The following is a 56,019-nucleotide window of genomic DNA, read 5'->3' on the forward strand; positions in this document are numbered from 1 at the left end:
GCGCTGAACTGGCTGCTTACGTTCTGGCTGCTGCTGATGCCGTATGCATGAAGTACGTACAGCTCGGCAGAGCTTCCTGCAGCATAGCTGATGGTGCCGGTATAGACAGAGTCGGTTGGTGCAAGGATGGTTGCAAAGCCGGTAGAGTTGCTTGCTATGGTGCCCTGCTGGACAATAGAGCTTCCAGATGCTGGAGCTGCGGTTGTGGTCGAAGCAGTCGAAGTTGCGTTAGACTGGGTGTTGTTGCTGGCTGGCGCTGGCGTCATTACGTTGACTGATATTGTGTCGTTCGAGGTTTTGCCTGATTTGTCCATTACTGTTGCAACGATGTTGTGCTTTCCATCTGCAATTACAGAAGCGGCAAATGTCCAGTTGTCGGTGCCCTTTGCAAGAGCGGCAGCACCGCCGTCAACGCTAACGGTTACGTTGGCCAGTTCAGTACCGCTGGCTGTGCCGTTTACAGAGAATGAACGGCTGCTAACTGTTGAATCGTTCACCGGACTTGTAATTTTGATTGTAGGAGCAGTGTTTGTCGAGTTGCCTGAAGTTGATGTTTGGTTGCTTGTGGTGTTTGTCGAATTTCCTGCCGATTGCGCGCTTGCATAGTGCGCAAGGGAGGCCGAGCCGATTGCCGCAAACGCTATTGTTGCTGCAACAGCGAGCGCAATGGCTACTGTAAAGTTCTGACTTTTCATGTCATTAACGAAGGGAAGCGAGTTTACACTTATCGATTTTAATAGAAGGTGACAGTATGCTCGATAAGATAAATGCCATTAGTATCAGCCACGCGTCGGCTTTTATTGTAAAAAGTATCAAGAAACATAAATTTGGAGTCTCAATTCTCGTCGAAAACCATCTGCCATTCTATTGGCTAGCTGGCGGCCCGCTTCAATTCTTATCCCGTCTTCTTATGGATGGCGTGACGGGATTCGCGTGGGTGCGGCGGGCGAGCTATGTCAAAACCTTTAAATTCTGAACTAAGGATTGATGCTTTAAATGACCGTTATAAACAAGACCATCGAAATTAACGCGCCAGTCTCCGAGGTGTTTACGTATTTTGCAAGGCCGGAACACATGGCGGATCAGTTCCCGGAGAACATGGGCTTGAGCGTAATACCGGTCGAAGTTAAGAACGGTTTTGGCGTTGGAACGATTTTTAGGATTAGCGGCGATTTTGATGGCAAACGGCTTGAGTGGGATTGCGAAACCAACGAGTACGTTCCACAGAGAAAGATCGTAGCCAAAATGATTGAAGGTCCTTTCAAGCAGTGGCAGATCACCGTAAGCTTTGAGGAGCTTGGCGAGAAAAAGACCAAGACTGGAATGGAAGTAGAGTACGACATGCCGATGGGACCGCTTGGCAACTTTATCGACAAGGTGAAGCTGAAAAAGATTGCAGAGCGCGGTATGGAAAACGGTCTGTTGCGGGTCAAGGCGTTGCTGGAAGGCACGGGCTCAATTCCGGTCTACATTACGCTTGATGCCTACAGGCACATCCTTCGAGAGAAGGAAAAGCTGAACTGCTCGGTGTCTGAAGCAATAGTAAAGATAATCGAACAAAAGCAGCAGACGGCCAAAGTTTCTTAGGCGCCTGCTTTTACGCCTTTATTCTCTTTTCCGCTAATCCGAAAATATTTTTGGCAATGCTGGTTCTAGTTTGATTTAAATTGAACTTTATCCACGAAAATTTCTGCAGGGTTCGTAGCTCAGCCAGGTAGAGCGTCTGGCTCTTAACCAGTCAGCAGTTTCGCAAATTCTGGGTTAAAATGTCGTGGGTCCGAATCCCACCGAACCCGCTTCTCTCAAGCACCTTAGATTAGACTCGACCTACATACCTGCAAACTGGAACATGAATGCAGCCCTGACCGAACCACTCGAGCATTTTCTAAACGCTGTAGGCAGTCAGGAGACCAAGCGGCAGTATCGGAAGAAGATAGAACTGTTCCTGTCGAGAGTCGAGATTGAAGGAACAGGAAATGAGAGCCAAGCAGCAAATCGAAACTTGTCGTGATTCCAATCCTTGTTCCCTTGACGCTGATTTGCGGTGTTTATTAGGGATTCAGAAGCCAAACCCCTAGGTTTAGGAGGGATGCGAATGCGACCCATCCAACATATGGCAACAAAATGAATGATGCGGTTCTTGATATTTTATGAAAGATAATTACTGTCGCCGCGATGCTTGCCAGCAATATTACGATCTCTACAAATGCAAGTTGAGGAGACCTCAGACTAAAGAATAGAAATGACCAAAGCACATTCAGGCCTAGCTGGAGTCCGAACGCAGTAAATGCAGCAGGTCTTATACCAAGTTTGCTCCTGTCGATCACTGTTCTTCTCCAAACAAGGTACAAGGATACTCCCATCAGCACATATAGCACCGTCCATGCAGGACCAAAGACCCAATTTGGAGGAGTGAACCAGGGTTTTTCAATCAATTGATACCATGTTGCAATAGAACTGGCTGTTAGGGCAGCACCAATTGCTCCCGCGGATAAAGGGATTGCAACTGAAATTGCCAGACGTATGAGAGCCCGATTGTTACCAAGAGCCTCCGAAAAGGACTTTTGCCCGACCATATGTGAGTGGTATTTTCTTTTTATAATAATAGTAAGCATGCATTGCAATGCAGTGTATCTGGTTCCCAAGCACAGAATTATCACAGTGAATCTAGAACTTTACGTGACAAGCTTTGGTGCGAGCAACAACCGGATCGCCAAATGGTCATCGCGTTTTCGACCTAGAAGTCATTTAGCCAGTTCAGCGGTAAAATCCCATTTTTGACCAATTTTCCTTTAAGGTTGGCAAAACGATTGGTTGCAAGTACATAGGCTCCTCTATTAGAACTCCCAATGATGTAATTGGTGGCAGGCTATTCGAACCTTGGCAATATTGCAGGAATCTAAATCTCGTTATCGCAGACTCTGGCAAAGGAAATTTAATGAAAAATATATGACCTCAATCGAATGAATCGAGAGCACAAATGAAGGCAGCAGTTTACCGGGAGCATAGCAAGGATCCCAGGCAGGTTGTGAAAATTGAAGAAGTCGAGACGCCAAGGCCAAGACCAAACGAGGTGTTGGTGAAGGTCGAAGCGGCATCATACAATTACAATGACCTGTGGGGAATATGGGGTCAGCCTATCAAGATTCCCATGCCTCACATTTCAGGGAGCGACATCGCAGGCACTGTAGCGGAGGTGGGCGAGAATGTGACCGGCAATATCAAGGCCGGAGACAGGGTTGTTTCATATCCGAACCTGACCTGCAGGGTCTGTTACGAATGCACGTCTGGCAGAGAATACGACTGTTCTGACCGGAAGGTGTGGGGCTTTCAGACCGGACCGCTCTGGGGGGGTTTTGCCCAGTACACGCACCTGCCGGAAGTAAACGTCGTAAAGATACCTGACGAGGTGTCGTTCAATGACGCGGCGGCCATCTCCATGGTCGGGATGACTGCGTGGCACATGCTTGTTACCCGTGCAAGGATAAAACCGGGCCAGACCGTTCTAATTATGGGCGGGGGCAGTGGCATGGGAATAGCAGGGATTCAGATCGCAAAATTGTTCAATTGCGATGTAATCGCCACGGCGGGCAATAAGGAGAAAATGGACAAATGCCTTGAGCTTGGGGCCGATTTTGCTGTCAACCACAGGGAGCCGGGCTGGCACAAGGAGGTACGCAAGATTACGAACAAGCAGGGAGTGGACCTCGTCTTTGAACACATCGGCAAGTCCACTTTTCCGGAGGAGGTTGGCCTGCTGAAGATGGGAGGGACACTGGTGTCAACAGGCGCAACCACCGGCTATGATTCTCCTTTGGACCTCCGGTATCTGTTTTTCAAAGGTATCAACCTGCTTGGCGCCACACAGGGAACAAGGGCAGGCCTGGAGGAAGTCATAAGGTGGGTGAGCAGGGGCATGATAAAGCCCACGATCGACACGGTTTATCCCTTCAGCCAGATGGTCGAGGGCCATGTCAAGATGGCAGATTCACAGCTGTTCGGCAAACTGCTTACGACTCCGCAGAGAATATGAGCAGATAAAGACAAGGCTCCAGTCTGGGCCTCCGGTGGCAAGGACGCCGGCGCGGTTACTTTTTTTGTTTGATTTGACCCCGAGACTGGATATCCTCCAGTCCTCACTCATGCGGCCTGGTTATCGCTTTTCCTGTCAATCTTTATGTCCGGGCGAGTTGGCCTTTTCCCTTCGGCTGCGTCCAGCCCCCTTTGACCTGCGGATCGAAGCTTTTCCTCATCCTTTAGCTCCCGATTGAGCAGGAAACTCAAGACTGCCCGGATGCCGACTATTATTGCAACTACTTCAAGCGATTGCAGGGTGGGATTAAGAATAGTCTTTAGGACATCGCCTGCGATAAAGAACTCAAGCCCAGTAAGTATCCTCGTAGTAAACTGTTGTTTGATCGAGTGCTGATTGAGCCCAGCCTGCTTTACGTCGCGCGCTTCGACCTGTATCAGAAAAATCAGGGTCACGATCGCCCCGTAGGCTATTATGCCGACTCCTATTAGGTCCAAGCCGAGTGAAATTGGCTGAATGATCCGGGCAACAGGTAGCCCGTCTGCCACCGTCTGCTTGATTAGCGGACCAAAGAAAAGTTGCACTGCTAGGTACTTTCCCCTGCATTTCTGGCTCAAAATAGGATAAATCGGTTAACCGTTGTCTGTGGGCTGGCTGTTCAATGCGGCCCGTAGATAATTTGTTCACCGTCTTTATATGCAAGAGATATCCCGCATGTAGTTATATAAGGCGCTGGCCGCCGGACCGGATTGGTGTGTGAGGGATCATCCTTTCGGATGAAGATCAGGCCCGGGCCAGCACCATATTATAGCGCGCCATGACTATAATTGTTCATTGGTCTGCAGCATGTTCTGTTCTGGACACTGCCTTCATTGTATGTCGCCCTTGGGGTTTGAGTCGGCAAACGTGGTATAATCTTCTGAAGCCACGGCATCCCGCTTTCGTGCTCTGACGAACTTTAATTATCAAAAGATATTTTTCTGTACTTTTTGTCTCAAAGCGCTTTAACCCTTATCGGGCATGCTTGACCGTGACAGAAAGAGAATACAAAGAGAAAATCAAGAACGATGCCGACGAGCAGAAAGTAGAACGCGAATTCAAGGATGAATTCGGAAACAAGGTAAAAGAAAAGCACGAAGTAAAGTACGATTAGGACTCGCCACGACTGTCAAAGGACAGTCAATGCCTTCTTTTTGTTATTTCCTTTCGAGTATGCAGACGGCCCTACTTGTGGCCCGAAGCCAGATCTAGCAGCTTTTGGATCAAGTCGCTGACCGTGATTGGCTTTTTCAAAAAGCACCTTACCTCGTCAAGGAACGGGAACGCCTTGCTGAATTCCGGCCGGTAGGTTTCAAACGCGGTAAGGAAACAAACTTTGACGGTGGTGTCGACGTTGCGGATCTTTTGGTACAGCTCAAAGCCGTTAAGGCCCGGCATTCGTATGTCAAGCATCAGGAGGTCAAACATCCCCGGTTTGAACGCCGCAAGGGCCTTGAGCGGGTCGTTAAAGGTAGTAACGATAAACTCGTTACGCTCGAGGCCAATCTTGAAAATGCTGGTGATGTCCTCTTCATCGTCCACAATCATGACTCGGTATTTTTTCGTCTGAGTCGCCTGCACAGCGTTATCCTTCCTCGTGCCGCCAATTGGGCCATCCAATATAGAGTCTACTACAAGCTAAGTCGACAAGCACTTAAGGCGGCTGAAAAAAAAGAAGAGAAAAAAATATTATGTCAGACTGCCCGCTTCGCGGCTGCATTAAAGCGCGCCGGCGTCAACCAATGGGCACTTAATGGCGCTATAATTCCGAATCCTCTGTTCCCCGTCCGTTGTTCATGAAAAGGGCCAGCAGAGTGAATGGAACGGCAGCGAGGCTCAATATCATAACCGTGACTCTGATTGATGTGGGATCGTACGGCGCATTGAACAGAGGAAGGAAGGGAATGGGAAAGAGGACGGCTATCCAAGAGGCCGCGACGACGGTCAGGATTTTCCACCGTTTCCTGATCCTCTGCTTCAGGAAAGCCGTCATGCTAGATTCCAAATAGCATGACTGTTTGAGCGGATCGGGGGTATAAACCCTACTCTGAAGACACTCGCGGCAGATCTCGTGAAGGACCGCAAGCTAGAGAAGCAGATTGCGTCAGGGCGGCAAACTGTTCAGTTGGATTTCACGATAATGGCACCGGCAGATGAGCTCCTTGTGCTCCTTGCTCAGCCTTTCAAAGTCCTTGCTATGATAGACGCACAGCAGGCTGGACTTGACGTCCTGTCGTTTGGGAGGTATTGCAACCTCGTAACTTATCATCTCGTCGAGCTTGCCAAGGTGATAGAATGAGCCCATGTCCGCGATAATGCAGATGCCGGACTTGCCAGTTGCCCGTGCGCGGTTCTCAAGGCCCATCAGATAATCCCTAAAGTCGTCTGTCGTTGGATTGAACATCGTTGTAATAGCATCCATGATAACAAGCGTGTTATCCTGCTCGTGCTTTGCAACGTCGATGTCGAGCTCCCGCAGGGCTTCGCGGACGGAGTTTATGGTTTCATAATGTGGCAGCAGGAGTACTATCTCATTTCCCTCCTTCAGCCGTATCCTGCAATGCTGCGAATAGAGGTCCCGGAGGGTCTCATAGTCGGGGTAAACGAGGATGTTATGCTCGCCAAACTCAAACCTGTGCAGCTGCCCAATGATCGCGTGGATGTCGCCCCTGATGAGTCTCTCCTTTACCAAATTGCGTACTGGGTTCCTCGCACACTGTGGTTCCGTGCTCTATTTTAAGACTATCGAAAATTTCTCTAAATACCGTACGTGCAGTCACTTAGGCGTCTAGCGGGGTCAGGAGTGTAACAGTAAGTATCTCTGTCAGATTGCAAAATGACCCGTCGGATCTTATTCTAGTCGGAAGGCGACCCGTGGAACTCTATTGCTGTGCCGCTCTTCCTCTCTCCATCAATTGTCGAAACAGTCCGGGTAGACTTGACTCCGTCGAGTTTTCGCACCGCATCAATTACCGGCCCAATGGTGTTGCCGACCGGCACCTCCACCCGCGCGATAAGGTCAAAGTCTCCGTAAACCCCTTCAACGGAAATTACCCCCGGGATCTCGGCGATGGCGTCCACAAGGGTCTTTTCCATGCCGGGGAGCGCGTTTATCAGCAGGTAGGCGCCGGGCATGAGCTTAGTATCAATCCATCAATATTAAAACGGTAGTGTTTTCGCCGGGAATGACGCTCATTTCATTTCCTTTCCGCGAAATAACCCGAGAGGAGTTTGCAATTTGTGGCTATCGTTCTGTTCCTGCGCGAAGGTCCCTGATCAGCCCTTCATTCAGCGTCGCAGGGTGCTTCTGCTCGTCCGCCCTTATTTTACGCCCAATTCATCCAACTGCGGCTTGCCCTGTATTCCATGTTAGTTCCATCATGACCAAAAGAATCGAGAAGGATCATACCAGTACCTTCTTTGCGAGTTCCGCGACGCCCTTTATCGTATGTTCTGAGGACTCTACGAATCTTACGCCCTTTCTCTGAAGCTCGGTGCTTGTCTGCGGGCCGATGGATATCGCCTTAATGTTCCGCTTTATCTCATCAACGCCGAGGCCATGCCTCGAACTGCTTGAAAGGGCAGAATCCAGGATGTCGAAAAAATTCCTCACGTTTGACGCGCTTGTAAAAACGACTGCATCGATTTTCCGGCTTGACAGCTCGGTGGCAAATTCAATCAGCTCTTGCGATGGCTTTGTTGCTTCGACGGAATATGTCTTGATTTCATCAACCAGCATGCCTAATTCGGTCAAGGCATCTGCAAGCTGCCTGTCAGCTTGCATGCTGCGCGGGACGATTATCCTTTTTCCGGCGGGGTTCTTGGACGAGAACAAATCGATCAGGCCTGCCGTCGAAAAGTTTGCTGGCATTTCGGCCTTGTCTATCCCAAATTCCATGAGGGCCTCGCGAGTTTTCGGGCCCACCGCGATCACACTTCTACTCTTGAGTTCAGAGACAAGACTCTCGCGGTTTGCAATTTCAAAAAGCACGCGAACCGACTGAGGGCTCAGAAATGCGCAGTAGTCGTGGTCCTTTTCCCGGAGGAGTTTTAGGAATGCATCCCCGGCTGCTTTTCCTGCAGGTCTAACCGACATTGTTCTGACCGGGATGACCCTGACTCCCTCCGGCGCCATCAGGGAAACGAATTCTCGGGCAGTTAACGCATCCCTGGTTATTGCAACAGTCTTGCCCTTAAGGCTCAATTAGGCGCCGTCGACCTTTTCCCTGAACCAGCCGCCAATCCGGCCCCGGACAGACACGACGTCGCCTATCACAATTATAGCAGGCGGCTTTACGCCGGAGCGCGCTGCCACCGATGCGATATTCTCAAGCGTACCCGTGACAGTCCGCTGCGACGGCGTAGTGCCGTTTTCCACAATCGCAACGGGAGTTGACGCTTTGCGTCCCGAGGATACCAGCTCGCGTGAAATCTGCTCGAGCTGGCCAATGCCCATCAAGACGACGATGGTGTCCGTAGCCTTGGCAAGCATGGACCAGTTCACCGACGAGGCCGAATCCTTCTTGCCTTCCTCCTCATGCCCCGTCACGATGCTCACCGAAGAGGCGTAGGAGCGGTGTGTAAGCGGTATTCCTGCATAGGTCGCCGAGCCGACCGCCGACGAGATGCCCGGGACAATTTCAAATTCTATCCCGTTCTCTACAAGATATTCGGCTTCCTCCGCGCCGCGGCCAAAGATGAACGGATCGCCGCCTTTTAGTCGCAGGACGCTGAGGCCCTGTTTTGCGTATTCGACCATCTTGCGGTTTGTCTCTTCCTGGTGCGTGGTCGGATCGCCCACCGCTCTTCCAACGTAAATCTTGAGCGCGCCCGGCGAAACCTGCGAGATTATGTCAGTCGAGACCAGCCTGTCATAGAGTACTACACCGCACGTCTTGAGCAGCCCTGCGGCCTTTACCGTCAGGAGGCCGGGGTCGCCGGGGCCAGCGCCACAGATGTATACCTTGCCGTAAGCCAACTAGACTTCGGTCCCTCCCTTGCCGTTCCATTCTTCGACTGCGCGCCTCCACCCCTGCGCCAGCTCCAGTGCTCCTGCAGCGACTAGCTTTTTTGCGACGCTCTTGCCGAGCTGTTCCGCATAACGGGCTTCTCCTGATTCCCTAAGCGTGATGTTCTGGCTGCCGTCGGCTGAAAAAATGCTGGTGTGCAGGGTCATCCTGCCGGGTTTTGAAGTCGCAACCGCGCCGAGTGGGAACCTGCAGCCGCCTTCAAGCAGTTCCACCACGGACCTTTCGGCAACCACCTCGGCTCTTGACTTGGAGTCCTCAATCTGCTGAAGCATCCGCCGGATCTTTTGGTCTTTTTTCCTGCAGACGATTGCTATCGCGCCCTGCCCCGGAGCCGGCACAAAGTCGCGCAGAGAAAATGTTTCCGAGATTACGTGGCGCATCTGAAGCCTGGATAGACCCGCATAGGCAAGCATAATTGCGTCAAACTCTCCGGATTCGGCCTTTCTTACGCGCGATTCGATGTTCCCGCGCACCGGACTCACGGCCAAATCCTGCCGGAATCGCAGGAGCTGGACTGCCCTGCGCAGGCTGCTGGTCCCGACTCGCGCTCGCGGTCTGAGCTGCTCAAGTTTCCGGCCGCCCATGCCAACGAGCACGTCGTTTGGCCTGGCACGCTTTGGAACGCAACCGATCACAAGTTCACTGCTAAGATCCGAGGGGACGTCCTTCAAGCTGTGAACGGCAAAGTCCGCCCGTCCCTCGAGAACGGCTTCGTTTACCTGCTTTTCAAAGATGCCTTTCTGATCCATTCTAAACAGAGGCCGTCTCCTGTCCAGATCGCCGGTCGTTTTCACCTCGACGACCTCAAAGTCCCCGCGAAAGCCCGACCTCCGGAGTAGCCGGAGCACGATTGCCGTCTGGGCCAGCGCCAGCTTGCTCCCTCGTGTCGCTACGCCGATTGAACCGCTGCCTTTTGGTTTTGCGATCATTTTGTTTTCCAAGTTCACGGTGCCGTACTCTGCTTTTCCTTGATTTTCCTGAAAGCATCCCCGTATGCTTCGATCGTCCTGTCCCCGTCATCCTCGGTGTGGGCATATGAAACAAAACAGGTCTCGAATTGTGATGGCGGGATAAAGATATCTTTCTTTAGCAGCTCGTCAAAGAGCCGGCGAAACGATCCGAGGTCGGACTTTCTTGCGCTTGAATCGTCCCTGACGCGCTCGCGGGTAAAGAAGATCTGAAACATCGAACCGATAGAATTTATCGTGTAATCAAGAGTCCCAGACAGCCTGTCTTCCATCTCCTGCCTGATGCCTTCCACTATCCTGTCGCAGCGTCTGGCAATTGAAGGATAGATGGAATTCTTGCCCGCAGACAGCACCTCGAGAGTGGCAATTGCCGCGGTGACGGAGACAGGGTTGCCCGCAAACGTACTGGCCTGGTAGACCCTGCCCGAAGGGGCGAGCTGCTCCATTATCTCACGCCTGCCGGAAATGGCGGCGATTGGGAAACCGTTTCCAAGCGCCTTTGCAAAAGTGGCAAGGTCGGGCTTGACTCCCAGAAATTCACTTACGCCGCCAAGGGCAAGCCTAAAGCCTGTAACGACTTCATCGAAAACAAGTACAATCCCGTGCTTTTCGGTAATTGACCTCACTTCATTAAGGTAGTTCTTGTCTGGCAAAACAAGCCCAATGTTTGCCAGGACAGGTTCCATCAGCAGACATGCACAGTCGGCATTCTTCTTTACAGCATCCTCAAGGGCGGCTGTGTCGTTGTATGGTATGACGATTGTGCTTGCGGCGGCCTCCTGCAGGACACCTTCAGAAGCCGGAAGGCCTGCCGCGCCCGAACCGGCCTTTGCGAGTACATAGTCATGTGCGCCATGGTATCCCCCTTCTAGTTTTATCACCTTCTTCCTTTTCGTAAACGCACGGGAGAGGCGTATAGCATGCATCGTCGCTTCAGACCCGGTATTTACAAGCCTCGACATTTCCGCACATGGGACTGTCTTTGAGATAAGTTCCGCCAGCCGGATTTCTTTTTCGGTCGGCGTACAGAAGAGCGTGCCATTGTCAAGTTGAGCCTTGACTGCGTCGATTACTGCAGGGTAGGAATGACCCAGAAGGACTCCTCCATAACCCATGCAATAGTCCGTGAGCGTTTTATGATCTGCAGTCACGAGCTTGCTCCCGCGGGCAGAGACTGCAAAGAACGGATATGGTTCGTAAAACCTCACCGGGCTATTGACCCCGCCAGGAATAGTCTTTCTGGCCCGGGCATATAGCTGTGCAGATTTGGTGCTAGTCGATGCCGGCGGCAAGCAGCGATTAGGATGTTTCTAAGCATATAAAAGTCATCAATTTGCATGATAAGGAACAGCCGGACCCATGCAAGAACTCACTCGCCTCCTCACTGAACTTCGCGCAAACGTTGAATCAAACAGAGCTTCCATAGAGGTGTCGCTCTCAAAAAGTCCGAACATGGCATACCGTCAGGTCAATGAACTTGCCAAGTTCGTCGGCTTGAGGCACTCGCTCGACCTGCAGCTCCACTTTCCAAATCCGGCAAGCATTACGGATGTCTCTTCGTACGGCTCGGAGAACGTCGGGATTGTTTTTGATAAATTCAAAAGAAACTTTCCGATACCTCGTGATGTAATCAAGCAAAAAGCCGCAGAGGTACTTGGCAGCGAGATCAAAGCCCAAGACGCCTACATGTACGAAGGCAAGGAGGGTGTCAGAGTAATAATCAAAGTCGGTCAAAGAATCGAAATACTTCCCGGTTCAGTTCACTTTTGGTGCAAGATTGATTCTCAGGTTCGCGATTTTGGAGATTGGTTGCTTGAGAACGTCTACGCCGTCAGAAAATAAGTTACATCAAAGCCTTCAACTCTCGGTCTTGTTTGAGAGCAGCTGGTAGCTGTAAAGGGGTTGATCCTGCTGGTCAAATACCTGCGCTTTCACAGGGAAAGGAGCATCGTGCGGGAACCAGATCTTGCTGGTCTGGTTTTGAAGCTGATATGACAGCACGAAAGCGTTAAATGTTCCGGCGGGAGTGGTTACGTCCTCTTTTCCGGTAACCCTTATGGTTGTATAAGAGGAGCCATAAATTAGCGTGTCCCATGGCGCGCCGATTACAAAGTATTTTGGCTGGCCGCCGTTAAAGCTCATGTCCAGGACGTTTAGAATAGATGACTTGACCGGTTCGTAGTAAGGCCTGAAATCCTTTGGCACCTCACCCTCAATCGTAAGCTGCCGGGAAAAATTCAGGGTTTCCTGCTTTGTAGGCGAACTTGCGTTCGTCACGCTGACTGCAGTTCTCCAGTCCTTTCCTGTATCATGAAAGACCATGGAAACCTTCGCTGACTTTAGCGAACTGTTAGGTCCGACCGAGTCCAAGTTGTAAGTCAGAGCAGTCCCGTTGTGGATCCCCTGCCCTACGTGATAAACGTCCTTGTCCGTAGGGGGGTTGAAGATACTCGCGCCGCTTCCAAAGCCGCCGCCGGATGCGATAATTCCGAGGCTGACGCTCACGCCCAGCGCTGCGAAAATAAGAGAAGTGAGCAGGACGCGGCGTTTCGGAGACACACGCGTATTGACCTGCTGCGATTAATTATATCTTGTCTCACAACGACGCGTTGGCGCCCCGCCGGGGCTTTTTTTGACGCTACTTTTCTATCGCGTCTGGTGCGACAAATTCTCCTATCTGGTTGTAGATCTTTAGGAAACGGTTGCCTTTGTCGGTGGTCCGGTATACTTGCTCGCCCTCGACATACTCTAGGAGATCATTTTCCACTAGCACGCTGAGGTACTCTTTCAGCTGTGCATATGATAAGAAAGCACGGTACATGATCTTTGTCTTCGTGACGCCGCCATTCGCAGCTTCTAGAATCTGTGCAGTTATGTCCGTTCTGCTTCTATATTTCATGGCAGCAATAGATACCGACGTTGATAAAAGGATCTCGAAGCATTTTGCAGGTAGATTATTCTGCGCTCGGACTGTACGTTCAGGTTCTATCTCGCTCTTATCTCACGTAGTAGCATTGCGAGTTCGCCCATAATTGCAGCAATGGCTCTGACTACGTCTGTCGCCGCTAAACAAATTGATTCACCTACCTCTCGTTCGCCGACGCTGGGATTAGTGATGCTGCAATCAATGAAAACAGAGGCCGACTCTAAATGCCCTGCAGCCGAGGCCAGTTTCCCGTCCCGCTTGAGCCTGCTAACCGTCATGTCCAGATCCCTGCTTGCGTTTGCTATCGATTCACTGGCAGCGGACAGTTTTTGCAGCTTCTTTACAGTCTCCGTTTCACTTAGCGTATGGATAACCTTGAGGGCAGAGACGGCTCCTTCGTGTACCCTTGAGAGCGTTACCTTGAACTCGGGGGATGAGAGCATTTTCAAAACCGAGGAAGGATCGAAGTCAAGTCCAGAGTCTGCGGAATTCCCCTGATGCGACTTTCCGGCCATGGCTCCCAGTTACCATGAATCATTCAGGATTAATTACTGAAAGGTAGATGGTTACAGAAGCTGGACCGCCTTGTCCGAGGATCTCAGACCTGCCAACTCTGCAATTCGCGCCCATACATGAGGCGGGACCGGCATCACCGACAGCCTTGAAATTCGCACAAGCTCCCATTGCGCTAAGGCCTGGTCGCTCTTTATTTGTGACAGCTGCACCGGCTTTGGGAACCTCATGACGGGAGCCACTTCAACAAGCGTTGTTCCTCCCTCTACCGTGGTGACCTTGACTGCCTTCATTATTCCGACGATTTGCTTTTCTTTCCCAGTATGGTAAAAGAGGATCGTGTCGCCCGAACAAACGGTCCGGAGGTGCTTTAGAGCCAGATTGTTTGAGACCCCGTCCCAGACAGTCTTGCCTTCCTTTTCAAGTGCAGGGTATGAGTATGCTGACGGTTCCTGCTTGAAGAGCCACCGCTGCAATTCCATCAAACCGGGAATTCATTGATTTAATAGTCTTGCTCCCGGTTTTGCAAAAGTTGGTTTGCGGGACTTTGTAAACCTGATTCCTTCCCGAAGCATTTTTTCATAGATCGAGATGGCGGCCAAAGCCCCGGCCGCTACTGCCAGGACCACGTAGTGCCGGTCGCTGTCGACGTCGCCGGCTGCAAATACATTGGGAACGGAGGTTTCCTGTTTTATGTCAACTGCAACGTAGCCCTCGTCGAGCTTGCAACCAAGGCTCTCTGCGATTTCCACCTGAGGCAGGTAGCCCAGGTGGTAAAAGAGGACGTCTGCTCTGTATTTCTTGCCGCTTGAAGCAAGCAGTATTTTCGGTTTAGTGCCCTGTCCGCCGCTTATCTCCACAATGGTTTCGCCAGTGACAACTTTGATTCCAAGCGATGAAGCGTCTTGCTGGTCCTGCTCAGAAACCTCGCCTGGCGGCTTGATGAATACTCGAATGTTATTTGTCCATCCCAGAAACTCTTTTGCATATGCTACCGCGGCACTTCCACCCGATGCGATAATTGCAAGTCGTCTGCCTGCACTTTCAAGGCCGTCACAGTGCGGGCAGTGCCATGCACCATTTCCATCAAACCTGTGAAAGTTTCTCACATCGGGTTTTACGTCACGAACGCCGGTGGCCAGAACCACGCTCCATACATCCAGAGTACGCTGCGCTCCATAGTAGACCCTGAAAAGGCCGTTTCGCAATTTCTTTACCCTCTTGACCCGTCCGGATATCCTGCTAACACTACGGTATCTGGCAATATCTTTTTGCGCGCACCTGATCAGCGTGGCGGGGGGTGACCCTTCAAATCCGAGATAGCCGTGAACAGCCTTCGACATCGCATTCCTCGTCCTCCGGCCGTCGTCGAAAAGAAACGTCGGAATAAGGTACCTGCCGAGCAAGAGGGCCGCAGAGTGCCCTGCGAAGCCACCCCCGATAACAGCGACCCTGAAAGCACGTTTTGATTCTGACACACTTACCCCGCGCCGGGTTGACCTAGGCACCTTGGGAGGACATATGACAAAAAACAATAAAACAAGTACACTTGGCCTGCACGCTCAACATAGTTATTTATTGAAGCGGTTGTGGTACATTTAACATGACCGATTCGGATTCAGCAGTTGTAATGCGAGATTTTGGCAATGTTGTAAGGGAGGGTCGCGGCTTTTCTCTTCCAGAGCTTGCCAGCGCAGGAATTAACCCGCACCACGCGAGGAGAGCCGGACTGAAAGTAGACGTGCTTCGAAAATCAGTGCACCAGGAAAACGTCGACAAGTTAGCGCCTCACGCAAAGCGCATCAAGGAAGATCTGCTGGCAAAAAAGAACAGGCCGGCCAAACAGGCGCCTGCCAAGAAGGGAGCGTCCCAACCGGAGCCTCAAAAGGAGGAAGTAAAGGCCAAAGGAAGAAAGACTATTGGCCTAAGGCGGGCAAAGAAAAAAGACTGATGGCAAGACGAAAAGCCTATCGGGCGCAGGTTCGGTCATCAACTTTAGCTGGATATGATTCCCTGCGCCGCTTCCAGGCCAAAGGGCGGCGAAATCTTGTCGGTGTTGCTTAATGGACGTGCCTGAGATTGAAAGGATGGCGGGAATTGAATGCTACTGCACATCTTTTGCAGGAACCGGCGGCGCCATAAAGCAGAACAGCAGCCAGTTCCAAGTTTCTGAACTGGTCGATGCAGGACTATTGTCCGACGTTTCATCCACTTTTGACGAGAGACACCGTTTTCCGCTCTATCTGCTGGAAAAGTCAGGGATAGATTCCAACCACGCGGTCTTGGAGATTGCTCGACGCTTCAATCTAAAGCTGCGAGTTATGGGAATCAAGGATGCCAAGGCCGTGACAAGGCAGTACGCCGGTTGCGAACGACAGATGCGAACCCCTCCCGCAGCCCTGACCACCGGCAAGGTCTCGATCGTCCTCCAAGGCTTCACCGCAACGCCGATAGGAAAGCGGATGCTGGCTGGAAACCGATTTAGGATAACTATTGAGGGCCCGCGGCGCCAGGACATTGACGAGTTCTTGCCGGAGGTGTGCAGGATCGGAAATTTTTACGGGCTGCAGAGGTTCGGTGGCGCCAGGCTCGTCACCCATCTTGTCGGACGCGAAATAGTCCGCAAGGACTTCAAAGCCGCTGTAGAGTTACTCCTCTGCTTTACCACGGAATACGACTCGCCTTTTAGCCGGGAAATAAGGGAAGAAATGCGCGACCCCGTCAAGTTCGGAAGCATCATGAATCGGCTGCCGCGCGGAATGGATATCGAGCGGCAGGTCATAGGGGCTCTTATGCAGGGCAGGACTTACATCCAGTGTCTTCGCACAATCCCACTTCAGATAAGGCGGCTATTCGTCCAGTCGTATCAGTCGTATTTGTTCAACAGGTGTCTCAGCACGCTGATCAAATCAGGCGAGGATATTACCGCCCCAGCGCAGGGGGATCTCTGCTTCGAGATGGAGGCTCCTCATGTTTTTGGCAGGGTTATCAAGTTCACAGGACAGGGTCATTCCGAGCGGCCGCTTGTCCCCGCGGTCCATTTGGCTGGTACCACCTTGCAGGGAGGAAAGGGCAGGTTTGAGAGTGCAACCTGGAAGATACTAAGAGATGAGGAGGTCTCGCCGCGTGATTTTTACATCAAGGAGATGGATGAACTCAGCCAGCAGGGCGGATTCAGACAGGCACCCCTGCATAGCTATGATTTTTCATACACCAGGCAGCCTCTTGCGGTTTCATTCAGCCTTCCAAAAGGGTCGTATGCTACGATCCTTTTGAGAGAAATAATAAAACCAGGCCAGCCCATCAAGAGCGGCTTTTGAAAGCCCTCGACGCCTGTTGCAGTTTAAGCGCACAATAATATATGCCGCGCCCGGATTAGCCGTCAGATGCTCGGAGGCAGGAACCTCAAGGCCATTATAGAGAAGGCAATCGATGGCAAGTATGAGGAGCTGAGTACCAAGATTGACAAGGCAAACTCGGACAAGATTCATGCCGCTGAGGCGGTAAACTGCACCAGGCTTGCTTATTACGAGCGAAGAGACCCCCTTCCCTCGGACACCTCGGGCAAGGTTTCCATTTTTCTGGACCAGGGAATGAGAAAGTCGCTCGGCAACATCAGGGCTGAATACAAGGTAGATTCCTTCTCACTCGTCGTCGACGCGGATATGGTAATCGGGGACGAATTTGTTGCCCGCTTTATCGTATCGCCTTCCCTTCCAGATGTGCCAAATCCGAGGGACATGCTTTACCTAAACGCGTGTCTGTTTGCTCTTGGCAAGGAGGAGGGTTTTCTGATCTATATCACAGCTGCAGGCGAGACTACCGAGTTCTCTATAAGCAAAAACAATAGGATGTTTGAGGAAGCCATGAGAAGGGCAAGGGTACTGAGTGCGCTTTTGAAGGATGGCAAGGTCCCAATCGTGGAGCCCTCAGAGTACTGCACGACGTGCAAGTATTTCGAAAGGTGCTACATGCGCGAAAAAATCAAAGAATCGGGCTCGTCGTTTCTTGAGGATATATTTGGTAAAGGGTCGAAATAATTAGGAATTAGCCCGTGTGGGGCTCTGCATGGCCTTCAGCAGGAGTATAACCGGCGCGGTACCTTTTGGCCCTTGAGGCAAACAGTATGGCTGTCAGGAACGCGAATATCCCCGCGGTGATTGCATACGTTACCATGAGATCTGACATTTTCTAAGCGGAAAAAGCATTGGATGCTTATTATCCTTATCGCACTCACACGTTCGCGGGCTGTGATAATATCAAGAAAATCTAATGGTATGTCAGGCTAAAGTTGCGTTCCTGGTAGCTGGTCTGGAGGCTCGAGGTCGCACGGTTTGCGACATATCCGTCCACATTGTAAGTCGCGTTCCCGTTAACCATGCTGTCCCATGCCGCGGCTGTAATGTTGTTTCGGACCGCGGTTTCGGTGTCTCCCACCGTCACATTGCCGCCTGCGACGATAAGCGTGCTAGATGCCTGCGAAGCAAGGAACCCCTCAAGCGGTTCGCCGGTGTCTCCTAGCGTCATCTGGTGGTTATCGACCTTTACCGTGTAGTGGACAGTTTCGATAAGGACGGGCAAGTTATTTGGATTGTGAAGTGCAAACTCTACCTTGACATTCGCGTTGCGGGCGTCGACTCGCGTGGTATTAACAGACTTCAAGGCAATCTGGATGTCTTTTATCTGCGGCGAACCCGAGGTTGAGTTTACAGTGCCGCCCGTCTGGCCGTTTCCCGACTGGCTAGTTCCCGGAAGGATATTGCCCATGACAGGGCCGGACACGAATAATAGCGCAATCGCGGCCGCTGCAATAACTCCCGCCGCAATGAAAACGGTTTTTGAATTCACGCTTGGAGTCGGGCTTGGCAGCCGTTTAAAGGTATTGACATTGAAGATAGTGTGTTCTTTGATCGAGCAAATTATGCATTTGAGCGTTTAAGATATTCTGACGCAGCCTCCAGGACGTTTTTCGCGTTTTTGTAAGTCAGTTTAATCATGGCCTCGTCGTAATCCTTCCATGCGTATCCCTGGTGCTCATGAGATATCACAACCTTGGGAGTCCTTGTGCTGCAAAGGAATAAGACCACTTCTTTTTGTACAAGTTTGCCGGCGTGTTTGTATCGGTATTCAATCGTCTTTCGGAACCCTTCAATAAATTGCTCGTCGGTGATTCCGGTCTCCTCCCTGATTTCCCGAATAGCTGCATCCATTTCCGACTCTCCCTTCTCGATGTTCCCTTTGGCAAAGTCCCAGTGGCCCGCGGTGTAATGCAAGAGCAGGTATTTGGGAGCGGACGCGGCTTCAGGAAGATAAAAGATCACGGCTCCAGCAGATTTTTCGTTTGCGGGCACTTGGTCAGCATTGCCCGTCCTTATTTGTAAGTCTTGTTATCCCAGACTTCCTGAAAGCATTTCATGGTATGTCAGAAAGCGGACCTGAATCGACTAATGAGGTCATGCTACTCTTCCCCGGTATCTTCATCGATTTCTCCTGCCTCCTCGGAGTCTGCGGGCCCCGCCTCTTCCGACGGTATGGGTGGCGAATAATTGTGTATCGACTCCCACTCGTCTTGACCCATCCAGTAACCACAAAACCAGTCCTTGCCGTCCGGTGAGCGCGAACCGTGCTCGGTCATGAGTGCGAATTACCCCTGCTTGGCATAGTCAGTGCTTTAATACCTCTCCGCCCTTTTTGCTCCTGAAATACTGGAACAAGAAGGTTGCGGCTACCAGTGTAACGGCAAGGCCGATTAGCAGCGAGGATATCAAAGTGAATGGGCTTGTGCCTTCTGTAAGCACCGATGTGAACTGCTGTACCGGTATGAACAGCAGCGCGAGCACGGCGAGCCGAAGGGTATCTGACATGGCTCTGGGGCTTCCCTTAAACCAGTTGCTGAGCAGGATTCCTCCAAGGATGGTCGCGATTCCAATCCACAAGAGGGTTATGGTACCTCGGGCAAAGTCGCCTACTATGACCCGGTTCCCAATGATGTCAAGCGCGCTGAGCCCCGGCTTGAGTGTGCCCGGGGGAATGCTCGAAACACCGTTTGCTATCGAAGCTAGAATAATCAGGACTCCTCCGATTATAGAAAATATCCGGATAAACGAAGTGGGCGTAAGCCTTCCAAGGGAACCCAGTGCCTTGTCCACGTCGAAGGCTCTGATTAGAAACGCGCTCCCCAGTATTCCGAGCATGATTACCGTAATTTCCTTTGTCGCGTCAAATGCCACCGCTATTCCTGCCGCGACAAGAAGTATTCCGGGAACGCCAAGAAAGAACTTGGAATACTGAGAATCGTACACCAGGAGCTTCAGGTATTTTCCCAAAACGGCATACGAGTACTCTACCGTGCGGCTGTGACGAATGATAACGCGCTGTACGGAAATTACGGGAAGCCTTGATTGAATTACAGGAAGTATGGTTTCATCGTCCTCGCCGTCGGACACGATAACAGCGCCGTCGGCGTGATAGCTTTCAAGTATGCTCTTTATTTCGAGGCTAATTTTTTCATCGGCCTCTACCCCGCGGTTGAATCTTCCTGCGACCACGGCAACTTCAGCCGTGTAGCCCTTGCTTACAAGTTCCTCGTATGTTTTTACTGCGCCAAAAATCGCATTCGAGTCAGCGTCCTCGGGGTCCTCCAGCGCAAGTCGCGTGCCCGCGTTGATGCACGAGTCGCGTCCAACGATGGGAGTCTCGATTCCACCCTTTGTCCCGATGTCATCGTCCCTGTCTATGCAAAGTACCAGAACCCTGCTGTGAACAGACTGCTTTAGGGTCGCATCTGATCCGCTCATAGACTGATCCTTTGCGTACTTTACGGGCTTTTGGGACACGTCAGGTGCGTAAACCAGAAGATTCTACCCACTAATTAATTTGATCCACCTTTTCAGAGGAGTAGTCAATGGTGTTTTTTTGAAAAATCTGAGGCAAGTCGGAGATGCCCGTATAGAAACATCATCTTAATCACGAAATATTTACAAGACCTATACTATACGTCATTTTTCCTAATTTTCCTTCAGTTTTGACTGCCGTTACTTTCGGCCAAGGCACACTAGGTAGAGTTCGCTGCTTTCCTGCCTGCTTGCGGTCGGCTTGCTTAGTATTAATTTATCAAAACTGCCTTTCATTTCTGCCCTCAATTCCGCAAGCGACTCGCCTTCAAAGACCTTAAAAACTGCGTTTCCGCCGATTCTTAGAACCTGCTTGGAGATTTCATATGCCTTTCTTGTCAGGCTGATCTGGCGATGATGGTCGATATCCCAGACACCACTGACGTTTGGGGCGAGGTCTGAAAGGACGAGGTCGGCAGGCCCGCCCAGACCGGCAAGTATCTTCTCGGTAGTCTGGGGGTCTTCTATATTTCCCGTAATGATTACTGCGCCGGGAATCGGGTCCACGGGCTTGAGGTCTATGCCCAAAACCGTGCCAGAATCACCCAGCTCTCTCTTTGCCACCTGAATCCAGCCACCTGGCGCGCATCCGATGTCCAGAATGCGATTGCCCCTCCTGAGCAAGTGGTATGAGTTGTTTAGCTGAATGAGCTTGTATGCGGACCTGCTACGGAAACCCTGATCTTTTGCCAGCTTGCGATAATGATCCTTTCTGGCGTCGGCAAGTCTCATTTCGAAGCGTTGCTTTCGTCCCCATCCTTCTCAGCGCCGGGGCTCTTTTTCCCTGCGGACTCGAACGATGTTACTAACCAATCCTCTATCAGGTTGCAGCTGACAGGGCTGTAAGACCCTTCCAGTGAGCACATGTGCTCAACAGGGCACGTAAGGCAGGGCGCTCCTTCTATGCTTTCGGTATCCACAGGCAGCTTTACCGCAAAAAGTTTGTACGTCCATCTTCCGTTTTCAAGCATCTTCTCCCTCCGGATGAGCGAGCGCTTTTCGAGTCTGATTGCGACTCGTGAGCCGTCGCGGCTGGTCAGGTCGAGCTCTTTCCAGAGCTCAGACTGCAGAATGCCTGCCCGGCCATTTCCAATAATCGTGCGGAAAACCTTGCCCGTAAGATCCTCAATTTGTTCGTCGTTTAGCTTCATCGGACATTACTCCGTAAATGGAATATTTTCATCACACCGATAATTAACCCTTTTTGAAGAAGGGGGGGAGACGCTGCGGGTCTGCCTGTTAAGGAGAGTGACCTTAAAAAACTCGCCTACTTTTTGGGCTTCTTGCTTCCGAATATCTTGTCGAAATATTCGGAGGGTTCCTGGGAAAGGTCGGTTGCTTCCCCTTCGTGGACATCGGCAAGGTCCTTTGCCAAGCGCTTCTTGTACTCGAGCTGGCTCTGGCGTGCTATCTGTATTCTTTGCGCCTGCGGAGAGCCTGCCCCGTGCATCGACTCGGTAAGGTATCCCACTGCATTTCTGCCAAGCGTCATATTCTCGATAAGCCTGAGAATTCGCATCCTGTTTTCAGTCGATATGCCCTTACGTCCTTTGAGGTATTTTTCGAGGATAGGTCCCGTAAGCGGGCTACGGAACTCCTGCTCTGACGGCATAGTCACCATCAAGCCCCCCGCAATGTCCTGCGCCAGTCTGCCTATCTCGTACGGAAAGCGGGTTACGTTGTGCTTGCATACGTTTGCTAGCATGTCATCGTTCTGCCAGTTGCCCGACGCAGTCTTATGAGCAGAGAATGAAGATGCTACCCCGGTGCCGTAAATGGTCTCGTTAAGGTGGGTCATTTCAACCAGTTTGTCCTTGATGTGCGATGCATTTGAGACTCCGTTGTAGTCAGCCGCCGTCGCAGCGGCGCCTATCAGGACATCGCCAAGACCGGTCTTGCATACGTAGCTCCTTCGATGGTAGCAGGTAAATCGCTCAACGAGCATGGAAGCGAATTCGTACTCGCCGTCCATGAAGATCAGTTCGTTTGGAATGAAAACATTATCCAGGATTATCATGGCTTCCTGTCCAGAAAACTTGGAGTTCCCTGCATCGATGGTTCCATCCTCCATGCTGCGGGTGTCGCAAGACTGCCTGCCGTAAATGTATTTTATGCCCGGAGCGTCGACTGGTATCGCGCCTACGACTGCGTAGTCGCGGTCCTCCTTTTTGAGGCGCATGGTCGGCATGACGATTATCCAGTGCGAGTTGATGCAGCCGGTCTGGTGAGCCTTGGCTCCCGTGACATAGATCCCCTTCTCATCCCTCTTTACAATGTGAACAAACATGTCAGGGTCGTCTTGCTGTGACGGGGAAAGGCTCCTGTCTCCCTTGACATCCGTCATTGCCCCACCAATTACCAGATTCTCCGCTTGGACCATTTTTATGAATTCAATAAGCCTTTTGTGATAGCCTGTGTTGTGGTTCTTGTCAATTTCAAAAGTCGTGGAGTAGAGAGAATTCAACGCGTCCATTCCGACGCATCGCTGGAAGCACGTCCCCGTGATCTGGCCGAGCCTCCTCTGCATCCTGTTTTGATTCACCAGATCCGACGCGCTCTCTGCTATGTGCAAGAACCGGTTTACCTGCAATCCTGTGAGCGAAGAATGCGCGGAGCCAATTTCGGGTTCCTCGACGGCAATGTCATAAGTCTCGGCAACCGCGTTGATAGAGGGTCGTATCATCGGGTGTTCGACGGGGTCGTCAACTTGCTTTCCAAAAAGATATACTTCGAGTTTTCGACCTCGAAGGCTGTTAATATAATCTGAACCGGTCTTAATTGGCATCGGAAAAGACTGCCCCTCCTACTTATTTATATTTTCTTTATGCCTCATTGTTCCGAAAAATGGAAAATCGAATTATTGATAATCGAGAATGGAACGCATAAATTGCAAAAATTTATCGGAGGTTGGTTTGCTATAGGCCACAATCGACGCTTACACATGGGTTACGCTCGCAAGCTTTTTTAGAGTCAGACAATGCGTCTAGGATTGTGGTCGCAAAGGCCGAAGCGCTGGACCTTCGACAGCTGATTTCAGATTACCATGATTTTCCAAAGCCAGGGATCTTATTCCGCGACATCAATCCCGTTTTCAGGAACAACGAGGCTCTGAATTTTATCGTTAACGAATTTGCAAGACGATTTGGAAAGGCAAAGATTGATGCGGTTGCAGGTATAGAATCAAGAGGCTTTGTCATCGCTACCGCCCTTGCTCTGAAGTTCGGAACAGGCGTAATTATGATTCGAAAGGCGGGGAAACTGCCTGGAACCACAATAAGCAGATCGTACGAGATAGAGTACGGGTCCGCCACAATGGAAGTTCAGCGCGACGCTATTCGCGAAGGCAACAGCATACTAATTGCGGATGATTTGATAGCCACCGGCGGCACCGCAGTCGCCGCTTCTGAGCTTATCGAGGACCTAGGAGGAAAAGTGGCAGGTTTTGCCTTTGTTATCGAGCTGGCGTCTCTTGAAGGATCAGCCCGCCTTCGAGAAATGGGATATCAGGTCCATTCGCTGGTGACATACTGATTGACCGACAGTGCCGAGATTGCAGTCATTGGCGGCACCGGAGTTTACGACCCGGGATGGTTTTCAAGCAAAAGAGAGATCAAGGTTCACACGCCGTACGGCGAACCCTCTGACTACATCACGATAGGCGAGTTCTCAGGGACAAAGATGGCGTTCCTGCCAAGGCATGGAAGGGGCCATCGCCTTCCGCCGCACAGGATAAACAGCAGGGCAAACATTTGGGCTCTGAAGCAGCTTGGAGTAAAGAGAATTATTGCTCCCTCTGCAGTTGGGAGCCTGCAGCCCGAGTTCAGGCCGGGCGACATTGCATTGCCAGACCAGTTTGTAGATTTTACAAAGGGGAGGAATTACACATTCTATGACGGAGGCCAGGTTTGTCACATATCAATGGCCGATCCCTTTTGCCCCGAGATGAGGCAGGTAGCAGCAACCGTCTTGTCGGAGTTACAGTTAGCCGCGCATAATCACGCCACCTATGTTTGCGTCGAAGGTCCCCGGTTTTCCACAAGGGCGGAGTCGAGATTTTACAGGGAGGTTCTCAAGGCGCACATCATAGGAATGACGCTGGTGCCAGAATGTGTGCTGGCAAGGGAGGCCGAAATGTGCTACCTCCCGATATCCACTATCACGGACTACGACGTCTGGCACGAGACTCCAGTCACCTCGGATCAGGTGATCGAAACGCTGAGCAAGAATGTCGACAAGACAAAGAAAGTGATAGCAAAGCTGGCTCCGGGCCTGCCAAAGACGGCTGCTTGCTCGTGTCAGAGGGCCCTTGCTGGTTCTATGCTTTAATTGTGTAAAGGCAGGGTCATTCGGGGGGCCGCAGCCCGTCTGGAAGAATAACGTCGCCTTCAATCAGTTTTCTCTGAATCAGGAGGTAGATGTCATCCACGTCCAGGCCCATTTTCTTGATTTCCTCAGTGGTTTTCTTTGATAGGGTCACGCTCGCATTGTGTCCACCAATTCTTCCAAACGCGATTGCCTTGAACCTGAATTCAACGCCCCGAAGAACAAAGTAGCCGGACAGCTTGCTCGCGATTTCACTCCCCTCGGCACTCTTTACGAACACTGTCAGCGACGGGTCAGGGTTCTTGAAAGGATCGGTCGACCTCAGCCCCGCGGGGCTCGATGTTTTTCCATTTTCTTTTGCGTCTCGCGGCGTGTCGGACCCTTTGCGAGAGGTCATGCTCGCATCTCTTCCGCGACTTCAATATTGCGATTTACGTTCTGCTCAACAAGAAAACTCCACCACTCAGGATCGGAAATCTGGAAATCCTTAGCCATTACTCGACTTTCCTTGTCGTCCGCGTCAGAGAACGCAAAACTCCCATCTTTGACAAGTTTCACCAGCCTCCAGCGCAGGTGTCCTTTCCGCTTGCGGCTCACCGCCACTGCCCACCTTTTGTCAGGCTCTATGCGCGGCATCCCTATGTAATCGACTATTTCGGTAATACCCAAGCGCTTTTCTTCGCAGAATAGTTCTTTTGTAATGAGGCTTCTCCAGATATCAACAGAACCGACAGTTCTGCCGTTCTCGTTAATGTTAATCACGCCAAAATAGACGACCTTATCCTCTGAACCTGTCCCCGAAGCCGACATAGATTAACAGCCAGCGCGTAAGGGTAGCGCCTATTTAGTTCTTGCATCGTCGTATGGTTTTTCAAGAACGATGCCGATATTGTCCACTCTTAGATTCTTTTTGAATTGAAGGTTTTCTTCTTGGCAGCGCCTCCTGTACCTGTTCGTAATCGCAAAACGCGGATGAAGTGATTCGTACTTTGATGGAGCGAGCTCAATCACCATTCCAAGCGATACAAGCGACTTTGCAACGCTTTCTGCGTGCTCTGGTGTCCAGCGGAGCAGTTCGGCCAGCCTTTGAGCAGTCATGCTTCCTGTCATTACTATTAGCAGGAATGCTCTTGCCTCTTCAGCGCTTATCCGAAGCTCCGACACCATCGCCTCTTCAACATTGGACAAGTTTACCGACAGTTCACAGCAGCTCTCAAGTGCTCAGAGGCGCAGGGCAGATTTAGCCTTTCTGTAGATCCATAAAAGGTCTCTTGAGGCGGCGGGTATTCAATTTGCATTAATCTGTCCGCGGCTGGATTCAAGGAGTTTGGGGCTCAGAACTGGACCAGCTTTCTGTAATGGTCGTATCGCAGAGCAACATCTCTTTCAGTGATAGATAGCAGTTTACCGACGCCAAAATCCTCCACCGCAAAGGAGCCCAACACGTTGCCGTATACCACTGCTTCCTTCATGGTTGCAAAGTCCAACTTGCCCTTACGCGCGAGGTGACCGATAAAACCCCCCGCAAAGGCGTCCCCTGCTCCGGTCGGATCGACGATTTCATCGAGAAAGTAAGCGGCGGCCGGGAATACTTGGCCCGAACTCTCAAACAGTATCGCGCCATGTTCGCCTTTCTTTATGACTGCAAAGCTGGGTCCCAAGGACAGGAGTTTCTTGGCGCATGTCGAAAGGTTTGCGCTTTTGAACAGCAGGCGGGCCTCACTGTCGTTTATTACAACCCCGTCGCAGCTGGATATCATCTTGATGACGTCTTCGCGGCTTCCATGGATCCAGAACTCTATCGTGTCGCATACCACCAACTTTGGAGAAGTGAAGAGTTTCAATATCTTCACATTCTGCTTCGGGTCGTTATTTGCCAGATACACGTATTCGGACCCTGCGTACTCGACCGGAATTACCGGTTCAAAATCGGCAATTACGTTGAGCTCCGTGCGCAAAGTCGTGCGGACCGAGAGGTCATAGTCAAAGGAAGAATCGTAGTGGAACGTTTTCCCGTCCCCCTTTATCACTATGCCTTTTGTGTCTATTCCCTTTGATAGGAGAGAGGCGACGTATTCCTGAGGCATGTCGCCTCCGGCGACCGCAACGATGCCGGTCTTCGTAAAAAGGCTGGCCGCAACCGAGGCAAACGTCGCAGCCCCTCCCAAGATGCGGAATTCAGTCCTAAATGGAGTTCTTGTGGTGTCAAGGGCCATGGTCCCAAATACGCTTAGCATTGTGCAGTTTAGGCGGCAAATCTTTGGATGAGAATAAAAAGTATCTGATAGGCACGGGCAGTCAGGTGAAAGCGAACCCCGGGCAGAGTCCATAGGTAAAAATAGCATCTGTCTGCTACGGTTACCGAGTGAAAATCGTCGTCGCCCTGACTGGGGCGTCCGGTGTCATTTACGGGATACGACTCCTCGAGGAGCTTGGCAGACTTGGTTTAGAAACTCATCTGATAATGAGTGAATGGGCCATGAAGAACATAAAAATTGAAACCGACAGGAGCCCCGAATCTGTGATAGCACTTGCTAGTAGACATTACGACGATTCTAACCTTGCCGCTCCGGTCTCGAGTGGCTCTTTTAAGACAAATGGAATGATAGTCATCCCGTGCAGCATGAAGACGGTGTCGAGCATCGCCAACGGCTTTGACGACACTTTAATTTCAAGGGCTGCCGGAGTCTGCATCAAGGAATCTAGAAAACTAGTAGTCGTTCCAAGGGAGACGCCGCTGTCAAGGATTCATCTTGTTAACATGCTGAAGCTGACTGAGTCGGGTGTGACAATCCTGCCTGCAATGCCCGGCTTTTATCACAAGCCTAAGACCCTGGACGACATAATCGATCACCTGGTCGGAAAGGTTCTAGACCAGTTTAACATCGAGCACAGCCTCTTTAGGCGATGGGGGGGCGCGGAAAAATGATGCTCTTGCAAGTCTTATTCTACTCGTGCCCGTCTGGCCCATCTGTCTTGAATAAGGTTTTATAGTATAGAACTGGTACTTCTAACGCCGAGCGCGCAATGGATGAGATGGTGTGACGAGGTACAAAAAGCGGTACTCTGCAAGCAATTCGATTGATTTCGTTATCCCACTCCTCGCATTATTGCTCATTGGAATCATGTACTTGTTTACTGCTCGCTCGCAAAATAGCATCGGGTTCATCCTGGCCGGCGGGGTGGCGCTCCTGGCTATTTACTGGGTGCGCGAGCTGAGAAAAATGACCCGACCTGAAGAACAGAGGGCTCGAAAAGAGGCGGACCAGCGGGACTGGTTCTACGACCTTATCAGAAACGACGGCGAAATGATCTTTGTTGCCGAGGTTCCGGGCCCCGAAGACCAGATCAACGTTCGGCTTTCAAGCGGCATGCTGCGGATTAAAGGCGGGCAAAACTTTGCCAAGGACGTTCCCCTCGAGGCGAACTCCGAAACAAGCATCGCGGATTACAAGTATAGAAATGGCGTGCTTACAATCAGAATTACACAGACCTGATCTTCCGTTTCAGGTATACGAGTCTTCCCAGAGGCGCATCCGGTCCAGTTTTTCCTTCCTTCGAGCTTCCTGCAGCAGGTTGTACACGTTCTTGTGCATGCTGCCTTTTGCGAGCATGCTTACCGCCTCCGAGGCGAGTTTTGCTTCTCGCAGGGTACCGATAATCCCCACTGAATGTCCGTATACCGAAATGTAAGCGCCACTGAGTTCCTCTAGCGTCCTACGCGACTTGCCACCCTGGCCTATTATTCTTCCCCGAATCCGATCAAGAGCGTTTGGCGACTTGCCTGCGTATTCACGCAGGTCCATCAATTGATAGATTATTGCATCCGTCTCCTCTGCGGGCTGCTCGAATAGCCGCGAAGCGCGCTGCGGAGAAAAGCCGCGGGCAATTGCAGTCACAATCTCAACAGCTCGAAAGAGTTCCATCCTGTCCAAAGATCCGTTTCCGGAAATCACGGCATCGCCGGTGTCGCTGTCAATTTCTATTTTTACACCACACTTTTGTTCGATTTCCTGCTTTACTTTTCCACGCTTGCCTATAAGGGCCCCGATTCTTTCGCGTGGAATTTTTACTACGTGTTGGAAACTCATTCTTGGTTAGCACCGGTGATTCTTGTTACGAGAGTCGATTCATCGAGTATCGAGACATTTCTCTTTTCGAAAAATCTATTTACATTCATCACATCCCTCACTAAAAACTGTTTTGACAGAGGATGCTGAATTGAAACTGCTGAACCAAAATCAAACAGCACTGTTTTGCCCTTTCTGGGCCTGAAAACGTTATACTCTGAGAGGTCGGCATGGACAAGTTCCGCCTTGCGGTAAAGTATTGTCATTTGCCGTACGAGTGCGTCGTAATCAGACAGAGTGACTTCGGCGTCCGCAAGCCGGGGAGATGCGTTTCCACCTGAGTCGCCCACGAACCTCATGGCAAGTACGTTGTGTTTCACCGCAATAGGTTCGGGCACCGAGACTCCAGCATCCACTGCCGCTTTCATATTGTGAAATTCCTTTCTTGCCCAGACTGAGATCATGTTTCTGGTGGACCCTTTCTTGACGTGCTGAAAACGGGGGTCGCCGGCAATGTACTGCATTCGCCGCTTGAATTCAGCGCTCACTGTGAGATAGACCTTCAGAGCAACCCAGGAATTGTCCGCTGAGCTCGCAAGGTAGACCTTTGACTCCTTGCCGGATGCGAAGTGGCTGTTCACAGTAGTTATGATTCCGTCATCAATCATGTCGTTAATTGTCATCAGCGTAGGAGTGTCGAAAACCCCGTCCATAACCTGGTAGTCTTCCGATCTTTTTACCAAAAACCGGCTCTCGCGTTCGCGCCGGGAATGGCGTCTGTCTGCACTAGCGATTGCTTTTGAACTACCCGGCGTGGCGCTATCTAATAGGTGCTGGCTTTCACTTCCCTTTTCGTTCTCTTCACCGTGCAATCAGGATTAGAACAGTTTGTCCAGATCAACTATTTATCTCATTTGTGCTGGAACTTGAATATCATGAGAAACGGCACGCCGGAGATCCTCTTAACGCTCACCTCTTTAGCCAGTTTCATTTCGATTGCTAATCCAACGATCGAATTGCCGACAAGGTTGGCAATATCACATTTTCGAAGCAGCTGAGCAGCGTTTTGGTGATCAATTGTTTGCTGCATGAAATACTCTTTTGAAAGGTTGACCACGAGGCCGTCCTGCTCCAGTTTGGAGCCCACCAGATCCATATCGCAAACATCTATCATTACCGAACCTTGGTAGTGAGACGTCCTGGCTGCAAACATCTGGGATTGCACTATCGTCCAATAATATTGCATTCTTGTGCTTTTGAGCGTTTTGTTGTGTGCCTCTCGCTATCGCAACGCTCGTGGACACTTTCGAATAGGATACCTGTCATGCTTTTTATAATGCCATCCTGGACGTTCAATTGTCGTGGCTTCAAAAAAGGGGATAGCCATAACCGCGGCAATAGCCGCAGGGATCATCGCGGCAAGCTCGCTGATATGGTTTATTCCACAGTCAAATAATGGGTTGGGCTCAAATCCCCGGTCTGTACAGGACACGTTTTCGTCTGCATACGCTCAGAGTAACGACATGGCAATCAATGCCAACGCCACCTATTCGCAATGGCTTCAAGGACGCGTCTCCTCCCAGGCTTTGTTGTCAAATATATCCCAGATTCAAAACGACGCTGCCAGCATCAAGGACAATCTGGTAAAGGCCAATCCCCCGTCAGATTATCAGAAAAGCTTCTCGACTTACGAGTCTGCACTTGACTCGCTCGACACTTACCTTGCAAAAATAAAGGCCCATGTCAGTCAAAGCGCCGATTCCCAGAATGCGACGGCGACCAGAGAGCCAAGTCCAGATGTGGTTTCAGCATGGCGGACCTGGCAGAGTAACGTAAACGAATCCGTCGGGGAACTGCCTGTCGGATCCTAGCAATTCACCTTAACAATCTGAGAATCTCCCCGAGGCCAGCATTCGTCTTGAACCCAGCGCTGTTTAGCGGGGTTACGCTTGCCTGAAACCCGACAGCTCTTAGCACCTCAACCGTTTGTAGGACGGAGTGCGGGTTTCGCTTGAGCATTTTTGCTACCTCGTCAACGGTAAAGTAGTAAGGAATCTCTGACAGGTCTTGCGCGGCTGCGGTGATAATTCGCCGGCAATACCTGTCAGTCGCTTGATCGGACATGGAAGATACGAAGTCCTTGGAGCTGATTTCGCCCGTCCAAAGCTGGCCGCCGATTGCCATCCTACCTCCGCACAGTTCGCAACTCGATGTGCAAGGTTCCCCGGCCTGGACTCGATTGCCGCAGCCGAAGCAGTGCTTTACATACCCAATGTTTTGAAAAACGTTGTTAGCCTCGCTGCTGCTGACTGACACCTTGGCATATACACGCAGATAATGCATGTCTGAATGGGAAAAAAGGGGCTCTATGGAAAGCTCCAGACGCGACGCAGTCATTGCAATCAGGGAAATCAATAGTCGGAGCGCAATTTCGTTTCCATATTCACAGTTGAGCGGTTTGCCGTAATACCGGCGCATGCATACTTCGGGATAGATTCCGCATAAAACTGCCGTATCCGTGGCAGTGATGGAAATCATTCCCCCGTCAATAACCGAGCGCAGCACGCAGTCGATGTGCCTGGCAGGCGTCCCGAAGGGATCCAGATCGACTATTGCAAAGCGTTCCCACTCGTCGTCCGCAGAGCCCTTTGGCCGCGATCCTCCAAGAAGGAATCTGCATACCTCGTTTTCCGAGAAAACGCATTTGTCAGACACCGAGTTAAGCTGTGCCGCCTGCTTCGCTGTATCGATTGCGATTGGATTGATATCGTTTATGTACACCTGATCTAGCGACTTTACTTCCACGGCGGCTCTGAGCGCGCGTGAACCCACGCCGGCAAAGGCGTCTGCAAAGTTCCTCACCTTGAGCTTCTGCAAATCGCCTGAAAATGCGTTGTATGCGACTATCGATAGGTTTCTGCTCTGGCGCGCGGCAGGGTTGAAGAACACTGGCACTTTTGGAGGCACCTGCTCCGTCAGCGACCTTGCAGGAACTATTAGCCGGGTCGATCCTTCGACTATCTCCGTCATTTCTGAATTTGACTGCAACGCGCTAGTCTGGTCTCCTGCTGCGCATAATAGAAAGAACTGTGCCGTTTTTACCATCGCAAGCGATAATAAACCCTGCGAAGGAGCAAGCGTGTCGTCACTTTTGGATTTTGTAATTGATGGATTGAGGGTTGCTGGAGTCGATGAGGCTGGAAGGGGTTCGATTATAGGCCCTCTTGTGGTAGCCGGCCTGAGCATCCGGGAATCTCGGATGGCGACCCTAAAGGAGATGGGCGTCAGGGACTCAAAGACCCTTACACCAAAAGCGCGCGCTCGACTATTCGGCAAGATTGTTAATGTCGCCGAAACGATTTCAATCTTGAAGATTCCACCCCAGAGCATAGACGAAAGCGTCAGCGTCAAGGGGTTGAACAGGCTCGAGGCAAAAACTATGGCCCAGGTAGTAAATGACCTTAACGCGGATGAGGTTTACGTCGATTGCTGCGATACGAACACAGACAGATACAAGCAATGCATTTCACAGTACCTCACCTGCGAGCCGGTGCTCCACTCGATGCACCACGCAGACAGCCTGAACGTTGTCGTTTCGGCCGCTTCTATAATAGCAAAGATTACACGGGATCAGGAGCTGAGAGAAATCCGGAAAAAGCACCGCAACATAGGAAGCGGATATCCGGCGGATGAAAGGACCATGAGTTTTATCCGAAGGTGGGTTGACAGAAACGGCTGCGCCCCCGAGTTTGCCAGGAAATCATGGAAGCCCCTCAAGGCGCTGCTTGCAAAGGAAGGCCAAAAGACGCTCCGGTATTCGGCCCAGGCGCGTGTCCGTCCAGCTCGGACAAAGGTCCAGCACGGATCCTACTTTACGCAATAGATCATTGCGTGGTCCTTATCAAACGGTTCGAGATTTAGAATCTGTTCTATTCGAAAGCCGGCCTTTTCCAGTTTTTTTGCTTCTTGGCTCACTACGGCGCTCGGGTCCCGAGTCACGTCGATACTTTGGGTCTTGACCACAAGCAGCATTATTCCGCCCTCCTTCAGGTACTTGTCGCAATTAAGCATTGCAATTTCAGTCTGGTCTGGCTGCGCTATGTCGCAGTAGACCACGTCAACCTTGCCAAAAACTGAGAAGTAGGTCTGCGGACGGCGGGCGTCTTCGTTTATCGGTACCACGTTTCGCCGCTTTGAGGCGACGTTTTCTATGAGTTCCCTGACCACCCGCGCAGACGGCTCCACTGCAAAAACTATGCCTGTATTTCCAACTATGTCAGATACATGGCTTACGGTGGTTCCTGTGGACGCTCCAAGGTAGAGGACTTTGGTGCCTTCCCTTATCGGCATTTTCTTCAAGCCCTTCTTGAGGGACCCGGCTAGCTTGCTTCTGAAAGGGTCCCACAGCCTGTACTCGTCCCCGTCCTGATAGACTAGCTTTTCGCCATAGACGCTGTCCCCTTTTACCAAGTTCAGAGTTGCAACGTTCTTCTGGCCTCCGACAGTAAGCCATCTAATGCCTTCGTTTTCCAAAGCGCTTTCTTCCCTTCTTCTTGTCGCGTCGGAATCTGTTCTCCGATCCCCTATCCTGGCCGGGTCTCCCAAACGACCCCTGCCTCTGTGCATGCTCGCGATATTTCCGATCGCGCTCCTTCTCTGGGACAGGCTCCTTGTACTTCTCCCGGATTTCAGCAAGCCTTGAATTGAGTTTTTCCGAGATGCTCGCATCAGTGCCATTATGACGGTAGTAGTCTATCCTCGCCGCAATCGCGACTTTGGACGCCACGGCGCGGGCTATCTTGCCTCGCTGCCACTTTGGCGCGGAATGAATAAGCGGATGCTGGAACAGCAATCCGTGCTTTGGAGGGCGAGAGCCAGTCTTGAGGGCGCGAAATAGGGCCTTCTCCGCGCCCAGTACCTGGATTGTGCTAGCAGGAAGGACCGCCAGCCTAGTAAGACTTCCAGCCTTGGCGATAAGCCGGGCGCCAACCGCTGCGGTAAGCAGTTCCTTAACGTTGGGAGCAACAGATTCCATGGTGGTCTCTATGTGATCGGAGAGAATCCTGCGCAGGTCGGACTGCGCAATGACCTGATCGGCCAGCCTTTGAATAATTGCAAGGTTCTCCGGCGTGATGTCTCCTCCCTTGCTTCGCCTTGCTGCGTCCAGAATGACATCGCTCTTCTTGTCCTGCATGCCAGCTGCCTCCAGAGTCTCCTTTGTTATGTTTTGACGCATTCCGCTCCTGCTTACAATTTCCGCATATGCAACCAGGCTTTGGACAAGGTTGTCAAGCTCTGGAAAATGAAGCCCGTACCATTCTCGCATCCTTGTTCCAACGGTATTGATAATTTTATCAAGCTCGTCAAGCGCGTTGATTGACTTCGTAATGTGCAGATCGAGCCTTTCAGAGGCCTCCTTTACCCTGGAAGACGAGAGCTCGATTGCAAAGTCTCGGAGAGCCAGCATTGCTTCCTGCTCGTTTTTTGCAAAGCCTGCTTTGACTATCTGCGACGGCTTTGTGTCTTGTATTGACTTTTGCTGCTCTTCGCTCATCAGTGAAATAGTAATGCCGCTGTTTCGAAGTACGGCCGCCAAGCTGGCATCGTTTACCTTGACAATACCAAGCGGGCGCAACCTTTCTACGAACGGCCGAATATCCTCTGACATCGCGCCGCTCTTGACAAGCCTGTAGCTTTGAATAGGCTTGTCAAATTTTTTCGAAGCAATAAGACCGTCGTCCTGACCAAACGACGCGACTCCAAGTTCGAGCAAGATCACCGATATACCCTTGCTCCTTGAAGCAATTTCGTCGCCAGTGTTCGCTGCTGCCATCCAAAATTGTGCTGGTGCAGAGCCATTAAAAAAGATAGCATTTCTGTACGCACGTCCCTAAACCTATTGATGGCACTCGCAAACGGCGGGATATTCGGTCGAATGCGGATCAATGACAAACCGGCGGCAAAGAAATCAGCCCGGGCGTTCGCCTCGACACCCGAGAACTGGACAAACGTTTATCTAACGAAATTCAGAATTATTCGAACGGTACTTGCTTGACAAGAAGGAGCAGAAACTTCCCGTTGCGGTTAAAGATCTGATAATTGTCGCAATCGGAGTTCTTGTTGTTATTGGAGCAATGAGGGTCGCGTTTGACACCTTCAACCCCTTCTACGTTGTTTCAAGCGGAAGTATGGTCCCGACACTCTTGGTAAACGATGTCCTGGTGGTCCGCGACGGCGGTTCATTCGGCTCTTTGAAGGTCGGCGACATTATTGTTTTTAACCGACCCGACGGCGGGGATAGAGTTATCGTCCATAGAATCGCAGAGATTTACCCCGATCCCAATACGGGTGAGAGGACTCTGAGGACAAAGGGCGACGCCAATCCAGCATCTATTCCGGGGACCGATTACCCGATACACAAAAGCGACTATATCGGCAAGGTCATCTTTGTTCTTCCGGGGGTCGGCAACGTAACCAAGGTTCTCAGCCCACCCACTAATTACATAATTATTGCCGTCATACTCGGCTTGCTGTTCCTCACAAGGCGCAGCAAATCAAAGGAGAGTCAGGCGGGCGCAAGTACCCCGGACGGACGCGGCGGAAGTGGCCCTGCATCTGGCGGGGAGCCAGGGACTGGGACGGACGCATCACCAACAGATTCTTCGGGACCCGGCACGTAAGCGCTGATCGATTGCTAATGGCGAGGCCGTACACGGCCGCGGGAAACAGGTATATATAGGGCCTTTATATACCCGTATTTATATGCCGCAGACCAAGCCAATTGTGAGCATTGAGAATGTGGTCGCGTCTGCTACGGTAAACCAGACGGTGAACCTGAATCTAATCACCCAGATATTTCCGGACGTAGAATATCACCCAGATCAGTTCCCGGGGTTGGTATTTAGGCTTCGGTCGCCCAAGACTGCAACTCTTATCTTCAGCTCGGGCAAGATGGTTTGTACCGGCGCAAAATCAGAAAAGATGGCCATCCAGGCCGTAAAGAACGTGGTTCTCAAGTTGAAGAAAGGCGGAATCCCGCTTGAGCATGAGCCCCAGATAGAGATTCAGAATATAGTGGCGTCGGCAAGCCTTGGCGGCAAGATTCACTTGGAACTTGCGGCGAGGGTGCTTCCGCGCAGCATGTACGAGCCTGAGCAGTTTCCGGGTTTGATCCACAGGATGCTGGATCCAAAGACCGTGATTCTGCTGTTTGCAAGTGGCAAGCTCGTCTGCACAGGAGCAAAGAAGGAGAGCGAGGTGTACCGGGCCGTTTCAAACCTCCACACTCTGCTTGAAGAAAAGAATCTCATGATCTACGAAGGTTAGAACTGCCGCGTATTCACTACATGCGCGGTCCCTGCTTGCGCGTGATATATTTATCCGAACCCAAGGTTATCCTTAGCAGCATATGCCAGAGATCTGGCTTGGGTACGGGTCGACCGACGTCGTACTTGACATCAAGTTTGAAAACCTAGCAAACGAGCTCACCCCGGCCTTCAAGGCGTTGGATGAGACTGAAGTAAAATCAATTCTTGAAACAGTTCAGCTGAAGGAGGGTCAGCTGATTCTCGTGTTGTCCGCCGGAAAAGCTGTTGCGAGAATACTCTACGAGCTCGTAAAGTCGGGTCGCATGCAAGGCGTTTCTAATCTCTCTATTGACGTCCCTTCACCTGTGACGAGCATCCTTCGTTCTAACCTCGCAGGAATAGCCGAGGCAAACTCGCAGGATTCAATCTCGGTCAACCGTATTGATCCAGGTTCATATTCAATCGCCGAGCGCCTCGAAAGATTCGCATCAGCCGTTGTCATTTCAAATACAAGCGTCGATCCACTTTTTGGGTTCGGCGGAGTCCCGACTTCGTTGCTAAGGTACTTTATGGCCAGTGACATGGCCGCTGCGTTTTCCTCAAGGCGTGACAATATACCGGCTCCCGGTGTCTCTGAAAAACCGCTGGAGGTGGCTGTTGATGCCATGGCGAAAGTCAATATATTGCAGTCTGTCGAGGTAATTGCCGGCGGTCGGAGGCCAGACGAAATTTCGGGCCTGCATGCCGGTCCTGTTGCTGAGGCATTTTACAAGTCCGTTTCACAACTAAAGGCCAATTGCGAATATCATCAGCCAAAATCAAAGGCGGTCATTGCGAGCGCCGGAGAGGCCGCCGACTCCCATTCAACGCTGAACAATTCTCTCAATTCGTTGTGGAACACCATTCCGTACCTGGACGATGGCGGTACGGCGGTGTTGCTTGCCGAATGTAGGAACGGAATAGGCGGCGGCGCGCTGCAAATGTGCATAGAAGGCAAAATAAAGCCAGAACAGTTTGACACAACGCTTGCACCCATTCCATACACCAGTGGGATTGAGCATTTGATGTACATCAAAGAACTTGGCAAGAAGTTTGACCTGGGAATAGTGACGTCGCTCCCCAAGTACTACGCCGGAAGTCAGCTGGGCTTCTCGGTATACAGGGGGGCCAAGGAGGCGCTTGAGAATACCCTTCAAAAGCGTGGCAAAAATTCCAAAATCCTTGTTGTCCCGGATGGAGACCTTCTGATGCCTGCGCTTGCAATCGAATCTAAAAGCTAACGACTGGAGCGTCGGCAGACCTCGCAGTCTCAGGCGCGGCTTTTTTTATTTGCGGCCCATGTCGAAGTGGGCGGCCAAGTTTAGCGCGGGATTCTGTAAAAGTGAAGCGAGGGCAGGCACCGCTTCGCTCCTAAAACAAGGCACAGAACCAATAATAGAGTAAATTTACGAATAGATGTCGTCTGCCGTTAAATTGTGAAATCTTAAATAGTGTGTTTCTTGCTTAGAATTGCAGTTTGCAGACTGCTCCGCTTAGAAGGGTCGGCGATTACATCATCCGCCGCTGTGAAGAGCGCGACCTCCGGGCAGTCATTGAAATAAACATGGCAGCGTTGCCTGAGCATTATTCTGATTATTTCTTCGAGTCCATCCTGAAGGAACTGCCCGAGGCTTTTGTCGTGGCGGAGCTCGGCGAAAAGATTGTGGGATATATAATGTGCAAAATTGAGTTTGGATTTTCCAACTTTAGGAAGCTTGGGTTCGTGAAAAAAGGTCATGTCGTCTCGGTTGCCGTGCTTGAGGAGCATCGAGGGAAGGGTATTGGCCGCGCCCTCGTCCTTGAGGGGATCAACGGTTCGTCGCTTAGAAAAAGCGACGAAATCTACCTGGAGGTGCGCGTGAGCAACAAGGGAGCCATCAAGCTGTACAATGATCTGGGGTTTGAGACAAAATCCCGGCTACGGTCGTATTACCGAGACGGCGAGGACGCTTTTTTGATGGCACTGGAAATTGGCTAGCCATGTCTTAAAAAGATTGATAAGATCGGTTTCGAGCCTGAAATACAATGGAACTTGGGAAGAGGCAGATGAGGAATCGGGGAGCAGGGCTTGCCCTCATCGTTGTTGCCGTCCTGGTTTTCATTGTCTATGTATACCTACTTTTCTTTAGCAGCTGGAGCATGGTGGTCGTACAGGCAACAATTCTAGGAGCGATCGGGATTCTCCTTCTGGTGCTTGGGTGGATTGGTTACACTATGCTAACGGCGCCAAAGGCCCCGGAAGCGACAAAATAGCTTGCTAATTTGAAAGCTGAAAGGCTCAGATTCGTTCAGATTTTCCGCCAACCCAGGTATCCGCCACGACCTGGTATATCCGTGGACCGACTTCCCTGACAATCTTGATCCCTTTTATCACAACGTCATGTCCTGCGAAGGCCCTGTCCACTTCGGAAATTGCCGCATCACCCGCCGCTGCCTTGTTATCGGCCTTGAGATGGCAAAAGTAGTGGATCATCCCTCCTTCGGCCTTGAGTGCGGCAATTGCACTCTCCATGTAGCTGGAAGCTCGTTCAGGCAGTGGCATTAGCACCCGGTCAGCAATCCCAGTAAGAGTCCTGCGGATCGCAGCGTCAGCATCATCGTGGATTGACACTACGCGCTCGTTAACCTTGTTTAGCACCGAGTTGATTCTGCACAGTTCAGCCGCAGCTTCGTTTGAATCAATGTTGTACACGAGGCATTTCTTGTGCTTTCTTGCGATTACGATCGAGTAGGTGCCGACGCCCCCGAACATATTGACGATCACCTCCCCGTCTGCGACTAGGCTTGCAATCCGTTCTCGTTCTGTGGATAGTCGTGGAGAAAAGTACGTTTTGGCCACATCGACCCGGAAGCGGCAGCCGTGCTCCCGGTATTCTGTCAGGGTTTTGTTTACTCCAGACACGAATTCCAGATCCCTGATCCTGTAGTCTCCTCTAACCGCAGATGACTGCATAAAGACCGATTTGGCAGTCTTGACGTTCTGAAGAATTGCGCCCCCTATCAAAGTTTTTTTTTCGATCAGAGTGTCAGGGATTTTGATTATTACAATGTCGCCTATCATATCAAACGCCGAGTAGAGCTGTGAAACCTCTTCGGGCGGCAGGACAGTTGAGAGCGCTTCCTTGAGCATGTGAGGCATTAGTTCGCCCTATTGATTCTTGGTATAGTAATAGTTGCCTAATTGCTTTTGTTCTCTATCTAGCCGACTGCCTTCTTTGTTCACACGGGGCCTGCCGCTGGTTTCATCGCGCCTGTATGAGACACCAAGCGACTTTAGGAATCTATTCATTCCTTCCTCCTTGCGAAGAGGCGACGTGGCGGAACCTTCAACTCCGGGCTTGCCTTCAAAAAGAATGAGCGTGTCTGAGACCAAGTCCATAAGCTGGAGGTCATGGTCGATTACCACAGCGGACTTGCCTCGTGCGCGAACAAACCTTTGCAGAAACTTGGCAACAGCTATTCTGTCTTCGGCATCCAAGAATGCAGAGGGCTCATCCAAAGCGTAAATGTCGGCAGAACGCAGGAGGCTCGCAGAAACCGCTGCTTTTTGCAGCTCGCCTCCGCTCAGGTTTTTGACAGACTTGTCATAGAGTTTTTTTACTCCCATTGGGATGAGGATCTGATCTTCAACCGCCGAACCTTCTATCGGACTCTCATATGCCGCGTACATCAGCGACCGAACATCCCCGTCATACTCCTGGCTCAGATATTGTGGCTTGTACGAAATCTTTGCCGATGTGCGGATTTCACCACTATCAGGCTTATCAACACCGGCAAGCATTTTCATGAATGTTGTCTTACCAAGGCCGTTTGCTCCGACTATTCCCACGATTTCCCCCTGCCTGATTCTTCCCGCTGCGACGCCCAGCGTGAAAGAAGGGTATCTCTTCTCAATCCCCGTGAATTCTGCCACCGAAACATCAAGAATGGAATCGTCGATGGAGCTTGCAATGTCGAACTTGAACGCCTTGTCGCGGAAGCGCACATTCTCAGCAGGGATGAATCCTTCGAGAAAATTGTTAATGCCGATCTTGGTACTCTGCAATCCCGCTACAATGCCATAAGCCCCCGGCTCGCCATACAGGATGTTGACATAGTCCGACAAGTAGTCCAGAAGCGAGAGGTCGTGCTCAACTACCATCACGCTTTTGCCCTCGTCTGCAAGTTGCCTTATCACTTTTGCGACTGCCAAACGCTGGTAGACGTCATTGTACGACGAAGGCTCGTCGAAGAAGTAATACTCGGCGTCCTTTGCGGCCGCAGTCGCCACAGCCAGCCTCTGCAACTCGCCGCCACTGAGGTCAGAGATGTTGCGGTCTAGAACGCTTTCCAGTTGCAGCTGTTGCACAAGCCGATCCGCGACCTTGCGCTCGTCAAACTTGGCAAGCAGCTCTCGGGGAGTGCCCTTGAACGCCTTTGGGATAAGGTAAACAAGCTGGGGTTTTATTGATGCCCGCAGTTGCCCGCTGGCTATCTTTTCAAAATGCGACTTTAATTCAGTCCCCTGAAATCTTTTCAGAACCTGGTCCCAAGTGGTGCCGGCGTCGAAGTTGCCAAGATTCGGTCTCATGTTTCCAGACAAGACATTGACAACAGTGGACTTGCCCATTCCGTTTCTGCCTACTAGCCCCAAAACCGATCCTTTCTTCGGAGTTGGCAGGCGGTAAAATCTAAACGAGTTTATCCCATACTGATGTATTTTTTCCTCTGTCAGCTCCCGTGCAAGGTTTACAATAACTATGGCGTCAAACGGACATTTCTTAATGCAGATGCCGCAGCCAGTACAGAGATCCTCAGCAATAACGGCCTTTCCGTCCTCCGGCCTCTGGATTATGCACTCGCCTCCAGTTTTGTTTACTGGACAGTATGTTATGCACTCAAGGCCGCATTTTCTTGGCTGGCAGAGTTCCTCGTCAAGAACTGCCACTCTGTGTGTGGACTTTGGATCGGCGTTTCCCATCGAATAATCTAGCGAATAAAATTCGCACTGATGCGTTATATAGCTACCTCTGCGTGTCCCTACTACTTGCTCCTAGACACTCCGTAGATTGTAATTGAGATTCGCATACCAAGATCGGCATTTCCGTGATAGCATCCTTCGCAGGAACATTAATTTAGCCCTCAGACGATGACACCGGTAAGCCGGTCATAGCGGCAGGGTGCGACCCGGTCCCATTCCGAACCCGGAAGTCAAACCTGCTGTCGCTGCTGTGTTACTGACCTGCGTGAGCGGTTGGGAAGCAGCAGTGCTGGCATTCTTCAATCATATTCTGGATCTCAGCGTGCCAAGTCTTCGCCAAGGTGGACTATTTTAATTAGCTTGCGGACGTGCATGGCCATCCTATCTACTATTCCGAAAATTGACGCGGTTCCCATTGGGTCCCACGCCCTTGACTCAATCACGCAGCAATAATCTGAAACGTGTACTGATAGCTTGCGAACCTCTTCCTTCATTATGTTTTGAGAATATTCCCGAGTTATTTGCTCATCTTTTGAAAGAAGGTCAGCAAGCACTCCGCCGCTCCATCCCATTGTGGTGATTTTACCGCTTTCCAGGTTGAAGTACGGCCACGCGTCCAGCAGGCGGTGGGCATTGTCGTCATTGTTTGCTACCGATCTGTTTTCCACGAGGAAATAGACGTTAAAGAATGGCCCCATGCGGACGACTTCTTCTACCCCCACAAAGTCGACGTTGCCGCTTGACATTCTCAGAAACCCGTCTCTATGGGCAAGCCATTTCTCAAAGTAGGGCCTATTCATCGGATGAACATCAAGCTCCATCATGCCAGCCCTGCATGCGAAACCCTTCTGCTCAAGCAAAGAGGCAAGCTGGGAAAGCTGAAACACCGGCAATGCACATCACTGCGGGGTCTGCTTCTCGTCCTCGGCGAGCAGTTTGATTATGGTCCGCACTCCAAAGCCGGTTGCGCCCTTGGGATTGTAAGCCCGTTCGAAGGTGCCATCCTGCGTCCAGGCAGTACCAGCGATGTCCAGATGGACCCAGGGAGTGTTTGAGACAAAGTTTGACAAAAATGCGGCGGCCGTTATGGCACCGCCAGGTCTTCCTCCGACATTCTTGATATCCGCAAACGTGCTCTTTATCTGATCGTGGAACTCGTCGTAGAGCGGAAGCTCCCATACCTTCTCGCCGGTCTTTTCAGCGCACTTTTTCAACCTGTCGAGCAGTGGCTTGTTGTTCCCGATCATGGCCGCAACGTTTGATCCCAGGGCAATTATTGCGGCGCCCGTGAGGGTTGCAAAGTCAATAACAGCCCTAGGGTTGTAGGTTGCGATTCCGTATGCAATTGCGTCACCGAGGATCATCCGGCCTTCGGCATCCGTGTTTAGCACCTCGACCGTCTTGCCGTTATACATGCGCACGATGTCGCCCGGCCTGTATGCGGAGCCAGAAGGCATGTTTTCGACTGCGGCAACTATTCCAACGACATTTATCGGCAGTTTCATCGAGGCAATTGCCCGCATTATCGCAAGGACAGTTGACCCTCCGCACTTGTCAAATTTCATTTCATCCATTTTATCACCCGGCTTGATTGAAATTCCCCCGGTGTCAAATGTAACCGCCTTGCCCACAAGAAGGTAGGGCTTGAGACTTGTACTCCCGCTGTATTCCATGATTATCAGTTTTGGGGCATTGTCGCTGCCTTTGCCAACGGCGATGATACCCCCCATCCCCATGCTTTCCATTTCATAGCGCTCAATAATCCGGGTTTTCATGCCGCATTCCGCCGCAGTCGAAATAGCGGTACTGGCAAGGTATGCTGGCGGACAATCATTGGGTGGCATATTGCCCAGATCCCTCGAATAATTTACCGCATCGCTTACAAGGGAAGCCCGGTCTGCCACCGACTGGGATCGAGGTGATTCAGAATTAACAAGTATTGTTGCCTCTTCGACTTTTTGTTTTTGCTGACCGTTTGCTCCCACAGACGCGTCCTCGCCTTTTGCTTTGTACCTGTCGAAGCTGTACTGGGACAGGCAGATGCCCTCGGTCATGGCCTCGATCAATCCCTCATCAAGGTTTGAAAACTGTAGGATGGAGAATTCTCGTAGACCAAGCTCCTTTGCCTTGGCAGCGACTTTAGCAGCTGAAACCCGGGCAACCTCGTCGGAAAATTTTTCTCGCTTACCTAGACCAATTAATAATATTTTGCTCATGGGCCCCTTGCCCAGAGTGGGAAAGAGCATGCTAGTACCGGCCTTCCCTTGAAACTCTTTAGCCTCAAGGGATTGCTTGATGTGGGAGACCAGTGTTGGGTCGAGTTCTTTTGACTGCGCAAAGTCATGTTCGCCTTCATAGACGCCTATGCCAAGCATCGGAGTCTGCCGCTGATCTATTTTTGACTTCTCGACTCTAATCTGCACCATTGCCTCAGTGTCGCAGAAAGCATTTGGCAGTACTTTATGTTAACGGATCGGCGGGAGCGACCAGATTTGCATGAGACAATGAATGACCGAAACCCGCCAATATCTCAGGGCTAGCTTTTTATCTTGCTCTCCAAATCGGATTTGTACTCTTGGAATTGTCTAAGCGATCTGATGAATCCATGAGTTGCGATTGCAGGGATGGCAATAATGGGCTTTAGCATGCGCTATCTTGATTTGAAACGCAGAATCAGAGATATCCGGATGTGGGCGATTCAGGGCATAGCAGAGGCAGGTTCCGGACATCCGGGCGCGTCTTTTTCAGCGGCAGAAATTATGGGGACACTTTATCTTCGCAAAATGAAGCATGACCCGTCCCGACCTGACTGGCAGGACCGTGATTACTTTATCAATTCAAAGGCGCATTCGGCACCAGGCTTCTTTTCGACGCTTGCTGTTGCTGGGTACTTTCCTGTGGAAGAAATAAAGACTCTCCGCAAGCTGGGCTCGAGGCTACAGGGTCACCCCGTCAGGTATTCGGAGTTCCAGAAGAACCATAGCGTTCCCGGGGTGGAGTATTCCGGCGGTTCAGAAGGGATCGGCCTGTCGGTAGGTATTGGGATAGCGCTTGCAAAGAGACTCGACGATTCCAAGAACAGGATCTTTGTGCTAATAGGCGACGGTGAGTCAAACGAAGGTCAGATCTGGGAAGCCTCAATGGCAGCAGGCAAGTTCAAGCTTGATAACATTGTTGCCATACTGGACAGGAACAGAATCCAGCAGGACGGATTTACCGAAGATATTATGCCACTTGACCCTGTGAAGGACAAGTGGACCGCGTTTAACTGGCAGGTTTTTGAAATTGACGGGCATAGGGTGGAGCAGTTGATAGACGTGCTGAACAAGGCTGTGCAGACAAAAGACAAGCCTGTGCTAATCGTTGCGAATACGATAAAAGGCAATGGAATCAGGCACATGGCAAATAATCCCCAATGGCACGGAAAGGCTCCGCCGCGCAAGCACACGCCCGTACTACTTGAGGAGTTGAAAAGTGAGTACTTTATAGCTCCTTCCATAATAGCTGGCGAGCGTGAGAATTACGAGGATAAGATAAAGAAGGTGGAGCGCGAGGGCGTCGAACTTATCCATCTCGACGTCATGGACGGGGTCTTTGTGCCGAACTCGACTTTTCTTGCTGACACGATAAAGAGGCTCAGGAGAATCACGAGCCTGCCGTTTGACGCCCACCTTATGATTGAAAAGCCGCTCCAGCATCTGCAGGATTACATCGACGCACGCTGCGACATTATTACAGTACACGCAGAGGCTTGCAGCCATTCCGAGTTCAGGCAGATACAGGAGAAACTGATATCAAACGGAATAAGCCCCGGAATCGCCCTAAACCCAGAGACCGACGTGCCCGCGTGGCTTTATGATTGCCTTTCAGATCTTGACGTCGTAACCGTCATGTCCGTTCATCCGGGCTTTGCCGGCCAAAAGTTCATGCCAGAGGTCTTGCCCAAGATGGTCGCTATCGACATAAAGTTGCGCGAGGCAGGCTTTAGGGGTTATATCGAGGCTGACGGCGGTATCGATGCTACGACCCTGCAGCAGGTTTACGACGCCGGCGCGCGTATATTTGTGGCTGGAAGCGCGGTCTATGGCGGTTCTGATATCCACGGTGCGATAATCCAGCTCAGGCACAAGGCTGCGGTAGCCCTGGAGAGAAAGCTCCTTGACCACGCGAGCAGGCTTAACATTAGAGCTGATTGGCTGAAAGCAAGGAAGCACGTCCTTATCCCGTACGCCAGCGAGCTGGCCATAGAGGAAGAGCTGCATGCTGTTAAGTAGCGAAAAAAGGATTGCCGACATGAGGTCGGCGTACGGCGACGCACTGGTGGAACTGGGAAGAGACGATCCTAGAATTGTTTGTGTTGGAGGGGACACTACCGAGTCGCTAAAGACGAAAAAGTTTGGCGACAAATTTCCGGACAGAATGTTCAACGTCGGAATTGCGGAAGCAAACCTTGTTTCGATCGCGGCAGGTCTCGCAATTGCAGGCAAGATTGCCTTTGCCAGCACTTACGCTGCCTTTATTCCCGGTAGGTGCGTGGACCAGATTCGAAACGCTGTATGCTATCCAAACCTGGATGTCAAGCTTGTGGTCTCTCATGGAGGACTGACGGTCGGCCCCGACGGTGCATCACACCAACAGATTGAAGACATCGCAGGAATGAGGGCTATTCCTAGGATGCGCGTGATCGTGCCAGCAGACGCTACTTCGGTGAAGCATCTTATCAGGGTTCTTGCTTATACCAGCGGCCCATTCTACATGAGGCTGGCACGGCCTTCAAACGAGGTGGTGTATTCCGAACAGAGCAACGGCGACTCTTTCAAAATTGGAAAAGGGATTGTTCTCTCTGAAGGTAGCGATGCCACAATAATCGCATGTGGTCTCTTGGTCGGAATGGCTATTGAGGCCGCAAAGGCTCTGAAGGAGCGGGGAATCTCGTGCCGAGTCGTCGACATGTTTTCCATAAAGCCACTTGACAAGGATCTGGTTTCAAAATGCGCCAAGGATACGGGAGTCATAGTGACGGCGGAGGAGCACAACATACTGGGGGGGCTGGGAAGCGCCGTGGCCGAGTCCGCCTCTGAAAGTTATCCTGTCCCCGTCCAGCGCGTCGGAGTCAGGGATACTTTTGGAGAATCAGCGAGGGACGAGGAAATTGATGATTTGCTGGCAAAGTATGGCCTGACATCAAGGGACATTGTAAACTCTGTTTTTGAAGCAAGGAGCAAGCTCAGGAAATGAAGATTTTTTTAGATACCGCAAATTTGGATCAGATAAAGACCTACAATGATATGGGCCTTGTCGATGGAGTCACTACCAACCCGACACTCCTTTCAAAGGAAAAGGCAAGCCCGACGGAAATCATGCGGCAGATAGCAAAGATGGTAGATGGTCCGGTGAGCCTGGAGGTCGTATCCACAAGTTATGAGGGCATGCTAGAGGAGGCGCACAGGCTCAGAGAATACGGCCAGAACGTCGTAGTAAAGATACCGATGCTTCCAGATGGCCTCAAGGCAGTCAAGCAACTAAAGAAAGAGGGCACCCAAACCAACGTCACGCTGATATTTTCTGCCAACCAAGCGGTTCTGGCAGCCAAGGCCGGCGCTTCATACGTGAGCCCGTTTATTGGAAGGCTTGACGACGCGGGGCACGACGGAATGGCGTTGATCGAAGACATTGTAAAGATCTTTAATAATTACCATTTTGACACAAACGTCCTAGTTGCCAGCATACGCCATCCCCTGCATGTTGTCGAGGCTGCCAAGATTGGGGCCCACGTGGTGACATTGCCTCCAGACATCCTTGGCAAGATGATGGCTCACCCGCTGACGGACAAGGGCCTTGCCACTTTTCTCAGCGACTGGGAGAAGGTGCGCAAAGGAAACCCTAACCTAGAATTCTAAGCGGTGCGCAAGAGCCGTATTACCTTCTTGGGCATGTCCTGCAATCTGCTGACCGAGAGCGTCCTTTCGTACTTCAGGTACTTCAGGTTCTGCCCTATGCCCACCGCATCGTTTAGAGTTCTGCCAACTCCTATTGCTACCATCTGGACGCCAAGCTTTCGGTAGGAGAGCACCATCGAGCGCACTGCGTCAAAGTCTGACGGTTCGCCGTCTGTGAGGGTAACAAAGACGTCGGGCTTGAAACTCTTCATTACGGGCTGGAGAAGCGCATACACCTCGGCCAGGGGTGTTCCGCCACTGGCGCGGATCTGCACCAACCTGCGGGCGCAAACGTTTGACCACTTGATGTTCGGAGGCTTTATCACCCAGCATTGAACCTGCCTCTGCTCTGTGCTAAACGAGTAAACAGCAAACTTGACGCCTAGGTAGTTCAAGGCTTCGCACAGCGCGACCGTTGCCCGTTTGTACTCTATTTCGGCGTCGGCAATGCTGCTAGAGTGGTCTAGTAGTATGGCGACCTTGGTCTTTATCGAGAGCTTGAAATCGTTGATAAACGGCTTCGGCAGCGACTCCGCGTAGACTTCGACGTCAATTTCGTCGCCAGTATCATCATGCCTCTCAAGCCAGCCGGTTTTCCACTCTCGGAAAGCTCCTTTTGTCTTGAGTATCAGATCCTGATCGTAAATGACGGTCTCGTCCACATCCATCCTGTCAGGCACCCGCAGACCAAGATTCTCAAGACTATCGTAACCTTTGTTTTCCGTCTTCTTGCTCTCCTTGACGAGAGTCTCAAACTCGTGCAGTACGTCGTTTCCCTCGTAAATTTCCCTTGTCTTTTCGTCAACGTTCTCCTTCTTTTGCTTGAGCCGTACGACTTTTTCAATTTGCTTTAGGACGTCATTTTGAGTCAGGGACGCGCCAGCGCGCGTTCTCGGCGCAATAACTGGGATTGAAACCAGCGGGTCCAGCTCGAGCATCTTGATTATTTTGGAGACATGCTGCTCAACCCAGTCAGTCGAGTAGCCGGAATCAAGCGCCTCCTGAATTATCGAGTTCGCATAGTCGGCAGCCCTTTTGACCCTCTCGTTCTCGCCGCCAAACAGCTCGCCCTTCAGATAGCCGGTGAGAAAATATTGAGAAAACGCCTCTGCAATCTTTGCCTTGCCATACATAGTATTTAGTAGCGCCCTCGAATGCCAGGAAATGCCCTCGTTGAATACAAGTTCGTCCTCCATTCCCTCCCAGGACCTAAGGCCCAGAATTTGCACGCGCTTTGCTTCGAGAGTATTGAGGATGAATCCATAGGCATGCTCTGAACTTTGCACCTTAGAAGAGTGTCGAATCCGCATGGATTCGAGCCAGAGGGCGACCCTCCACTGCCTGTATTTCTGAAAGTCTGACCCCTGATAGTAGTTCATTGACGGCAGGGTTATCTGATTTCTGTCGAGCTTTGCGGCAGGCGGCTTATCTGCAACAATGATAACGCTCAATCTTTGTTGTGAAGACCATCTCCGGGCAAGAAAGGTGGCTATGTCGAGAAGTACGTCATTTCGCATAGTGGCGCTTGCTATACCCATCATTTTTCGCCGAAGATAGAGGTTATCATGTCCATAACCTTCTGAAACTCAACCTGGCCCCACTGGTCATACGCGTTTGCGTAGACAATCTCGGCGACGGTCCTGGCCGGAAGCCCCGTGTTTAGCATCTTGGCAAATGCAATGGTTTCCCTCAAACTGGGGCTGTAGTTCAGCTCTTCTACAGACGCCGCTTCCCTCAGGCTGTTGGCAAGGTGTATTGCCCGCTTGACTTCAGCAATCTTTGCACCGTCGATGGTTACGTGCCGCTTTACTATCTCAAGCTCAAGCTCTTCAGGAGGATAATCCAGCCGCATTCTGACTGGAAACCTGCTCAGCAGTTGCGGAGGAAGCTCCTTTGTTCCCACGTGGGAGAGAGGATTGATAGTTGCGATTACAAACCAGTCGTCTGATGCCCGCACAATCTGGCCTTCGGCTTCCTTTAGCACTAGCTGGCGGCGGTCGTCCAGCGCCTCGTCGAGCCTCAAAAGGACGTCTGCCTCAGCGGCATTTAGCTCATCAAGATAGAGCATGGTCCCCTCCCGCATGGACTTGACCAAGATTCCCTCGACAAAGCTGACGTCACCCTTTTCAAGTGACTTGGAACCGACGAGGTGTGATTCTCGTGTCCGGAGGCTAAAGTTTACAGAGAAAAGCTCCTTTTTCATCAGCGCAGCAAACTTTCGAACCAGGGTTGTTTTCCCCGTCCCTTTTGGTCCTATTATCAGCACGAACAGGCCCGATTTGTACGCCTTTTCTATAATGTCCAGGGCATTATTCCAATCAAGATAGGTCACCTCGGTGTCCCCGCGGCCGATGCCGGAGGCAGTCGCAGCTCTCTGCGATTCCATCTACATTATAGCAATATCTTTCAGTATTTGAGCGTTCAGCCAGGAGTTTGGCCCTCTGCGCCCACTAAGCACGAGGCGCTCGGGCGAGCCGAACCTATTCGCCCGTTGGTAGATGAAAGGTCATCGATTGAATTCCAAGCCTGCCCGGCCCTGTAAACCTGTTTAGAAACACGCTGGTACCGCCAAACAGCCCCGTTTTTACTCCAAGTTTTATCGTGTCCATCTTGACGCTGGATTCTTTGTACAGGTAAGCCCCCGGTTCAATGTCAATCTGCTCTCCGGCGGCCAGTTGACGCTCAAGAACATTTCCGTATCCATGGAGAGCCAATACACCTGGCCCTCTGAAAGTGTCTATAAAAAAGCCGGTGCCTCCGAAAAGAAGATTTGATATTCCCTTCTGACGGTAAAACCCATACTCGATCCCATCAGTTGCGAAAAGGAACTGGTGCTCTCGGACGTCAATCTGGTCCCCAGTCCCGAGCTCGAGCATAACGAGCTGCCCGGGGGCGTCTCGTGAAAATGCGATTCTTCCTGCACCTTGGGCCTGAGTAACCACCACGGGAAGGCCGGCCACCATCCTTCTTCCAACTCCCTTGAGCATGCGGGCGGATATATCCACAGTCGGATCCTTCCAGAGCAATATGTGGTGCTCAAAGAATACAGGTCGTGAACCGGAACCGAGCTCAAGCGTGGCTACGGGCACTAACTCTCCGTCTATCGTCATTTGAACGTCTTCAAATTTCATTTCATGCCTTGTTTCGAAAAGCTTCATTGCAAACTGACTTCTTAACACGGTTGAATCGTACAAATAAAGATTATCTCTCACGAGATGGCCGATAATTGTTAAAGACTTTGAGAATGTTTCTTGCTCCATACGAATGGGTAGACAGGCATTCCTAGTGATTATTTTGGTTATTGCAATTGCAGTTGCTGCGATTATTCCGTTTGGGATCTCCCGAGGTGCAATATCGCAAAAAGTGGACCTGATTCCGACTGGTCCTGCACGTCCCTCTCCAGGCAACCATACTTCGCAGGAAACAACAGCAGCGTCGGTTTCCAATTCAAGTTATGCAGTAGTAAACAACAAGACGGCTATCTCGCAACTAAAGCTCGCGTCGCTTTTGCCGGCTCCTGTCGACCCCAGGGCAGGCAGGGCGGACAGAAACGTCACGGCAATCGCAGCGGCTGATAAGCTTTTTGATGTGACTTCTAATGGCTCGCACTTTGTCAGTGGAACAAGCGGCAATGCGCTGCAATTCCACGCATACTATGAGGACTACTTTTCTTATGAAAACTCGTCTTCATTATCGAGCCCTACGCTCACGGTCTCGTTTTGGATGATGAGAGATCCAAACGACCAGAATTACGGGCATTTTGTTTCATACTTTAACCCCACGTCACATTCGGGCTGGTACTTTGATACCGGCAACTCGACTGACCAATCCGCAAGGTTCACAGTAACAAACACAAATGGCACCCTGTTCCAGACACAGGATGTAAAACTGCAGATCGGTCATTGGGAGCAAATTGTGGGGGTTTTTGACGGCTCGACTGTGGCCATCTATGGCAACGGGTCGCTAGCCAGCTCGGTCAGGTTCTCCGGCACCTACAACCCGTCGCCTGCTGTGCCTTTGCGCATTGCAGAGGGCTCTTATTGCAATTCTTGTGTTCCAACAGGCCTTACCATAGACGAGCTTCAGATTTACGGAAAGGGCGCCCCGGCATACCAAATAGCCGCGAGGTGGAATTCAAGCCAACCCCTGTTAAACCAGGTGCCGCTCACTGGCTACTGGAAGTTTGACAACAATCTGGTCAATCAAGTCAGAGGCGATAGCGGCAGCATAGCCACACTGGTAGGCGGTATGGCCGCCGCTCCTGACGGCCGCGTCTTCTTTACAGAAAAAAACACAGGAGAGATAAGGATTCTCCAGAACAACCGAGTTCTTGCAGACCCCTTTGCCACCATCAACGATGTCTTTCCGACAATAATGTACGGGCTGCTTGGAATTGCGGTCGATCCCGACTTTGAGTCAAATCACTTCGTTTATGCTTACTACACTTCATTCGATAACGAATCGGGCTTGGCCTTGAGCAGGGTCGTTAGATTCACTGACCAGAACAACACTGGAAGCAGCGAGAAAATCATTTTCGACAAAATCCCCGCTTTTAACGGGATGCACACTGGCGGTGGATTGGGTTTTGGTCCAGATGGCAAGCTGTACGTCACGGTCGGCGATGGCTACCTAGGGGCACCCGCCCAGAACGTTTCAAGCCTGTTGGGCAAAACCTTGCGCATCAATAAAGACGGCTCTATACCGGCGGATAACCCGTTTCCAAACTCCCCGGTGTTCAACTACGGACATCGAAACGTCTACGGCATCGCTTTCGACAATCGGACGGGAACCATAATATCAACTGAAAATGGTGTTGATATTTACGACCAGGTGAATTTGGAAGTTAAAGCCGGGAACTACGGCTGGCCTAACCTGAGGAGGGCAGACACTAACCCCGAGCTTTCAAACTCTACCATGGTGGATCCAATCCTGGTTTACTTTTACACTATTGCACCCACACAGGCAGTATATTATGACAAGGCAAAGTTTCCGCAACTGACTGGCATGTTCCTCTTTGGCTCGTACAACCGCGGGGAAATATTTGGCTTCAAGATGGATCCTGATGGCAAGCATGTAGCGGAGCAAATCGAAATAAAGCTGCCACAAAACACGTTCACGGACCCGGTCACTTCCATCACTGTTGCGCAGGACGGTGGCATTTATTTTGGAGGCCACCATATATACAGACTATCAGACCTCTCCCTGCAACCCTAGCTACTCCGGCAGTGTCGACGTCGCTGTCCCAATGCGGTAGGCCTCATTCGTGCGGAGACTGACTGCGAAATGGCCTCCCAGCCAGATAAAGTATAGGGAGCCTTCAGGATGCAGCAATTTACAAGAACCTTGGAAATTGCTGCTGTTATCGGCTTCACACTACATTGTGATATAATATACTAATAGAACATAATTACCGAATTAATTGCCCGTCAAACGTATCCACTTTCGAGGAAGGTTATCTCCTGCAGCTGCAATTCTTCTTGGAGTAATGCTTTTTGGCACAGCACTAAGTAACACCTCGTCAGTCGGTAACCGGTACTCTGCGTCTGCAGCAAGCACATGTGCGCCCGTGAAGATTTCCGGAATCAGCGCAAGTTCCAGTTATGCAGGGTTTGCGGCGTCCCACGCAATTGATGGCTCCCTTAGAACGAGATGGGCCGCGGCCCCGGGGTCATGGATTATGGCAAATCTCCAATCAAAGCAGATTATATGCAGTGTAAGCGTAGCATGGTTTAGGGGAGACTCGGTGAAATACAGCTTTGAAATCCAGCTATCAATCGACGGATCTTCTTGGAGTCAGGCGTATGCTGGAACAAGCAGCGGCAAGACAAAAGCGCTCGAATCTTATTCAATACCGTCTATGAGCGCCCAGGCAATCAAGATTCTTGTCTCCGGCAGTTCCACCAACAAGTCGGTTAGTATCACAGAACTTGCGGTTGGCAGCTACGCCTCAGTGTCAGCGACGCCATCGATAGAGATAACATCACCGGCCCAGCTGTCCACGGTCAGTTCGCCAATCTTGAACGTCACGGGAAGCGCATCTGACGGCACTGGCGCCGGCATAGAATCCGTTGAAGTCAGAGTGGATAACGGACCATTCGCTGCTGCCAGACAGCTAGGAAGCAATGGCTGGGGGTCATGGTCTGCTCCTACGAACTTGGGCGCAGCCGGGCCGCATAACGTCACAGCTATGGTAGTAGACCTGGCCGGTAACCAAGCCAGTAATACCGTCGCAGTTACCGTTCAATCGGGACTTTACGATGACTTTTCCGGCGGAACATACACACTTGTCGACGGCCAGTCATCCCCGAATGGCAAGTGGCATGACCAGTTCAACGGATATGGTTCGGCGGGTGTCAGGGCCGACTCTAACGGCAACAACATTTTCTTTGAGCAGCCAGAGACTGCCACGGACGGAAGTACACACGCAGCGCTAGTGCTATCCACGAAAAACCTTGGTACTAGCTACAAACTTTCGCTAGACGTCAGAACAGACAGGCAGCTCAAGCCGAATCCCAACACATGGGAAACTGCCTGGATAATGTTCAATTACGTGGATAGCTGGCACCATTACTACTTTACCCTGAAGACTAATGGATATGAGCTTGGAAAGAAGGATAACAACCTCCAGCGGGATCAGCAGGTCTTTCTTGCAACTGGCGCGTCGCCGAGCGTGACCTTGGGCACTTGGCAGCACGTGGACATCCAGGTTCAGGGCAACCACATTATCGTATGGGTAAACTCGGCCAAGGTGGCAGACTATTTTGACACAGGTATGAGCTCTGCATTCGCAAACGGAGGTGCCCTTGGGCTCTACACCGAGGACTCTGCAGTAAGCTTTGATAATATCTACACGAGTTCGCTCCAGTAGCAGCCAATGAAAGACAATCGACAGTCTACTTGAAGCGGCTAGACCCCCGTGAGCCGAAAGTTTAGGCTCTGGGTTGAGGAAATGTTTCCACAGCCTGCGTCAGCCCGCAGTTGAACTTGGTGATTTTCTCTAGTTTTTGAAGGCATCAAGCTTATATAGAATCCGAGGGCTACAAAATCCTCTTGAAGATTTTTCTGTATGGACGCACCAATAATGCCGAGTTCGCACTGGCAACCTTGGCCTTTTTTGCCATAGCAACCCTGCTGTTGCTTCCTATGGTTTCAGTAGTTTTGGCATCGCCGGCCGACAGGCCAATTCAGGCTCCCAGGTTGCACGTGAAGGATACCAGCTTTAGCTCAAACTGGAGCGGGTACGCAGTAGAATCGAACCTGAACAGTCCCGCGAGCAACTATATACGCAGTGCGTCAGGTTCATGGGTCATTCCAGCACTTTCCTGTACCCCGACTACCACTTACTCTTCGATCTGGGTAGGAATAGACGGCTACTCCAGCAATACTGTTGAGCAGCTCGGTACTGAGCAGGACTGCTCTGGTGGAGTTCAGAGAAACTATGCCTGGTTTGAAATGTATCCTTCAGCCTCAAGGCTAATTACGACTGTCTCGGTCAACGCCGGCGACAGAATAACTGCTTCAGTAGTTTATCTTGGGTCTAGCCAATTCAGGCTCAACCTGAGAGATCTAACTACAGGTCAGACCTTCAGCACGCTAGCCTCGGGCACCGCCCAGCTTTCCTCCGCAGAATGGGTCGTAGAAGCGCCTTCAGCCGCTTCCATCCTGCCTCTGTCGAACTTTGGCACGGCGACAATAACAAATGCCAGGTACACAACGATAGCCTCGCCCTCTGTTACTGAAACAATTAGCGGCCTTGGTTCGAACACTTATACGGATATCGCGATGCACGACCCTGCAGGCGGTAACGCAACGCCCACTTCGCTTAACCCTACTGGCACTGCATTTCGCGACACGTACTCTAGCTGAGCGCTGCGGGAGCATTCAGGCTCCGCGGCCACAAACCTATTTTGCAGTCGGATCAGATGAGGTTCACGGAAAGGGCGCAGGTCACGTGATAAAGATTCTGCCGGCGTTTGGCCCTGCTACTTACTACTGCTTCGCCGATGTTAATTTCCTTCAGACACCTTTTGCAATAAATTGTCTTTAACCTGCCGTGAATAAGGTATACCCGTCCAGCTATACGCTTTTGAATAGTCAAGGTACTTGCGTTGATTATCTTGTTCTTAATTTGATCCGTCAAAACGTAAATCCTCTTTCCTTTAGACATTGGCGGTAGACTCTTGAGCAAAGCTTTCTTTAATGATTGTGGAATTAGGTTCTAATACAATTCGCGAACGCGTCAACGCCTGCGGGTGTACCACTTGTAAATGTAGTATGCTGCTGCAATTATGATAATTGCAATTATCAGCTGCCAGAAGAATATGATGATAAGCGCTGCGACGATTATCAGGATTGCGATAATCACAAAGTCTAAAACTCCAAGAGGGCGATTCATTGGCTGCCTGGTGAACTACGCATAAACGCCCTTCTAAATCTTGCCCGCTCCCTTTGAAAAATCGAAGGATTATAGAACAATTATACCCAGAAAGAGCTACACGAAGTGGGCATTAGGGCTCGAAAATCCTCAGGAAACCGCAGGTTGGTTTTTGACCGAACCGTTCTGGGGCGAGCTTGCGTCACCGGAGAATGCAAGTAACTGCGACAGATGCATATTACTTACATGTGCTCTGATTTGCAGATGCACAGTCTTCCCGACGCCGAAATGCAGACAAATATTGTCGAACTTATACTCACAGGCAAGACCGAAGAGTCTCTAGCTCTCCTTAGCAAATACTACAATATGCAGCCTCCCGGCATTTGCGTGGGCACGGTCAAGGGAAAAAGGAGGACCGCATACGCGGTCTATGTTGCACGGGAAAAGAGGATTTACGCCATGAATTCCGAGATCTTTTTTAACCCGTTTGTTATGCTGCATGAATTCTACCATCACCTGCGCTCGCGGTCGGGAGCGCATCGCGGGACCGAAAGGCATGCTAACCTTTTTGCCAAGGCATTCATAGAGTCTTACTTGAACGAAAA

Annotated in this window: 68 protein-coding genes, 1 tRNA gene and 1 rRNA gene (1 of these 70 only partly in view); 28 read left to right on the forward strand and 42 right to left on the reverse strand. The window is 51.1% G+C overall.

Annotation, left to right across the window (positions count from 1 at the left end):
• Positions 1-695, reverse strand: a 695-nt coding sequence (locus ABI361_04390) for a hypothetical protein (protein ID MEO9319892.1), incomplete at its 3' end; no start/stop codon positions are given.
• A 301-nt stretch (positions 696-996) separates the two neighbouring features.
• On the opposite strand from ABI361_04390, the gene ABI361_04395 reads away from it, so the two are divergent.
• Together ABI361_04395 and ABI361_04400 are read left to right on the forward strand one after the other, a co-directional pair.
• Positions 997-1,587 (forward strand): SRPBCC family protein, encoded by a 591-nt coding sequence (locus ABI361_04395; GenBank protein MEO9319893.1) that lies wholly within the window; start codon positions 997-999, stop codon positions 1,585-1,587.
• A gap of 108 nt (positions 1,588-1,695) precedes the next feature.
• Positions 1,696-1,796: transfer RNA gene (locus ABI361_04400), tRNA-Lys, on the forward strand.
• A gap of 255 nt (positions 1,797-2,051) precedes the next feature.
• Here the strand turns inward: ABI361_04400 and ABI361_04405 are convergent.
• Positions 2,052-2,576, reverse strand: coding sequence for a TspO/MBR family protein (locus ABI361_04405; protein MEO9319894.1), 525 nt, complete (start codon positions 2,574-2,576; stop codon positions 2,052-2,054).
• A gap of 404 nt (positions 2,577-2,980) precedes the next feature.
• Between ABI361_04405 and ABI361_04410 the strand changes: the two genes are divergently transcribed.
• A complete protein-coding gene (locus tag ABI361_04410) occupies positions 2,981-4,033 on the forward strand; it encodes a zinc-binding dehydrogenase (GenBank protein MEO9319895.1) in 1,053 nt (350 codons plus the stop codon).
• 107 nt (positions 4,034-4,140) lie between these two features.
• Here the strand turns inward: ABI361_04410 and ABI361_04415 are convergent, their stop codons facing one another.
• Positions 4,141-4,617 carry a DUF1622 domain-containing protein gene (locus tag ABI361_04415; protein ID MEO9319896.1) on the reverse strand — a complete coding sequence of 159 codons (477 nt, stop codon included), beginning with the start codon at positions 4,615-4,617 and terminating at the stop codon, positions 4,141-4,143.
• Between the two features lie 446 nt (positions 4,618-5,063).
• Here ABI361_04415 and ABI361_04420 point away from each other — a divergent pair, with 446 nt between their 5' ends.
• Positions 5,064-5,186: a hypothetical protein gene (locus ABI361_04420; protein MEO9319897.1), complete on the forward strand. Its 123-nt coding sequence runs from the start codon at positions 5,064-5,066 to the stop codon at positions 5,184-5,186.
• Positions 5,187-5,257: 71 nt separating this feature from the next.
• Here ABI361_04420 and ABI361_04425 read toward each other — a convergent pair whose 3' ends face one another.
• Positions 5,258-5,692, reverse strand: coding sequence for a response regulator (locus ABI361_04425; GenBank protein MEO9319898.1), 435 nt, complete (start codon positions 5,690-5,692; stop codon positions 5,258-5,260).
• A gap of 176 nt (positions 5,693-5,868) precedes the next feature.
• Between ABI361_04425 and ABI361_04430 the strand changes: the two genes are divergently transcribed.
• On the forward strand, positions 5,869-6,081 hold the full coding sequence (locus ABI361_04430) for a hypothetical protein (protein ID MEO9319899.1): 213 nt from the start codon (positions 5,869-5,871) through the stop codon (positions 6,079-6,081).
• Positions 6,082-6,176: 95 nt separating this feature from the next.
• Here ABI361_04430 and ABI361_04435 read toward each other — a convergent pair whose 3' ends face one another.
• The 6 genes from ABI361_04435 to ABI361_04460 form a co-directional block, all read right to left on the reverse strand.
• The gene (locus ABI361_04435; GenBank protein ID MEO9319900.1) at positions 6,177-6,764 is read right to left on the reverse strand and encodes an MEDS domain-containing protein; all 588 of its coding nucleotides are present in this window, start codon (positions 6,762-6,764) and stop codon (positions 6,177-6,179) included.
• A 164-nt stretch (positions 6,765-6,928) separates the two neighbouring features.
• Positions 6,929-7,207: an Lrp/AsnC ligand binding domain-containing protein gene (locus ABI361_04440; protein ID MEO9319901.1), complete on the reverse strand. Its 279-nt coding sequence runs from the start codon at positions 7,205-7,207 to the stop codon at positions 6,929-6,931.
• A gap of 268 nt (positions 7,208-7,475) precedes the next feature.
• Positions 7,476-8,276, reverse strand: coding sequence for a uroporphyrinogen-III synthase (locus tag ABI361_04445; protein ID MEO9319902.1), 801 nt, complete (start codon positions 8,274-8,276; stop codon positions 7,476-7,478).
• Entirely contained in the window at positions 8,277-9,050 is a 774-nt protein-coding gene (gene cobA, locus ABI361_04450; GenBank protein ID MEO9319903.1) for a uroporphyrinogen-III C-methyltransferase, read from the reverse strand.
• Positions 9,051-10,043 (reverse strand): hydroxymethylbilane synthase, encoded by a 993-nt coding sequence (hemC, locus tag ABI361_04455; protein ID MEO9319904.1) that lies wholly within the window; start codon positions 10,041-10,043, stop codon positions 9,051-9,053. It lies immediately after the preceding gene.
• Between the two features lie 2 nt (positions 10,044-10,045).
• On the reverse strand, positions 10,046-11,362 hold the full coding sequence (locus tag ABI361_04460) for a glutamate-1-semialdehyde 2,1-aminomutase (GenBank protein ID MEO9319905.1): 1,317 nt from the start codon (positions 11,360-11,362) through the stop codon (positions 10,046-10,048).
• A gap of 67 nt (positions 11,363-11,429) precedes the next feature.
• Here ABI361_04460 and ABI361_04465 point away from each other — a divergent pair, with 67 nt between their 5' ends.
• The gene (locus tag ABI361_04465; protein MEO9319906.1) at positions 11,430-11,912 is read left to right on the forward strand and encodes a hypothetical protein; all 483 of its coding nucleotides are present in this window, start codon (positions 11,430-11,432) and stop codon (positions 11,910-11,912) included.
• Between the two features lie 15 nt (positions 11,913-11,927).
• Here the strand turns inward: ABI361_04465 and ABI361_04470 are convergent, their stop codons facing one another.
• The 5 genes from ABI361_04470 to ABI361_04490 form a co-directional block, all read right to left on the reverse strand.
• Positions 11,928-12,629, reverse strand: a complete 702-nt coding sequence (locus tag ABI361_04470) for a hypothetical protein (protein ID MEO9319907.1) — start codon at positions 12,627-12,629, stop codon at positions 11,928-11,930.
• A gap of 79 nt (positions 12,630-12,708) precedes the next feature.
• Positions 12,709-12,969, reverse strand: coding sequence for a winged helix-turn-helix domain-containing protein (locus tag ABI361_04475; GenBank protein ID MEO9319908.1), 261 nt, complete (start codon positions 12,967-12,969; stop codon positions 12,709-12,711).
• 86 nt (positions 12,970-13,055) lie between these two features.
• Positions 13,056-13,511: a hypothetical protein gene (locus tag ABI361_04480; GenBank protein ID MEO9319909.1), complete on the reverse strand. Its 456-nt coding sequence runs from the start codon at positions 13,509-13,511 to the stop codon at positions 13,056-13,058.
• Between the two features lie 51 nt (positions 13,512-13,562).
• Complete coding sequence (locus ABI361_04485; protein ID MEO9319910.1) at positions 13,563-13,985, reverse strand: EVE domain-containing protein; 423 nt, start codon at positions 13,983-13,985, stop codon at positions 13,563-13,565.
• Between the two features lie 18 nt (positions 13,986-14,003).
• Positions 14,004-14,987, reverse strand: a complete 984-nt coding sequence (locus ABI361_04490; GenBank protein MEO9319911.1) for an NAD(P)/FAD-dependent oxidoreductase — start codon at positions 14,985-14,987, stop codon at positions 14,004-14,006.
• 125 nt (positions 14,988-15,112) lie between these two features.
• Here ABI361_04490 and ABI361_04495 point away from each other — a divergent pair, with 125 nt between their 5' ends.
• The 3 genes from ABI361_04495 (at position 15,113) to ABI361_04505 (ending at position 17,549) form a co-directional block, all read left to right on the forward strand.
• Positions 15,113-15,460 carry a ribosomal protein L13e gene (locus ABI361_04495; protein ID MEO9319912.1) on the forward strand — a complete coding sequence of 116 codons (348 nt, stop codon included), beginning with the start codon at positions 15,113-15,115 and terminating at the stop codon, positions 15,458-15,460.
• A 118-nt stretch (positions 15,461-15,578) separates the two neighbouring features.
• Positions 15,579-16,829, forward strand: a complete 1,251-nt coding sequence (gene truD, locus ABI361_04500; GenBank protein MEO9319913.1) for a tRNA pseudouridine(13) synthase TruD — start codon at positions 15,579-15,581, stop codon at positions 16,827-16,829.
• 66 nt (positions 16,830-16,895) lie between these two features.
• Positions 16,896-17,549 (forward strand): hypothetical protein, encoded by a 654-nt coding sequence (locus ABI361_04505; GenBank protein ID MEO9319914.1) that lies wholly within the window; start codon positions 16,896-16,898, stop codon positions 17,547-17,549.
• A gap of 7 nt (positions 17,550-17,556) precedes the next feature.
• Here the strand turns inward: ABI361_04505 and ABI361_04510 are convergent, their stop codons facing one another.
• From ABI361_04510 to ABI361_04545, 8 genes are all read right to left on the reverse strand, one after another.
• Positions 17,557-17,697: a hypothetical protein gene (locus tag ABI361_04510; GenBank protein ID MEO9319915.1), complete on the reverse strand. Its 141-nt coding sequence runs from the start codon at positions 17,695-17,697 to the stop codon at positions 17,557-17,559.
• A gap of 81 nt (positions 17,698-17,778) precedes the next feature.
• Positions 17,779-18,357, reverse strand: a complete 579-nt coding sequence (locus ABI361_04515) for a hypothetical protein (protein MEO9319916.1) — start codon at positions 18,355-18,357, stop codon at positions 17,779-17,781.
• A gap of 71 nt (positions 18,358-18,428) precedes the next feature.
• Positions 18,429-18,860 (reverse strand): NUDIX domain-containing protein, encoded by a 432-nt coding sequence (locus ABI361_04520; GenBank protein ID MEO9319917.1) that lies wholly within the window; start codon positions 18,858-18,860, stop codon positions 18,429-18,431.
• A gap of 107 nt (positions 18,861-18,967) precedes the next feature.
• Entirely contained in the window at positions 18,968-19,144 is a 177-nt protein-coding gene (locus ABI361_04525; protein MEO9319918.1) for a hypothetical protein, read from the reverse strand.
• Between the two features lie 28 nt (positions 19,145-19,172).
• Positions 19,173-20,345 carry a DUF373 family protein gene (locus ABI361_04530; GenBank protein ID MEO9319919.1) on the reverse strand — a complete coding sequence of 391 codons (1,173 nt, stop codon included), beginning with the start codon at positions 20,343-20,345 and terminating at the stop codon, positions 19,173-19,175.
• A 198-nt stretch (positions 20,346-20,543) separates the two neighbouring features.
• Positions 20,544-21,134, reverse strand: a complete 591-nt coding sequence (locus tag ABI361_04535; protein MEO9319920.1) for an RlmE family RNA methyltransferase — start codon at positions 21,132-21,134, stop codon at positions 20,544-20,546.
• Entirely contained in the window at positions 21,131-21,553 is a 423-nt protein-coding gene (locus tag ABI361_04540; GenBank protein ID MEO9319921.1) for a transcriptional regulator, read from the reverse strand. Before ABI361_04540 ends, ABI361_04535 begins: the two co-directional genes overlap by 4 nt.
• Before the next feature lie 116 nt (positions 21,554-21,669).
• The gene (locus ABI361_04545) at positions 21,670-23,187 is read right to left on the reverse strand and encodes a 4-hydroxyphenylacetate 3-hydroxylase N-terminal domain-containing protein (GenBank protein MEO9319922.1); all 1,518 of its coding nucleotides are present in this window, start codon (positions 23,185-23,187) and stop codon (positions 21,670-21,672) included.
• Positions 23,188-23,393: 206 nt separating this feature from the next.
• Here ABI361_04545 and ABI361_04550 point away from each other — a divergent pair, with 206 nt between their 5' ends.
• A complete protein-coding gene (locus tag ABI361_04550) occupies positions 23,394-23,933 on the forward strand; it encodes an adenine phosphoribosyltransferase (GenBank protein ID MEO9319923.1) in 540 nt (179 codons plus the stop codon).
• On the forward strand, positions 23,934-24,728 hold the full coding sequence (locus tag ABI361_04555) for an S-methyl-5'-thioadenosine phosphorylase (GenBank protein MEO9319924.1): 795 nt from the start codon (positions 23,934-23,936) through the stop codon (positions 24,726-24,728).
• A gap of 16 nt (positions 24,729-24,744) precedes the next feature.
• On the opposite strand, the gene ABI361_04560 is transcribed toward ABI361_04555, so the two are convergent.
• The 4 genes from ABI361_04560 to ABI361_04575 form a co-directional block, all read right to left on the reverse strand.
• Complete coding sequence (locus tag ABI361_04560; protein MEO9319925.1) at positions 24,745-25,122, reverse strand: hypothetical protein; 378 nt, start codon at positions 25,120-25,122, stop codon at positions 24,745-24,747.
• Entirely contained in the window at positions 25,119-25,535 is a 417-nt protein-coding gene (locus ABI361_04565; GenBank protein MEO9319926.1) for a hypothetical protein, read from the reverse strand. Before ABI361_04565 ends, ABI361_04560 begins: the two co-directional genes overlap by 4 nt.
• A 30-nt stretch (positions 25,536-25,565) precedes the next feature.
• Positions 25,566-25,913, reverse strand: coding sequence for a hypothetical protein (locus tag ABI361_04570; protein ID MEO9319927.1), 348 nt, complete (start codon positions 25,911-25,913; stop codon positions 25,566-25,568).
• 146 nt (positions 25,914-26,059) lie between these two features.
• On the reverse strand, positions 26,060-26,962 hold the full coding sequence (locus ABI361_04575; GenBank protein MEO9319928.1) for a PfkB family carbohydrate kinase: 903 nt from the start codon (positions 26,960-26,962) through the stop codon (positions 26,060-26,062).
• Between the two features lie 128 nt (positions 26,963-27,090).
• Between ABI361_04575 and ABI361_04580 the strand changes: the two genes are divergently transcribed.
• Complete coding sequence (locus ABI361_04580) at positions 27,091-27,654, forward strand: UbiX family flavin prenyltransferase (GenBank protein ID MEO9319929.1); 564 nt, start codon at positions 27,091-27,093, stop codon at positions 27,652-27,654.
• 112 nt (positions 27,655-27,766) lie between these two features.
• The gene (locus ABI361_04585) at positions 27,767-28,222 is read left to right on the forward strand and encodes an Hsp20/alpha crystallin family protein (protein MEO9319930.1); all 456 of its coding nucleotides are present in this window, start codon (positions 27,767-27,769) and stop codon (positions 28,220-28,222) included.
• A 9-nt stretch (positions 28,223-28,231) separates the two neighbouring features.
• On the opposite strand, the gene ABI361_04590 is transcribed toward ABI361_04585, so the two are convergent.
• Genes ABI361_04590 through ABI361_04600 form a run of 3 tightly spaced genes read right to left on the reverse strand, consistent with a single transcriptional unit; the run spans position 28,232 to position 30,008 of the window.
• Positions 28,232-28,816 carry a KH domain-containing protein gene (locus ABI361_04590; protein ID MEO9319931.1) on the reverse strand — a complete coding sequence of 195 codons (585 nt, stop codon included), beginning with the start codon at positions 28,814-28,816 and terminating at the stop codon, positions 28,232-28,234.
• Positions 28,813-29,667: a serine protein kinase RIO gene (locus tag ABI361_04595; protein ID MEO9319932.1), complete on the reverse strand. Its 855-nt coding sequence runs from the start codon at positions 29,665-29,667 to the stop codon at positions 28,813-28,815. The genes ABI361_04590 and ABI361_04595 overlap by 4 nt, the downstream gene beginning before the upstream one ends.
• Positions 29,668-29,705: 38 nt before the next feature.
• Positions 29,706-30,008, reverse strand: coding sequence for a DUF424 family protein (locus ABI361_04600; protein MEO9319933.1), 303 nt, complete (start codon positions 30,006-30,008; stop codon positions 29,706-29,708).
• A gap of 148 nt (positions 30,009-30,156) precedes the next feature.
• Between ABI361_04600 and ABI361_04605 the strand changes: the two genes are divergently transcribed.
• On the forward strand, positions 30,157-30,666 hold the full coding sequence (locus tag ABI361_04605; GenBank protein MEO9319934.1) for a hypothetical protein: 510 nt from the start codon (positions 30,157-30,159) through the stop codon (positions 30,664-30,666).
• A gap of 4 nt (positions 30,667-30,670) precedes the next feature.
• Here ABI361_04605 and ABI361_04610 read toward each other — a convergent pair whose 3' ends face one another.
• Complete coding sequence (locus ABI361_04610; protein ID MEO9319935.1) at positions 30,671-31,843, reverse strand: tRNA (guanine(10)-N(2))-dimethyltransferase; 1,173 nt, start codon at positions 31,841-31,843, stop codon at positions 30,671-30,673.
• A 91-nt stretch (positions 31,844-31,934) separates the two neighbouring features.
• Here ABI361_04610 and rnhB point away from each other — a divergent pair, with 91 nt between their 5' ends.
• Positions 31,935-32,678, forward strand: coding sequence for a ribonuclease HII (gene rnhB, locus ABI361_04615; GenBank protein MEO9319936.1), 744 nt, complete (start codon positions 31,935-31,937; stop codon positions 32,676-32,678).
• Here rnhB and ABI361_04620 read toward each other — a convergent pair.
• Entirely contained in the window at positions 32,663-33,328 is a 666-nt protein-coding gene (locus ABI361_04620; GenBank protein MEO9319937.1) for a fibrillarin-like rRNA/tRNA 2'-O-methyltransferase, read from the reverse strand. The two genes, rnhB and ABI361_04620, sit on opposite strands and share 16 nt — an antisense overlap.
• Positions 33,309-34,628 carry a ribonucleotide-diphosphate reductase subunit beta gene (locus ABI361_04625; GenBank protein ID MEO9319938.1) on the reverse strand — a complete coding sequence of 440 codons (1,320 nt, stop codon included), beginning with the start codon at positions 34,626-34,628 and terminating at the stop codon, positions 33,309-33,311. The genes ABI361_04620 and ABI361_04625 overlap by 20 nt, the downstream gene beginning before the upstream one ends.
• A 214-nt stretch (positions 34,629-34,842) precedes the next feature.
• On the opposite strand from ABI361_04625, the gene ABI361_04630 reads away from it, so the two are divergent.
• The 5 genes from ABI361_04630 to ABI361_04650 all read left to right on the forward strand — a co-directional run bounded on the left by ABI361_04630 (position 34,843) and on the right by ABI361_04650 (position 38,394).
• Complete coding sequence (locus tag ABI361_04630; GenBank protein MEO9319939.1) at positions 34,843-35,475, forward strand: signal peptidase I; 633 nt, start codon at positions 34,843-34,845, stop codon at positions 35,473-35,475.
• An 82-nt stretch (positions 35,476-35,557) separates the two neighbouring features.
• Positions 35,558-36,121: a TATA-box-binding protein gene (locus ABI361_04635; protein ID MEO9319940.1), complete on the forward strand. Its 564-nt coding sequence runs from the start codon at positions 35,558-35,560 to the stop codon at positions 36,119-36,121.
• Positions 36,122-36,203: 82 nt separating this feature from the next.
• A complete protein-coding gene (locus ABI361_04640) occupies positions 36,204-37,382 on the forward strand; it encodes a hypothetical protein (protein MEO9319941.1) in 1,179 nt (392 codons plus the stop codon).
• A gap of 236 nt (positions 37,383-37,618) precedes the next feature.
• A complete protein-coding gene (gene rimI / locus ABI361_04645; protein ID MEO9319942.1) occupies positions 37,619-38,119 on the forward strand; it encodes a ribosomal protein S18-alanine N-acetyltransferase in 501 nt (166 codons plus the stop codon).
• A 47-nt stretch (positions 38,120-38,166) separates the two neighbouring features.
• A complete protein-coding gene (locus ABI361_04650; protein MEO9319943.1) occupies positions 38,167-38,394 on the forward strand; it encodes a transcriptional regulator in 228 nt (75 codons plus the stop codon).
• A 25-nt stretch (positions 38,395-38,419) separates the two neighbouring features.
• Here the strand turns inward: ABI361_04650 and ABI361_04655 are convergent, their stop codons facing one another.
• Both ABI361_04655 and ABI361_04660 read right to left on the reverse strand, forming a co-directional pair.
• Positions 38,420-39,280, reverse strand: coding sequence for a class I SAM-dependent methyltransferase family protein (locus ABI361_04655; GenBank protein ID MEO9319944.1), 861 nt, complete (start codon positions 39,278-39,280; stop codon positions 38,420-38,422).
• 9 nt (positions 39,281-39,289) lie between these two features.
• Positions 39,290-41,101, reverse strand: coding sequence for a ribosome biogenesis/translation initiation ATPase RLI (locus ABI361_04660; protein ID MEO9319945.1), 1,812 nt, complete (start codon positions 41,099-41,101; stop codon positions 39,290-39,292).
• A 178-nt stretch (positions 41,102-41,279) separates the two neighbouring features.
• Here ABI361_04660 and rrf point away from each other — a divergent pair.
• Positions 41,280-41,399 (forward strand): 5S ribosomal RNA (gene rrf, locus ABI361_04665).
• A gap of 19 nt (positions 41,400-41,418) precedes the next feature.
• On the opposite strand, the gene ABI361_04670 is transcribed toward rrf, so the two are convergent.
• On the reverse strand, positions 41,419-41,988 hold the full coding sequence (locus tag ABI361_04670; protein MEO9319946.1) for a hypothetical protein: 570 nt from the start codon (positions 41,986-41,988) through the stop codon (positions 41,419-41,421).
• Between the two features lie 12 nt (positions 41,989-42,000).
• Complete coding sequence (locus tag ABI361_04675) at positions 42,001-43,527, reverse strand: leucyl aminopeptidase (protein ID MEO9319947.1); 1,527 nt, start codon at positions 43,525-43,527, stop codon at positions 42,001-42,003.
• A 207-nt stretch (positions 43,528-43,734) separates the two neighbouring features.
• On the opposite strand from ABI361_04675, the gene ABI361_04680 reads away from it, so the two are divergent.
• From ABI361_04680 to fsa, 3 genes are read left to right on the forward strand one after another with little or no spacing between them, the layout of a single operon-like run.
• A complete protein-coding gene (locus ABI361_04680; protein MEO9319948.1) occupies positions 43,735-45,375 on the forward strand; it encodes a ribulose-phosphate 3-epimerase in 1,641 nt (546 codons plus the stop codon).
• Entirely contained in the window at positions 45,362-46,339 is a 978-nt protein-coding gene (locus ABI361_04685) for a transketolase family protein (protein ID MEO9319949.1), read from the forward strand. Before ABI361_04680 ends, ABI361_04685 begins: the two co-directional genes overlap by 14 nt.
• Positions 46,336-47,001, forward strand: a complete 666-nt coding sequence (fsa, locus tag ABI361_04690; protein ID MEO9319950.1) for a fructose-6-phosphate aldolase — start codon at positions 46,336-46,338, stop codon at positions 46,999-47,001. The genes ABI361_04685 and fsa overlap by 4 nt, the downstream gene beginning before the upstream one ends.
• Here fsa and ABI361_04695 read toward each other — a convergent pair.
• The 3 genes from ABI361_04695 to ABI361_04705 form a co-directional block, all read right to left on the reverse strand.
• The gene (locus tag ABI361_04695; protein MEO9319951.1) at positions 46,998-48,581 is read right to left on the reverse strand and encodes a VWA domain-containing protein; all 1,584 of its coding nucleotides are present in this window, start codon (positions 48,579-48,581) and stop codon (positions 46,998-47,000) included. The two genes, fsa and ABI361_04695, sit on opposite strands and share 4 nt — an antisense overlap.
• Positions 48,578-49,426: an AAA family ATPase gene (locus tag ABI361_04700; protein MEO9319952.1), complete on the reverse strand. Its 849-nt coding sequence runs from the start codon at positions 49,424-49,426 to the stop codon at positions 48,578-48,580. Before ABI361_04700 ends, ABI361_04695 begins: the two co-directional genes overlap by 4 nt.
• Before the next feature lie 94 nt (positions 49,427-49,520).
• A complete protein-coding gene (locus ABI361_04705) occupies positions 49,521-50,198 on the reverse strand; it encodes an AIM24 family protein (GenBank protein MEO9319953.1) in 678 nt (225 codons plus the stop codon).
• Positions 50,199-50,304: 106 nt separating this feature from the next.
• On the opposite strand from ABI361_04705, the gene ABI361_04710 reads away from it, so the two are divergent.
• The 3 genes from ABI361_04710 (at position 50,305) to ABI361_04720 (ending at position 54,906) form a co-directional block, all read left to right on the forward strand.
• Positions 50,305-52,254, forward strand: a complete 1,950-nt coding sequence (locus tag ABI361_04710; protein MEO9319954.1) for a PQQ-dependent sugar dehydrogenase — start codon at positions 50,305-50,307, stop codon at positions 52,252-52,254.
• A gap of 205 nt (positions 52,255-52,459) precedes the next feature.
• Positions 52,460-53,908, forward strand: coding sequence for a discoidin domain-containing protein (locus ABI361_04715; GenBank protein ID MEO9319955.1), 1,449 nt, complete (start codon positions 52,460-52,462; stop codon positions 53,906-53,908).
• Positions 53,909-54,090: 182 nt separating this feature from the next.
• Positions 54,091-54,906: a G1 family glutamic endopeptidase gene (locus tag ABI361_04720; GenBank protein ID MEO9319956.1), complete on the forward strand. Its 816-nt coding sequence runs from the start codon at positions 54,091-54,093 to the stop codon at positions 54,904-54,906.
• Between the two features lie 52 nt (positions 54,907-54,958).
• On the opposite strand, the gene ABI361_04725 is transcribed toward ABI361_04720, so the two are convergent.
• Entirely contained in the window at positions 54,959-55,207 is a 249-nt protein-coding gene (locus ABI361_04725; protein MEO9319957.1) for a hypothetical protein, read from the reverse strand.
• A gap of 72 nt (positions 55,208-55,279) precedes the next feature.
• On the reverse strand, positions 55,280-55,435 hold the full coding sequence (locus ABI361_04730) for a hypothetical protein (GenBank protein MEO9319958.1): 156 nt from the start codon (positions 55,433-55,435) through the stop codon (positions 55,280-55,282).
• Between the two features lie 243 nt (positions 55,436-55,678).
• On the opposite strand from ABI361_04730, the gene ABI361_04735 reads away from it, so the two are divergent.
• Positions 55,679-56,019: the 5' portion of a hypothetical protein gene (locus ABI361_04735; GenBank protein ID MEO9319959.1), read on the forward strand. 73 nt of this gene lie beyond the right edge of the window; 341 of the gene's 414 nt are visible here — the first part of the coding sequence; the start codon lies at positions 55,679-55,681; the stop codon falls past the right edge of the window.

This window comes from Nitrososphaera sp., from assembly GCA_039938515.1.
In the GTDB taxonomy this organism is placed as follows: Archaea; Thermoproteota; Nitrososphaeria; order Nitrososphaerales; family Nitrososphaeraceae; genus Nitrososphaera.

Excerpts from the sequence above, each read along its gene's own strand:
- ABI361_04700 (MEO9319952.1), bottom strand. The coding sequence starts at position 49,426 with ATGGAATCGCAGAGAGCTGCGACTGCCTCCGGCATCGGCCGCGGGGAC.
- ABI361_04705 (MEO9319953.1), bottom strand. The coding sequence starts at position 50,198 with ATGAAGCTTTTCGAAACAAGGCATGAAATGAAATTTGAAGACGTTCAA.
- ABI361_04635 (MEO9319940.1), top strand. The coding sequence starts at position 35,558 with ATGCCGCAGACCAAGCCAATTGTGAGCATTGAGAATGTGGTCGCGTCT.
- ABI361_04560 (MEO9319925.1), bottom strand. The coding sequence starts at position 25,122 with ATGACCTCTCGCAAAGGGTCCGACACGCCGCGAGACGCAAAAGAAAAT.
- ABI361_04545 (MEO9319922.1), bottom strand. The coding sequence starts at position 23,187 with ATGCCAATTAAGACCGGTTCAGATTATATTAACAGCCTTCGAGGTCGA.
- ABI361_04725 (MEO9319957.1), bottom strand. The coding sequence starts at position 55,207 with ATGTCTAAAGGAAAGAGGATTTACGTTTTGACGGATCAAATTAAGAAC.
- ABI361_04675 (MEO9319947.1), bottom strand. The coding sequence starts at position 43,527 with ATGGTGCAGATTAGAGTCGAGAAGTCAAAAATAGATCAGCGGCAGACT.
- ABI361_04650 (MEO9319943.1), top strand. The coding sequence starts at position 38,167 with ATGGAACTTGGGAAGAGGCAGATGAGGAATCGGGGAGCAGGGCTTGCC.
- ABI361_04440 (MEO9319901.1), bottom strand. The coding sequence starts at position 7,207 with ATGCCCGGCGCCTACCTGCTGATAAACGCGCTCCCCGGCATGGAAAAG.
- ABI361_04475 (MEO9319908.1), bottom strand. The coding sequence starts at position 12,969 with ATGAAATATAGAAGCAGAACGGACATAACTGCACAGATTCTAGAAGCT.
- ABI361_04695 (MEO9319951.1), bottom strand. The coding sequence starts at position 48,581 with ATGATGGGTATAGCAAGCGCCACTATGCGAAATGACGTACTTCTCGAC.
- ABI361_04410 (MEO9319895.1), top strand. The coding sequence starts at position 2,981 with ATGAAGGCAGCAGTTTACCGGGAGCATAGCAAGGATCCCAGGCAGGTT.
- ABI361_04575 (MEO9319928.1), bottom strand. The coding sequence starts at position 26,962 with ATGCTAAGCGTATTTGGGACCATGGCCCTTGACACCACAAGAACTCCA.
- ABI361_04430 (MEO9319899.1), top strand. The coding sequence starts at position 5,869 with ATGAAAAGGGCCAGCAGAGTGAATGGAACGGCAGCGAGGCTCAATATC.
- ABI361_04710 (MEO9319954.1), top strand. The coding sequence starts at position 50,305 with ATGGGTAGACAGGCATTCCTAGTGATTATTTTGGTTATTGCAATTGCA.
- ABI361_04660 (MEO9319945.1), bottom strand. The coding sequence starts at position 41,101 with ATGGGAAACGCCGATCCAAAGTCCACACACAGAGTGGCAGTTCTTGAC.
- ABI361_04680 (MEO9319948.1), top strand. The coding sequence starts at position 43,735 with ATGGGCTTTAGCATGCGCTATCTTGATTTGAAACGCAGAATCAGAGAT.
- ABI361_04655 (MEO9319944.1), bottom strand. The coding sequence starts at position 39,280 with ATGCCTCACATGCTCAAGGAAGCGCTCTCAACTGTCCTGCCGCCCGAA.
- ABI361_04540 (MEO9319921.1), bottom strand. The coding sequence starts at position 21,553 with ATGAAGCTAAACGACGAACAAATTGAGGATCTTACGGGCAAGGTTTTC.
- ABI361_04510 (MEO9319915.1), bottom strand. The coding sequence starts at position 17,697 with ATGTCAGATCTCATGGTAACGTATGCAATCACCGCGGGGATATTCGCG.
- ABI361_04495 (MEO9319912.1), top strand. The coding sequence starts at position 15,113 with ATGACCGATTCGGATTCAGCAGTTGTAATGCGAGATTTTGGCAATGTT.
- ABI361_04505 (MEO9319914.1), top strand. The coding sequence starts at position 16,896 with ATGCTCGGAGGCAGGAACCTCAAGGCCATTATAGAGAAGGCAATCGAT.
- ABI361_04465 (MEO9319906.1), top strand. The coding sequence starts at position 11,430 with ATGCAAGAACTCACTCGCCTCCTCACTGAACTTCGCGCAAACGTTGAA.
- ABI361_04535 (MEO9319920.1), bottom strand. The coding sequence starts at position 21,134 with ATGAGACTTGCCGACGCCAGAAAGGATCATTATCGCAAGCTGGCAAAA.
- ABI361_04640 (MEO9319941.1), top strand. The coding sequence starts at position 36,204 with ATGCCAGAGATCTGGCTTGGGTACGGGTCGACCGACGTCGTACTTGAC.
- ABI361_04590 (MEO9319931.1), bottom strand. The coding sequence starts at position 28,816 with ATGAGTTTCCAACACGTAGTAAAAATTCCACGCGAAAGAATCGGGGCC.
- ABI361_04480 (MEO9319909.1), bottom strand. The coding sequence starts at position 13,511 with ATGGCCGGAAAGTCGCATCAGGGGAATTCCGCAGACTCTGGACTTGAC.
- ABI361_04395 (MEO9319893.1), top strand. The coding sequence starts at position 997 with ATGACCGTTATAAACAAGACCATCGAAATTAACGCGCCAGTCTCCGAG.
- ABI361_04685 (MEO9319949.1), top strand. The coding sequence starts at position 45,362 with ATGCTGTTAAGTAGCGAAAAAAGGATTGCCGACATGAGGTCGGCGTAC.
- fsa (MEO9319950.1), top strand. The coding sequence starts at position 46,336 with ATGAAGATTTTTTTAGATACCGCAAATTTGGATCAGATAAAGACCTAC.
- ABI361_04730 (MEO9319958.1), bottom strand. The coding sequence starts at position 55,435 with ATGAATCGCCCTCTTGGAGTTTTAGACTTTGTGATTATCGCAATCCTG.
- ABI361_04600 (MEO9319933.1), bottom strand. The coding sequence starts at position 30,008 with ATGTTTGCAGCCAGGACGTCTCACTACCAAGGTTCGGTAATGATAGAT.
- ABI361_04565 (MEO9319926.1), bottom strand. The coding sequence starts at position 25,535 with ATGTCGGCTTCGGGGACAGGTTCAGAGGATAAGGTCGTCTATTTTGGC.
- ABI361_04525 (MEO9319918.1), bottom strand. The coding sequence starts at position 19,144 with ATGACCGAGCACGGTTCGCGCTCACCGGACGGCAAGGACTGGTTTTGT.
- ABI361_04625 (MEO9319938.1), bottom strand. The coding sequence starts at position 34,628 with ATGGCAGCAGCGAACACTGGCGACGAAATTGCTTCAAGGAGCAAGGGT.
- ABI361_04405 (MEO9319894.1), bottom strand. The coding sequence starts at position 2,576 with ATGGTCGGGCAAAAGTCCTTTTCGGAGGCTCTTGGTAACAATCGGGCT.